This window comes from Bradyrhizobium sp. (assembly GCF_030693485.1).
GTDB lineage: Bacteria > Pseudomonadota > Alphaproteobacteria > Rhizobiales > Xanthobacteraceae > Bradyrhizobium.
In genome coordinates, this window is sequence record NZ_JAUYAN010000139.1 from 1 (window position 1) to 44,656 (window position 44,656).

Below are 44,656 nucleotides of genomic sequence, written 5' to 3' on the forward strand. Positions count from 1 at the left end.
CATCATCGCCTTCCTGATGCGCGACGTGTCGTTCGCCGCGCCGCTCTTTACGGTGCCGCTGCCCTCGGGCACCGGCTGGCCGGTGACGCTGACCGATGGCCTACTGACGCTCGGCATCCTGATGTTGCTGTGCGAGATCATCAAGGGCGCACGGCCCGGCGCGAAATACCTCACGGACCATCTGCTGTCGCTGCTGGTGTTTGGCGGCGCGGCCGCGGAATTCGTGCTGTTGCCGCAGTTCGGCACCTCGACCTTTTTCCTGCTGACGCTGCTGGCACTGGTGGATTTCCTGTCGGGCATTGCGCAGCGCCGGCGTCGCGGCGCGTCGGCGGCGGCGCCAGCCGTTTCGCGGCGCGAGGCGCGGAAAGCCGAGGCGGCTGTGCCCGAACCCGAATTCGAACCGGTGTCCACGCCGGCCGCTTCGGCGCCCGCAGCCGTGCCGCTGGATCGCGTAGAGCCCAGGATCGCCCATCCCGAGGTCACGCCGTCCGCGCCCTCGCCGGAGGTGCCGTCGCCTGGCTTGCAGCCCGGCGATGGTTCGCACCCGTCGCCGGACCGGCCACGCTAACTTTCAAGTCAGGTGATTCGTCAGATGATTTGCCGGGTCCGGATCCCGGCGGCGCGGGCCTGCTGCCGGCTGGCGCTGTAGGCAGTCTGCGCGTCGGCCGCCGTTCCCCGGCGCAGGCCGCGGGTTTGCGGGGCCTGCTCGGCGGTTGCGAGCAAGTGGGCGACAAAGGTCGAGGCCGGCCGCGAGGACGGCCGGTGGGCCTTCGCTGTCCATTCCGTCGGCTGCGCCACCGGCACCAGCGCGACGCAGGCAGGCCTGGCGTCGGAGGCGCCGCCATCGTCTATCGCGTGCTCTGGTCGAGCGTTGTCTGCCATGGCAAATCGAAATCCGGCTGAACTGTCACATTTTGGGACGTGACGCCCTCTTCCGAACTCTTCGTCGCAAGGCCCATGCCGGATCCCGCCTGTTTGTTCCCGGCCGCCGTGCAACGTGGTTTCGGCCGGGTTGCCGGAATCAGCACAATGCGATGTTTCGCCAACATGGATGCGGCCTGGCGCTGAAAAACACCTTGCTGGCTCTTCGTCGATGATTCCGGTCGACGCTCACTTTTGCGGAATACGCGCTGGTCGGGAGCAAAAGAGGCACTATCCTAGCGGGAGAGAATCACTCCTCCGTGTCCCGAAACGAGGCGATTGTGACATCCGCACTTCCGCAAGCTTCGACCATCCTCGCCTCGCTCGGCCAGGCCGCCTTTGTTTGGGATATCGCCACCGATGCGATGGTCTGGAGCGATCACCTGAGTGAGGTATTTCCCGACATTCCGGCGGAGGCGCTGGCCAGCGGCGCCGAATTCTCCAAACTGATCGAGCCGGCGCGCGGCGTCCGCTCCGATGCGCTCGGCCATTCCGCGCCGTCGCGCGGCGGCGACGGCGTGCCCTACCGGATCGAGTATGGCGTACGCACCTCGACCTCGGCGCCGGTGCTCTGGATCGAGGAGACCGGCTGCTGGTTCGCCGGCGCCGATGGCAGGCCGGCGCGCGCCCACGGCATCGTTCGGATCAACAACGAGGCCCACGCCCGCGACGAGCAGCTACTGAAGCTGTCGCGCAACGACCCCTTGACCGGCGAACTCAACCGCACCCATCTGGTGGCATCGCTGGCCGAGGCGATCGAGGAAGCCTCGCGCTTCCGCACCTCCTGCGCCTTCATGCTGATCAGCATCGATCATCTGGCGCGCATCAACGACGCCTTCGGCTTCGATGTCGCGGACGCAGTGATTTCGGAAGTGGCCAAACGGATTCGCGCGCGGTTGCGCGGCGGCGACGTGCTCGGCCGCTTCTCCGGCAACAAATTCGGATTGATCCTGAAGAACTGCACCGTCGACGACATGAATGTCGCCGCCGAACGCTTCCTGGCGGGTATTCGCGACGAGGTGGTGCCGACCAGGTCCGGACCGGTCTCGGTCACCGCCTCGATCGGCGCGGTCAGCGTGCCGCGCTATGCGCGCAGCGCCGACGAGGCGATCAACCGCGCCCATGAAACGCTCGATGGCGCCAAGCGCCGCCGCTCCGGGTCGTTTTCGGTGTGGCGCCCGAATGTCGAGCGCGACGCCCAGCGCCGCGTCAACATCCGCGTCACCGACGAGATCGTCACCGCGCTGAACGAGCGCCGCATCGTGATGGCGTTCGAGCCGGTGGTCGAGGCGCGCTCGCGCGATGCCGCGTTCTACGAGTGCCTGGTGCGCATGGAGCAGGACGACGGCCAGGTTCTGCTGGCGCCCGATATCGTCCCGGTCGCGGAAAAGCTCGGCCTGATCCGGCTGGTCGACCACCGCGTGCTGGAACTGGTGGTGGCCGAACTGGCGGAGCAGCCGGGCATCCGGCTCAGCCTCAACATCTCGCCGGACACCACGATGGACCCGGATTGGTGGGCCTCGATCGAATCGTTGATGCGCGCCCATCCCGGCGTCGCCGAGCGGCTGATCGTGGAAATCACCGAAACCGTCGCGATCCAGGATATCGACGACGTCCGCGGTTTCGTCACCCGGCTGAAGAATTACGGCAGCCAGATCGCGATCGACGATTTCGGCGCCGGCTACACCTCGTTCCGGAATTTGCGCAAGCTCGGCGTCGACATCGTGAAAATCGACGGTGCCTTCGTGCAGAACATCGCGCGTTCAGCGGATGATCGCGCCTTCGTGCAAACCCTGATCGACCTGGCGCGCCGGCTGCAAATCAAGACCGTCGCGGAATGGGTCCAGGACGAGGAATCCGCCGTGATGCTGCGCGAATGGGGCTGCGACTACATCCAGGGCCGGCTGATCGGACTGGCATCGTCGCAGCGGCCCTGGGCGGTACCGGCCGAGACGGTGTTGCCGGCGGCGAGTTAGCTCGTCGTCGCCTCGCTGAAATATCTCAGCGTCGCCCCGGCGAACGCCGGGGCCCATACCGCGTGATGTCGCGGTCCAAGTAAGCTTTTTTGACGACTTGTCGTAACCCCAAACGCTGGTGGCTATGGGGTCCCGGCTCGGAGGCCGGGACGACGCGATGAGAGATTGGCGTTTCGCTTTACGATAAGACGAGGAGGAGAAAACTACTCTTCCTTCTTCGGCTCTTTCGACATCCGTTCCAGCCGGTCCTGCATGTCCTTCATCTGGCGGCGCAGGTCGTCGATGTTGGCTTCTTCGGCGACCGGCTCCGGCGCCCGCTCGAGTTCGGCGGAAGGGGCGCTTCCCGCGCGCGGCGGCACGAACGGCTTGAACATCGAGAAAGTCTGCTGGAACATTTCCATGTTGCGGCGGACGTGTTCTTCCAGCGGCGCGAACGGCGTTCCCGAGAATGTGTTGGTCAGCTGCTTGCGGAATTTTTCCTGCTCGCGGGTCAGCGTGTCGATCGACTGTTCGAGATATTTCGGCACCACCATCTGCATGCTGTCGCCGTAGAAGCGGATCAGCTGGCGCAGGAAGGTGGTTGGCAGCAGGTTCTGGCCGGCCTTGTTCTCCTGTTCGAAAATGATCTGCGCCAATACCGAGCGGGTAATGTCGTCGCCGGTCTTGGCGTCGTAGACGAGGAAATCCTCGCCGTCCTTCACCATCGACGCGAGATCCTCGAGCGTCACATAGGTGCTGGTGCCGGTATTATAGAGCCGCCGGTTGGCGTATTTCTTGATCGTGGTAGGTTGGTCTGATTTCGCCATGGCTCACACAATGTACACCGAGGACAAGGGAACCCAACGGCGCGCCGAAGGGCAGACGAGCAACGCAACGCAGCAAAGTAAGCATTTTCAATTGGGTTCGGCTACCGTTTTGTGCGGCACGGTTAATCCCAAGGCACTGTAAAGGCATGGAGACTGCTCCGAAAACTGCCAAGGGCGTTATTTTGAGTGCGGCGCGGCGTGATTTTGCCCTGGGGACGATTGACATGCCTCAACTCCGTTAACAGGATGAGGCAGGAGACTGGCCTGCCATCCGGCGTCCGCCAACCAAGCGCCCCAAAGCCCCAAAAGCTCAACCTCAGGAGATGTCCATGTCAGACGATGTCGTCATCGTCAGCGCCGCCCGCACCCCGGTCGGAAGTTTCAACGGCGCCTTCGCCACCATGCCGGCCCACGATCTCGGCGCCATCGCCATCAAGGCCGCCCTTGAGCGCGCCGGCATCGAGCCCGGCCGGGTTTCCGAGGTCATCATGGGTCAGATCCTGACCGCGGCGCAGGGCCAGAACCCGGCCCGCCAGGCCTCGATCGCCGCCGGCATTCCGGTGGAAAGCCCGGCCTGGGGCGTCAACCAGCTGTGCGGCAGCGGCCTGCGCACCGTGGCGCTGGGATACCAGGCGCTGCTCAACGGCGATTCGGAAATCGTCGTCGCCGGCGGCCAGGAATCCATGAGCATGGCCCCCCACGCGCAATATCTGCGCGGCGGCACCAAGATGGGCTCGCTCGAGTTCGTCGACACCATGATCAAGGACGGCCTTTGGGATGCCTTCAACGGCTACCACATGGGCAACACCGCCGAGAACGTCGCCAGGCAGTACCAGATCACCCGTGTGCAGCAGGACGAATTCGCGGTGCATTCCCAGAACAAGGCCGAGGCCGCGCAGAAGGCCGGCAAGTTCAAGGACGAGATCACGCCGGTCACCATCAAGTCCCGCAAGGGCGACATCATCGTCGATACCGACGAATACCCGCGCCATGGCGCCACGCTCGATGCGATGGCCAAGCTGCGGCCGGCGGTTGAAAAGGACGGCACCGTCACCGCCGGCTCAGCATCCGGCATCAATGACGGCGCCGCCGCGGTGGTGCTGATGACGGCCAAGCAGGCCGCCAAGGAAGGCCGCACCGTACTCGGCCGCATCGTGTCGTGGGGCCAGGCCGGCGTCGATCCCAAGATCATGGGCACCGGGCCGATCCCGGCGTCGCGCGCCGCGCTGAAGAAGGCCGGCTGGAACATCGCCGACCTCGATCTGATCGAGGCCAACGAAGCCTTCGCGGCGCAGGCCTGCGCGGTCAACAAGGACCTCGGCTGGGATACGTCCAAGGTCAACGTCAATGGCGGCGCCATCGCGATCGGCCATCCGGTCGGCGCGTCCGGCGCGCGGGTGCTGGTGACGCTGCTGCACGAGATGGGCAAGCGCGACGCCAAGAAGGGCCTCGCCACGCTGTGCATCGGCGGCGGCATGGGCATCGCGATGTGCATTGCACGCGATTAAACGAACGGCAGCGGATGCGCTGAATGATGAAAAGATCATCTCGCAACTGCGCAGTGCAGAGTGAATAACAAACGCCCGGCCTCGTGCCGGGCGTTTTGTTCTTGATGTTCGCGCAACAGCCCGCTTAATTCGGCGTTACAAAAATAATCGTCAAAAGACACCAAGGGAAGGATTCGACAATGGCACGTGTTGCATTGGTGACGGGGGGAACAAGAGGTATCGGCGCTGCGATCAGCAAGGCGCTGAAGGCCGCCGGCTACAAGGTCGCCGCCAGTTACGCCGGTAACGATGCGGCCGCGGAAAAATTCAAGGCCGAGTCCGGCATTCCCGTCTACAAATGGGACGTCAGTTCGTTCGATGCCTGCGCCGCCGGCGTCAAGCAGGTCGAGGCCGATCTCGGCCCGGTCGACGTGCTGATCAACAATGCGGGGATCACCAAGGACGGCGCGTTCCACAAGATGACGCTGGACCAGTGGAATGCGGTCATCAACACCAATCTCGGCTCGCTGTTCAACATGACCCGGCAGGTGATCGAGGGCATGCGCGCGCGCAAATTCGGCCGCGTCATCAACATCTCCTCGATCAACGGCCAGAAGGGCCAGTTCGGCCAGGTCAATTATGCCGCCGCCAAGGCCGGCGACATCGGCTTCACCAAGGCGCTGGCGCTGGAAAACGCCAAGGGCGGCATCACCGTCAACGCGATCTGCCCGGGCTACATCAACACTGAAATGGTTCAGGCGGTGCCGAAGGACGTGCTGGAGAAGAACATCCTGCCGCTGATCCCGACCGGCCGCCTCGGCGAGCCCGAGGAAATCGCCCGCGCCGTCGTGTTCCTCGCCGCCGACGAAGCCGGCAGCATCACCGGCTCGACGATGTCGATCAACGGCGGGCAGTACATGGTGTGATGTGACGCTGTCATTCCGGGACACGCGTCTTCGCGTGAACCCGGAATCTCGAGATTCCGGGTTCGCTCGTTTCACTTGCGCTCCGGAATAGCGGCTCTCATCCATGACCTCCCGCACCGCCACCCTGATCGGACTGACCGCGATCCTGATGTGGTCGCTGCTGTCCGTGCTGACGGTAGCGACCGGAAAAATCCCGGCGTTTCAACTGGCGGCGATGACGTTCGCGATCGGGGCCGCGGTGGCGTTCGCCAGCTTCATCTTTCGCCCCGCGGCGTTCGGCGCGCTGAAGCAGCCATTGACGGCCTGGATCGTCGGGGTCGGCGGCCTGTTCGGTTATCACGCGCTGTATTTCCTGGCGCTGCGCTTCGCGCCGCCCGCCGAGGCGGGCCTGCTGAATTATCTCTGGCCGCTGCTGATCGTGCTGTTTTCGTCGCTGCTGCCCGGCGAACGATTGCTGTCGCACCACATCGTCGGCGCCTTGCTCGGATTGGCCGGCACGGTGCTGTTGTTCACCGGCAGCGGCGCCAGCTTTGAAATGGGCCAGTTGCCCGGCCTGCTCGCGGCGTTCGTGGCAGCCTTCGTGTGGGTGGCCTATTCGGTGATGTCGCGCAAGCTCAAGGGGGTGCCGACCGATGCGGTCGCGGGCTTCTGTCTGGCGACGGCGCTGCTTGCCGCGCTGGTGCACGGACTGGTCGAAACCACGCTGTGGCCCGACACGGCCGCGCAGTGGCTCGCGGTCGCAGCGCTCGGCGTCGGTCCGGTGGGCGCCGCCTTCTTTGCCTGGGACATCGGCATGAAGCGCGGCGACATTCGCGTGCTCGGTGCCGCGTCCTACGCGACGCCGCTGCTCTCGACTGCGTTCCTGATCCTGGCGGGGTTTGCCAGGCCGAGCGCGAACATCGCGATCGCGGCGGTGCTGATCGCGGGTGGCGGCCTGATCGCGGCGAGGGATATGTTTCGGAAGCGAAGCTAACTCGTTGGCTCCCAGCCCTTCGCGGCCAATTCAAACTTCGCAAACTCGAATCCCGGCGCGACGGTGCATCCGACCAGCGTCCAGTCGCCGCAACTTTCGGCGGCCTGCCACGCCTGCGGCGGCACGATCGCCTGCGGCACTTCGCCGGCGGCGAGATCCGGGCCGAGCCTGACGATGCGCTGACCGTCTTCATCGGCAATCCGCAGGCTCAGCGCGTCGCCGGCGTGATAATGCCACATCTCGACCGCATCGATCCGGTGCCAGTGCGAGCGTTCGCCGCGTGCCAGCAGGAAATAGATCGCCGTGGACAGGGCGCGCCCGCCGGCATCCGTGCGGGAATCGCGAAAGGTCTCGCGATAATGCCCGCCTTCCGGATGCGGCTTCAGGTCAAGCCGCGCGATGATCTCGGCGGCGGAAGGCGGCCCGGCCATCAGGACTTGTTCTTGCGCTCGCGCAACTCGCCGAACACGGCGGTCGCATCGGCGCCCTTCATCCGCAAGCTCGCCGCTACCGACGGCTCGTCGGCGCGCAGGAACACATTGGCCTTTTTCTCCTCGCCGAGCAGCGTCGGAAGCGTCGGCTTGTTCGCCGCACGCAGCCGCGTCACTTCCTCGGCGCGCGCTTTCAGCGCGGCGTTGTCGGGCTCGACCGTGAGCGCGAATTTGACGTTGGCGGCGGTGTATTCATGGCCGCAATAGAGTCTGAAATCGTCGGGCAGCGCGCGCAGCTTCAACAGCGAATCCCACATCATCGGGTAGTCGCCTTCGAATACCCGTCCGCAGCCGATCGAGAACAGCGTGTCGGCGGCGAACAGCGCCTTCTCGCTGTCGAACACATAGCTGATGTGGTCGAGCGTATGGCCCGGCGTTTCCAGCACCCGCGCCAGCAGGCCTCCCACCTTCACCACGTCGCCCTGGCCGGCGCGAAGATCGACATTGGCGATCCTGGCGGCCTTGTCGTGCGGCGCGACCACGCGGCAATTGTACTTCTGCTTCAGTTCGGCGACGCCGCCGACATGGTCGTGATGATGATGGGTGATCAGGATATCCGTCAGCGTCCAGCCCTCGCGCTCCAGCGCCTTGATGATGGGCGCAGCCTCCGGCGCGTCGATCGAGGCGGTGGCCTTGGTCGCGGGGTCGTGGATCAGATAGCCGAAATTATCGGTGAGGCAGGTGAACAGGCGAATTTCGGCGGCCATGATATCTCCGTGATCAAGTGAGGCGTGGTCCGGTGATATGAAGGCTCCGGCCCTGCCGCGGACAGGCATGAAATATGGCGTTAGGCCGCAACAGGCAATGGCCATATTGTGCGCGCCGCGCGCCCCGGCGCCGTGCTAGATTGGGGTCATGACCATCGACGTCATCGATCTCCGCAATTTCTATTCGCAGCGCCTCGGCATCGTGGCGCGGCGGCTGATCAATCGCGGCATTCAGGCCCGCTGGCCGGATGCGCAGGGCCAGCGCGTGCTCGGTCTCGGCTATCCCACGCCCTATCTCGGACTGTTCCGCGAGGACTCCGAGCGCTGCATCGCCTTCATGCCGGCGGCGCAGGGCGTGCTGAAATGGCCGACGGCGCGGCCGACGCTGGCCACCCTGGTCGATGAATTCTCGCTGCCGCTGCCGGACGCCGCGGTCGATCGCATCCTGCTGGTCCACGCGCTGGAAATGTCCGACGATCCCGCGGGGTTGTTGCGCGAGGTATGGCGGGTGCTGGCGCCCTCCGGCCGGCTGATGGCGGTGGTTCCGAACCGGCGCGGAGTGTGGACCCGCACCGACAACACGCCGTTCGGCCACGGCCGGCCCTATTCGCGCTCGCAGATCACGCAGTTGCTGCGGCAGACCTGGTTCACGCCGGCCTCCTGGGGCGAGGCGCTGTTCATGCCGCCAGTCGCCGGCGGCTGGTTCCTGCGCTCGGCGATGGCATGGGAACGCGTCGGCGCCGCGCTGTCGCTGCCGTTCGCCGGCGTGCATATCGTGGAAGCGACCAAGCAGGTCTATCGCGCGATCCCGGCCCACCGCGAACGCACGCGATTGATTCCGGCGCTGGAGCCGGTGCTGGTGCCGTCATCGTCCGTGCAAAGTATCTCGGCATGTCGTCCCGGCGTTTGCCGGGACGACATGTAGAGAAAGTGCCGTCTTACTCATTCCCCGGATTGAAATCTTCGCTGGGGGCGGCCGGTGCGGCGGCGCCTTCAGGGCGCGGGCCGTGGGGCCGGCGGCGGCGGCGCGGGAAGCGTTCGCCGCCTTCGAAGGCGGCCGGCGGGTTGCTGATCTGCGGCTGCGGCCCGGTGATGAACGACGGCAGGCGATCGACGCTGACGTCGGCGATGACCGGCTGCGGCTGCGGCGGCTGGAACTGCGGCTGCGGACGATGCTCGCGATGGGCATTGTGCTCACGCGGCTGGTGTTCGCGGGGCTGATGGTCGCGCTGCTCGCGCGGCTGGTAGGGCTGGCCCTCGCGCTGGTGCTCGCGCGGCGGCGGGTTATCGCGCGGCACGAAGGGCTGCGGCTGGGCCGGCACGAAGCCGGGCTCCTGGCCGAAATTCGAGAAGCTCTCGCTCTCGTCGTCGCTGTCCTCCGGCGCCATTTCGTTCTCGGTGCGCGGCTGCGGCTGGTTCTGCCGGAACTGCTCCTGGGCAGCGGCGATCAGGCGGAAATAATGCTCGGCATGCTGATAGTAATTCTCGGCGGCGACGGGATCGCCGGAAGAGCGCGCGTCGCGCGCCAGCTGCACGTATTTTTCGGCGACGTGGGATGCGGTGCCGCGGATCTTGATGTCCGGCCCGTTCGACTCGAACACCCGGGTCATCGGATTCTGACCGCGCCGGTTGCTGTCGTTGCGATTGCTATTGCTGCTGCTATTGTTCCGGTTGCGCATCCGCTTGTTGTTGTTCTGACCGTTTCTCATGTCTCGCCTTTATTCCAGCCCTGAAGTTACCAGCCTTGAATCACTTGTCTTGAATTGCTCGGCCTTGAATTGCCGATGTCATCGCAGCGCAGGTCCGGCCTGCGTCATGCGCACCGAATCGCCGTGTAATCGAGTCTCACGCAGATTTTGCCGTACGTCGCAGTCAACAAGGACGCGTTCCCCACCAGCCCAGCCTGCGTTGCCGGCTGCATCAAATCAGTCCGCCTGCCAGAACAAGCACAGGTTTATCGCGTGATTCTCTAGGCGCAATGATCAGGCTTTCGTTCGCTTTGCGGTCGGAAGCAGCGCAGCTCTTTCAGCCATCGCGCTCAATTGACCTGCGTTTTGGAACCTTTCACTCGGGGCGGGCTCTCGCTCTGAGAACTCTGGCATCCACCCGCGATATTCCCCTCGGGGCATCACGGGGCCAGCAACCCTGGACCGACGTTGTGGCCGGAACGTAGTCGCTAACGGGGAATAATCCAAGTGGTTTTTTTGCCCTGCAAGCAGGCTTTATGATGGCTTTTTGCGGCCGCCGACGGCCCGTCGGATGCCCGCCAGATCGGCCCGGGCGGGCCCCTCCGGCGCCAGCCCGGCCGCCATCATCAGCTCCCTGACATCGTCGTGCTGGCCCTGTCCGACTTCCACCACGAGTGCGCCTTGCGGCGCCAGCAGCCGCGCCGCCTGCGGAATCAGCGCGCGATAGGCGTCCAGTCCGTCGCGGCCGCCGTCGAGCGCGCCGGGCGGGTCGAAATCCCGGACCTCGACGGCGAGCCCGGCGATATCGGCCGAGCGGATGTAGGGCGGATTCGAGACCATGAGATCGAACGGGCCCGCCAGATCAGCCGCATAATCGCAGGCGATGAAGGTGGCGCGATCGGCCAGTCCGAGGTCGACCGCATTGCTGCGGGCTGTTTGCAACGCATCGCGGCTGATGTCGGTGCCGACCCCATGGGCGCGCGGCAATTCCGACAGCAGCGCCAGCAGAATGGCGCCCGAGCCGGTGCCGAGATCGGCGATGCGCAATTGCCGGTCAGGAGCAGGGCCGGCGCGCAGCATCTCCAGCGCCAGTTCGACCACGGTTTCGGTGTCGGGCCGCGGCACCAGGGTTGCGGCCGACACGGTCAGCCGCAGTCCCCAGAATTCCCTGGCTCCGAGAATCCGCGCGACCGGCTCGCCGCCGAGACGGCGGCGGGCGAAATCCTCCAGCCGAGTCGATTCGTCCGCGCTGAGCCGCCGGCCGGCCGCCGAGATCAGGCCGGTGAGGTCGAGCCCGAGCACGGCCCCGACCAGCGTTCGCGCATCGAGTTCGGCGGACTCGACCGAGCCGGACTTGAAGCGCGCGGTGAGCGCGCGCCGTGCGGCATCGACGGTTTGTCCGGTCATGCGTCGTCCCCGCACAAAACCATCCACCCGTCGTCCCTGCGAACGCAGGGACCCATACGCTGCGGCCTCGCGGTTCGGGTACTGAACGTCAACACCTTCCACACCCACAAGCCTCTGTGGTTATGGGTCCCTGCGTTCGCAGGGACGACTAGATAGAGAGCTTCGCTCACGCCGCCGCACCCTGGGCGGCGAGTTGGGCGGCCTGATGCTCCGTGGTCAGCGCGTCCACCAGTTCGCCGAGCGCTTCGCCCGCGATCACCTGCGGCAGTTTGTAGAGCGTCAGGTTGATGCGGTGGTCGGTAACGCGGCCCTGCGGGAAATTATAGGTGCGGATCCGCTCGGAGCGGTCGCCGGAGCCGACCTTCTCGCGGCGGTCCGCCGCACGGGTCGCGTTGATGCGCTGCTGCTCGGCGTCATAGATGCGCGAGCGCAGGATGTTCATCGCCGAGGCGCGATTCTTGTGCTGCGAGCGGCTGTCCTGCATCATCACGACGATGCCGGTCGGGATGTGGGTGATGCGGATCGCCGATTCGGTCTTGTTGACGTGCTGGCCGCCGGCGCCCTGCGCGCGCATGGTGTCGATCCGCAAATCGTCGTTCTTGATCTCGACGTCGACCTCCTCGACCTCCGGCAGCACCGCCACCGTCGCCGCCGAGGTGTGAATCCGCCCTTGCGTCTCGGTGTCGGGCACCCGCTGCACCCGGTGCACGCCGGATTCGAATTTCAGCTTGGCGAATGCGCCGCGGCCCTGCACCTCCGCGATGATTTCCTTGTAGCCGCCCATGGTGCCTTCGCTGGCGGAGATCGCCTCGACCTTCCAGCCCTGCAGGGCGGCAAACCGCTCATACATCCGGAACAGGTCGCCGGCGAACAACGCGGCCTCGTCGCCGCCGGTGCCGGCGCGGATTTCCAGCACGACGTTGCGCTCGTCCATGGCGTCCTTCGGCAACAGTGCGACGCGGATCTGCTGCGCCAGTGTGAGGCTGCGCGCGACCAGCGTTTCGCGCTCCGCCTCCGCCATGCCGCGCATCTCGGCGTCGGTGGCGGGGTCGGCGATCAGCGCATCGATGCCGGCCAGTTCGGCATTGGCGGCGCGGTAGGTCTTGACGGCGTCGATCAGCGGATTGAGTTCGGAAAGCTCGCGGGTGATCCTGACGTAATTCTCCGAGCTCATCTGGGCGAGCAGTTGCGCTTCCAGCGAGGCGTGGTGCGCCAGCAGGACATCGAGTTTGGCTTCAGGGAGTATCGACATGGTTTCGTCTCGAACTGCACCGCGCGCATTCAGAAAAAAGGGGATACCGGTTTTGCGGACAGAATGCGCGCCAATTATGGAATTGGGTTCGTCAAGCGGTGCGGAGCCTCGCTACAACGACAGCCCCTCGGCCTCGGCGAATGCCGTCAGTTTCTCGCGGAGCGACACGCTGCCCGCGGGCGCCTCGAGCAGCGGCAGCATCATGGCCTCGGCTTTCCTGGCGTCGAGGTCGAGAATCATCGCCTTGACCGGACCGTGGCCGGTGGCCGACAGCGACAGTGAGCGATAGCCCAGTGCGATCAGCGCCAGCGCGCCGAGCGGTTTGGAGGCCATCTCGCCGCACAGCGAAGCGGACTTCTTCGCCGCATTGGCCTTCACCACGATTTCGCGCAACGCCCGCATGATCGGCGCCGACATGGTGTCGAACCGTTCGGAGACCTTGGCATTGCCGCGATCGACCGCGTACAGGAACTGGAACAGATCGTTGGAGCCGACCGAGACGAAGTCGACCTTCTTCAGGAGTTCGTCGAGCTGATAGAGCAGCGCGGGCACTTCCACCATGGTGCCGACATCGATGCGTTCCGGCAGCGCATGGCCGTGCTGGCGCAGATAGGTCAGTTCGCGCTCGACGATGCCCTTGGCGAGGTCGAATTCGGCGACTTCGGAAATCATCGGAAACATGATGCGCAGCGCGCGGCCGCCGCCGGCGCGCAGCAGCGCGCGGATCTGGCCGCGCAATAACCCGGGACGGTCGAGCCCGAGCCGGATCGCGCGCCAGCCGAGCGCGGGGTTTTCCTCGACCACGGTCTCCATATAGGGCAGCGCCTTGTCGCCGCCGATGTCGAGGGTGCGGAACGTCACCGGCTTGGAGCCTGCGGCATCCAGCACCGCGCGATACAGCGCGAGCTGGTCGCTGGTCCGCGGCAGGCTCTGGCCGACCATGAATTGCAGCTCGGTGCGGAACAGTCCGATGCCGGCCGAGCCGGTGTCGTCGATATGCGGCAGGTCGATGATCAGGCCGGCATTGATCATCAGTTCGATCGGCTGGCCGTCTTTGGTGACGCAGGGCCGGTCGCGCAGCGCCAGATATTGCGCCTGCCGCCGGGCGCGAAACCGCACCCGCTCGGCATAGGCCGATTCGATTTCGGCCGAGGGCCGGATGTAGATCGAGCCGGAGGTGCCGTCGACGATGACGGCGTCGCCGGGGTCGGCAATGCCGGGCGCGTTCGGTATTTCGCCGACCGCGGGAATCCCCAGCGCCCGCGCCACGATCGAGACGTGTGAATTGGCGGTGCCTTCCTCCAGGATCAGCCCGCGCAGGCGGTTGCGATCGTAGTCGAGCAGGGCGGCGGGGCCCATCGCGCGCGCGATCAGGATGGCGTTGTCGGGCAATTGCTCCCGGGACGGCGCGTGATCGCGGCCCACCAGCTGCCGCATCAGGCGATGCCCGAGATCCTCGAGGTCATGCAGGCGGTCGCGCAAGTAGGGGTCGGTGGAGCGCAGCATCCGCGCGCGGGTGTCGGACTGTACGCGTTCGACCGCGGCCTCCGCGGTGAGGCCGGTGGCGACCGCTTCGTGCAGCTTGTGCGACCAGCCGTGATCGTTGGCGAACATGCGGTAGGCTTCCAGCACGTCGCGGTGTTCGCCGCCCTCGGCGACGTCGCCGCGCTCCAGCATGCGGTCGAGATCGGCACGCAGTTTCGCCAGCGCGGTGTCGAGCCGCTTGATTTCCTTCGGCAGGTCCTCGGCGATGTAATTGGTGATGACGACGCGCGGCTCGTGCAGCACGACATGGCCGAGCGCGATGCCGTCGGACAGGATCGCGCCGGTCTTGTGCAGCGAGTGCCGCGCCGCCGGCTCGGCGCCGGGCTGCGCCAGCGCCGACAATTCGCCCGAGGCGATCATCTCCGCCAGCACCATGGCGGTGGTCTGCAGCGCCTCGACCTCTTCCTCGACATAGGTGCGCTTGGCGCGGTTCTGCACCACCAGCACGCCGAGCGTGTTGCCGGCGCGCAGAATCGGCACGCCCAGGAACGAATGATAGATTTCCTCGCCGGTCTCCGGGCGGAACGAGAACGCCGGATGGGTTTGCGCGTCGCTCAGATTGAGCGGGTTCGCCTCGCTGGCGACGAGGCCGACCAGGCCTTCATGCGAGGAGAGCACGGTGCGGTGGACGGCGTCGCGGTTGAGGCCTTCGGTGGCGTAGAGTTCCAGCGTGTTGTCGACGCGCAGCACATAGGTCGAGCAGACCTCGGCCACCATGTTGGCCGCGATCAGCACCACGATCTTGTCCAGGCGCTCCTGGGCGGAGACCTGCTCCGCCATGGTTTCGCGGAGCCGTCTCAGCAAGACGCGGGGGCCTCCCGACGCGCTCCGCATATGCCGATACCTCCCCCTGCCAAGCCAGCAACCGGGGTGGCCGGGAGCTGGCGCTATAAACCAGTGAAAACAACAATTTCAATCAATCGGCGCCGCCACAAAGGTCGAAACCGGCCGAATCAGCATGGCCACAAAACTGTGGCACAGTTTGCGGCCCACCTATCCGGCCGTATAGCGAATCGAGGCTTGTTTTGCCAAGCAAAACGCCTGCCAGAGACGATAACGTCTCTGTCAGCCCATGGCGGCGCCCGCCAAGGGAAAATCATTCCAAATTGGATGATGCCGCGTGTGAATTCCGTGGTGCGACGAACGCCACTTAATCCCTCCCCACCGCTACGCGGGAGGAGGGAGCGCACCGGCGATGACGTTACATCGAGTTTCTAATCGGCTACGCCTGATCCAGCCCATACAGGGTATGCAGCGTGCGCACCGCGAGTTCGGTGTAGGCCGCGTCGATCAGCACCGAAAACTTGATCTCGGAGGTGGTGATGGCGCGGATGTTGATGTTGCGGGCGGCGAGGGCGGCGAACGCCTGCGCGGCGACGCCGGCATGGCTGCGCATGCCGCTGCCGATCACCGAGACCTTGGTGACGTCGGTGGCGCTGTCGAGCCGGGCATAGCCGATGGCGGATTTGGCCGCCGTGATGGTGTCGCGGGCGCGGGTATAATCCGAGGCGGGCACCGTGAAGGTGAGGTCGGTGGTCTTGCCGTCTTCCGAGACGTTCTGCACGATCATGTCGACGTTGATATTGGCTTCCGCCAGCGGGCCGAAGATCGCCGCGGCGATGCCGGGCTTGTCCTCGATCTGGCGGACGGAAATCTGGGCTTCGTCCTTGGAAAAGGCGATGCCGGTGACGACGTGGCTTTCCATGATTTCCTCCTCGCCGCAGATCAGCGTGCCCGGTGGGGCGCCATGCGGGTCGATATCTTCGGGCTTGTCGAAACTGGAGCGGACGAAAATCGGCATGTTGTGCACCATGCCGAGTTCCACCGAGCGGACCTGCAGCACCTTGGCGCCCTGCGACGCCAGTTCCAGCATGTCCTCGAACGCGATCCGGTCGAGCCGGCGGGCCTTCGGTACCACGCGCGGGTCGGTGGTGTAGACGCCGTCGACGTCGGTGTAGATGTCGCAGCGGTCGGCATGGATCGCGGCCGCGATCGCCACCGCCGAAGTGTCGGAACCGCCGCGTCCGAGCGTGGTGATTCGCTGCGTGGCGGGATTGATGCCCTGAAATCCCGCGATCACGGCGACTTCCTTGCGCTCCCCAAAACGGCTGATCAGCTCGGCGCCGTCGATTTCGAGAATCCGGGCCGAGGCATGTGCGTCGCTGGTCTTGATCGGGATCTGCCAGCCCTGCCAGGAGCGTGCCTGGATGCCGAGCGCCTGCAGTGCGATCGCCAGCAGGCCGGCGGTGACCTGTTCGCCGGAGGCCACCACGGCGTCATATTCGCGCGCGTCATGCATCGGCGACGCCTCGCGGCACCATGCCACCAGCTCGTTGGTCTTGCCGGACATCGCGGAAACCACCACGGCGACGTCATGGCCGGCGTCGACCTCGCGCTTCACATGGCGCGCGACGTTGCGGATACGTTCGATATTGGCGACCGATGTGCCGCCGAATTTCATCACGAGGCGGCCCATGACGACTGGTGCATTCCCTGAGGGGTTGAGTATGGTGGCCGGCGCGCAAAACCAGAGCGCGCCGCCCGAAAGGCGCGTATACATAACGGCGCGGTTGCGGGCAAGCAACCGGGTTCCTGTCATCGCAAAGGGGTTGGCAGGGATGCAGCGGTTCAAAGGGTAATTGAGGCCAGCGTATGGGGCGTTATATCGACGATATCCTGCAGCCCGGCGAGAAGGTGCTGTATTCGACCAACACGCACTGGATCTTCTTCCTGCCGGCGATCGCGGGCTGGATCGTGGCCGCGGCGTTCTTTGTCGTGTCGGGAATGGTGCCGGCCGGCACCCCGATGCTGCTGTGCCTGTCGATGTCGGCGATCTCTGCGGTCTTCGCGCTGTACAAGACCGCGACGGCCTGGTTCCACCGCTGGACCACCGAGACCGACGTGACCAATCTGCGTGTCGTCCACAAGACCGGGTTCATCCAGCGGCAGACGTTCGAAATGAGCCTCGACAAGGTCGAGAGCGTCGACGTCAACCAGAGCATTCTCGGCCGTATCCTCAACTACGGCAACGTGTCGATCTTCGGCGTCGGCGAGGGCAACAAGACCATCGACACCATTGCTTCGCCGCTTGAATTCCGCAACCACATCACCGCGCGATAGGAGCGGCGCTCAATCCATGGCCACGCAACAAAATCCTGCCGATTTTTCCGCAGCGCCGGCGGCGGGCGCGGCTGCGTCCACCGTCGACCCCGCCGAGATCGCGAAGTTTTCAAGACTGTCGGACGAGTGGTGGGATCCCAACGGCAAGATGGCGCCGTTGCACAAGATCAATCCGCTGCGGCTGACCTATATCCGCGACGCCGCCTGCCGCAAGTTCGAGCGCAACATCAAGAGCCTCAATTGCCTGTCCGGCCTGCGCATCCTCGATATCGGCTGCGGCGCCGGCCTGCTGTGCGAGCCGTTCACCCGGCTCGGCGCCCAGGTGATCGGCGTCGATCCCTCCGCCACCAATATCGCGGCGGCGAAACTGCACGCCGACAAGGCGCATCTGTCGATCGACTATCGTTGCACCACCGTCGAGGAGATGGATTTGCGCGAACGCTTCGACATCGTGCTGGCGATGGAAGTGATCGAGCATGTCAGCGACGTCGGCATGTTCCTCAACCGCTGCGCGGCGATGCTGAAGCCCGGCGGCATGATGGTGGTCTCGACCCTGAACCGCAACTGGAAGAGCTTTGCCCTCGCCATCGTCGGCGCCGAATATGTGCTGCGCTGGCTGCCGCGCGGCACCCATCAATGGGACAAGTTCGTCACCCCCGACGAACTCGCGCACCATCTGCACAACAACAAGCTCGGGATCACCGAGCAGGCCGGCGTGGTCTACTCGCCCTTCGCCGACAAATGGAGCCTCTCGTCGGACATGGACGTGAACTACATGGTGGTGGCGGAGGGGGTTTAGTCGTCGTCCCCGCGAACGCATCCCTGCTCCCTCATGGTGAGGAGCGCATCGCCAGCGCTCCTGCGCTGTCGATGTGCGTCTCGAACCATCTTGCAGACCTTTTAGCACCTTCCTTGGCGGCTTCGCAGCGTGCCAGATGGTTCGAGACGCGCACCGGACCGCGCTGGCGCGCCGCCCGGATGCGCTCCTCACCATGAGGGAGCGGCGAGTTCGCAGGGACGACGATGGGGTCGTATGCAATAACTCCCGTTGACCGCATATCTCGCGCCCGGCACGGTGGCCGCATTTCCTGCCGGTAATTATCCCCCATGTTCACGCTCGCTTCGCTCTGGATTCCCTTCACCATCATTGCCGCGCTGGGACAGGTGGCGCGCAATGCGATGCAGCGGCAGTTGACCGGGCCGCTCGGCACCTGGGGCGCCACCAATATCCGCTTCCTGTTCGGCTTTCCGTTCTCGATCCTGTTCTTCATCGTCGTGATCTTCGCGACCGGCGATGCCGTGCCGTGGCCGCCGGCGGGGTTCTGGCCGTGGCTGTTGCTCGGCGCGCTGAGCCAGATCGCCGCCACCGCCCTGATGCTGCTGGCGATGAACGACCGTTCCTTCGTGGTGACGACGGCGTACATCAAGACCGAGGCGATCCAGACCGCGATCTTCGGCTTCGTCTTTCTCGGCGATCATCTGACCGTGCTGAAGGTGATCGCGATCGTGATCGCCACCGTCGGCGTGGTCATCACCGCGCTGCGGCCGGGCGGCGAAAAGGGTTTTGCCGAACTGAAGCCGACCATCATCGGGCTGGTCGCGGCGGCCTTCTTCGCGCTGTCGGCGATCGGCTTTCGCGGCGCCATCATCGCGGTGCCCGGCGTATCGTTCGTGACGGCGGCGACCTTCACGCTGGTCTGTGGGCTGTTCGTGCAGACCCTGGTGCTGACGATATATCTGCTGGCGCGGGCGCCCGACGTTCTGCGAAAGATATTCGGCCTCTGGAAGCCCTCGATGCTGGCGGGCTTCATGGGCGCGTTCGCCTCGCAATTCTGGTTCCTGGCCTTCGCTCTGACCGCCGCCGCCAACGTCCGCACGCTGGCACTGGTCGAGGTGCTGTTCGCGCAGGCGGTGTCGTATTATTCGTTCAAGCAGGCGCTCTCGGCGCGCGAACTCTCCGGCATCGTGCTGATCGTGATCGGGGTGGCGATGTTGATCGCGGTGTGACGGTCTTCACCCTCCCCCTCCAGGGGAGGGTAAGAAGCGAAGCCTCGTGCATTCGCGAAAAGCTCAGTTCCGGTCGTCCGGCAGCACCGGCAGGGCCGACACCTCGACGCCTTCGTCGATCAGCGAGCGGGCTTCCTCCGGCGAGGCTTCGCCGTAGATCGGGCGGTGCTCGATATCGCCATAATGCATCTTCCGCGCTTCGTTGGGGAAGCGCTCGCCGACATTGTCGGCGTTCCTGACGATATGGTCGCGCAATTCCTTCAGCTTGGCACGCAGCTCGCGCTCCTGCGCCATCAGCAGCGGAGTCGATCCCGGCGTGGTGACCTCGGCGGGCTGCGCCGGCACGGCAACATCGTTGCCATGGCTATCGCTGCGTTGGCTGTCGCGGCCCTTCTTGCCGACGATCCGCGGCGCCATGATCGCGCGCTCGACCTTGGCCGAACCGCATAGCGGGCAGTTCACCAGCTTGCGCTTTTCCTGGCTCTCATAGGCCGACGAACTCTGGAACCAGCTTTCGAAAGTATGGCCGCGGTCGCAATGCAGGCTGTAGCGGATCATGACGATCCCCGCACCAGATGCAGATGCTCGGGACCGGCCTTGGCGTCGGCGACGCTGAAGCGCCGCCCATGCTGCAGCGACGGCACGGTTTTGCGCGCGGTCTCGACCAGGCCGGGATCGATCTTCGCCATGACAATGCCGGTCTCGCTGCCCGAGCCCTCGGCGAGGATCTCGCCCCAGGGGGCGATGATCAGCGAATGGCCATAGCTCTGGCGCTTGCTCTCATGGGTGCCGGCCTGCGCCGCGGCAAAGACGAAGCAGCCGTTCTCGATGGCGCGGGCGCGCAGCAGCGTATGCCAGTGCGCCTCGCCGGTCCGCACCGTGAAGGCGGACGGCGCGGTCAGGAACGATGCGCCGCTTTCGGCCAGCGCCCGGTACAGCGCCGGAAAGCGCATGTCGTAGCAGATGGTGAGACCGATGCGGCCCCATGGCAGGTCGGAGATCACGGCCGTCTCGCCCGGCTGGTAATTGGCGGATTCGCGATAGCTTTCGCCGCCGGGCAGGTCGATGTCGAACATGTGGATCTTGTCGTAGCTCGCCAGCACCATGCCGTCCGGCCCGATCAGGAACGAGCGGTTGACGGCCTTCTCGGGCGAGAAGCGCAGCGCCAGCGAACCGATATGGAGATAAATCTTGAGCTCTTGCGCGAGCGCGCGATAAGCCTTGAGCGAAAGGTCGTCTTCTTCCGTGGCGAGATGTTCGAACAGCGCCTTGCGGTTGGACTGGATCATGTTGCTGACCTCGGGGGTCTGCACATATTCAGCGCCTTCAGCGGCCGCCTGCCGGATCAGTTTGCTGCCCTGCTCGAGATTCGGCTCGGGCAACAGCCCGCTGCACATCTGCACCATTGCAGCGGTGAAGGTTGGCTCGGTGCTCATCAACTGGCCTTCTCGCCCGCGAGCAGGGAATCGAGCTTGCCCGCGCGGTCGAGGGCGTAAAGCTCGTCGCAACCACCGACATGACTATCGCCGATCCAGATCTGCGGAAACGTCGCGCCCATGCCGGCGCGATCCCACATCTGCTGGCGAAGCGTCGGATCGGTGGCGACATCGTGTTCCGTGAACGCGGCTTTTTTGCGCGTCAGCAGCGATTTGGCGGCGGTGCAATAGCCGCAGCCCGGACGGGTATAGATTTCAATGGCAGCGGTCATGTCGCGCGCGCTCTGTTGTTGGAAGTATCTGATTATATGGGAGCTTTGAAGCTGTCCACAACCCGGGCGAACACCAGCACGTCGACTGACGCAGCTTTGGCGCGCAATAGCGCGCGCGCGCAGGCATCCGTGGTGGCCCCCGACGTCAGGACGTCGTCGATCAGCACCACGCGGCGGCCCTGGATATCGGCGGCGCGGTCACGCGCGACCTTGAAGGCGCCCTGCACGTTGCTGGCGCGCTGCGGCCGCGACAGCCCGATCTGCTGCTGGGTCGGCCGCACCCGCCGCAGCGCCTCGGAAGCCAGTTTGACGCCGGTCTGCCGTTCGATCACCCGCGCCAGCGCACCGGACTGGTTGTAGCGGCGGCTCCAGCCGCGCCGCCAGTGCAGCGGCACCGGAACCAGCAAATCGGCGTCGGCGAGCAACTCGCGTCCGGCCCGCGCCATCCAGCGGCCCATGGCGGGGGCCAGGTCGGTGCGGTCCTGGTATTTCAGCGCGTGCACCAGCGTGCGCGCGACATCGTCATAACGCACCGCGGCGCGGGCCCGCGCATAGGCCGGCGGATTGGCGATCGCCTCCATCGACAACAGGTCCGGGCCGGGATCGTAGACGAAGGGAATGCCGAGCCGCGGGCAATAAGGCGGCGCGATGAACGACAATTTGGCCCAGCATTGCGCGCAGACCCCTTCGCCGTCGACCGGCTCGCGGCAGGCCACGCACAGCGTCGGCAGCGCGATGTCGAGCGCAAGCTTCGATGCTTGCGCCCATGCGCCATGCGCGCGCCGGAAGGCGCCGCGCAGATGGCCGACGATGGAACGGGACGGTGATGCCTGGGCGTCCATGGATCAAGGCTAACGTTGGCGCTATCGACTCTCAAGTTACAATGTCGGCAGCGTGCCCCGGATGCAGCGCAGCGCACCGGACGATGCTTCGCATTGCCGGGAGAGCGCTGCAGCGCGTCCGGGACACGAGATTGCCATTGACCCGCCGACCGTCGTACCACCCCGCTATGACCTCGAGCCCGACCGCAGCCCCCCTCCTGTTCGACCGCGCCTTGCTGCGGGCGCGGCAGTCGCGCGCGGCTGAATTGGGCGCAGCGACATTCCTGCTCGATCGCGTTGCCGACGACATGGCGGAGCGGCTGCATGCGGTGCTGCGGGAGTTCAGGACGGCGGCCGATATCGGCACCGCGGGCGAGCAGGTCCGCAAGCTCCTGGCCGCTCGCGTCGGTTCGCTCGCATCGATCGCAATACCTGATGCCGAAAGCAGCGGACTCGGACTGGCGCCTGACACCCTCGACCTCGCGGTGTCCGCTTTGGCGCTGCAATTCGTCAACGATCTGCCGGGCGTGCTGGCGCAGATCCGCCGCGCGCTGAAGCCGGACGGGCTGCTGCTGGCAGCGATGATCGGCGGCGACACGCTGACCGAGCTGCGGCAATGTTTTGCGTCAGCGGAAGCCGAATGCGAAGGCGGCGTGTCGCCACGGGTGGCGCCATCCGCCGACCTGCGCGAGATCGGCGCGCTGCTGCAGCGGGTGGGTTTTGCCTTGCCGGTCACCGACGTCGACCGTGTCGTGGTGCGCTACGACAGCGCGTTCGCGTTGATGGCCGATTTGAGACGGATGGGCGCCACCAATGTCCTGGTCGAGCGGCGCCGCACGCCGACCCGCCGCGCCACGCTGCTGCGGATGGCACAGCTCTATAGCGAACGCTTCGCCGATCCCGATGGTCGCATCCGCGCCACCTTCGACATCATCTGGCTGTCCGGCTGGGCCCCGCATGCGAGCCAGCAGCAGCCGCTGAAGCCGGGTTCGGCGAAAGCCAGCCTGGCGGAGGCGGTGAAGCGGCTTGCGCCCGAATGATCCGCCGCGGCGCGGAATGAGGTATCAAAATACCTTCAATCCTACTGTACATGGGGTTGTTTTCGAGATTTTTGTCCAGCCCCGCCGGAGAGACGCTTTGCCGGGTCACATCAGCAGGTCGATCAGATGCGGGATCAGCGGAATGTCCGCCGGCGGCATCTTGTAGTCGCGCAGTCTGTTGGCGCGGACCCAGGCCAGTTGCTGGCCCTCGCGCGCGATCACCTCGCCGTCCCAGCGCCGGCAGATGTAGAGCGGCATCAGGAGATGAAAATCATCATAGGCGTGGCTGGCGAAGGTCAGCGGCGCGAGGCAGTCCGCCTTCACGGTGATGCCGATCTCCTCATGCAGTTCCCGGATCAGCGTCTGTTCCGGCCGCTCGCCGCGCTCGAGCTTGCCGCCGGGAAACTCCCACAGGCCCGCCAGCGCCTTGCCTGGCGGACGCTGGGCGATCAGCACGCGCTTGTCGGCATCGACCAGCGCGCAGGCGACCACGAGGGTGAGCTTGATGTCGGTCATGCGCGGCGAATGCTTCCCGAAAGCCGGTTGCGGCGATTTGCCGAACGTTCCGGAGGGCTTCATTAACCAGCAATGTGCTTACCGCCAACCTGTTTGTTTGCCTCGCTTTTGCGCGATCGGGATAAGCCGACCTTAATGCGCCGCCGCTAGCTTCCGCGGGAATTTCAACCGGTCAGGCATCGCTCATGCGCAAGCTCCCTGGTGCAATCGCCCGCTTTCGCGGCGACAGGTCCGGCAATATCGCGGTGATCTTTGCGCTGGCGCTGGTGCCGGTGCTGTCGGCGCTCGGCTGCGCGATCGACTACAGCCGGGCCACCAAGGTCAAAAGCAAACTGCAGGCGGCGATCGATGCCGCCAGCGTCGGATCGGTCGCCCGCAAATCGCCGGGCTTCCTAGCCGCGGGTGCGATGACCACCGACGGCCCGATACCGGTCGGCGTGACCGACGCGAAGTCCATCTTCGACGGCAACATGTCGGGGGTGGCCGGCTATACGCTCAACTCCGTGACGCCCACCGTGTCCAAGACCGGCATGGTCATCACCTCGAACGTGACATTCTCGGCCGAGGTCGACACGATGTTTCTCGGCGTCATGAACAAGAGCAAGATGACGGTCACCGGCAGTTCGACTTCCGTCTCCAAGATGCCGCAATACATCGATTTCTATCTGTTGCTCGACAATTCGCCCTCGATGGGAGTGGGCGCGACCCCTACCGATGTGGCAACGATGGTCGCTAATACCTCGGACAAGTGCGCTTTCGCCTGTCACGACGTCGCCAACTCCAACAACTACTACAACCTCGCCAAGACCCTCGGCGTAAAGATGCGGGTCGATGTGCTGCGCACGGCGACCCAGCAATTGATGGACACCGCGGCGGCCACGCAGACCTATACGAGCCAGTTCCGGATGGCGATCTACGATTTCGGCGCGTCGGTAAGCACGGCCGGATTGCGGAGTTTGTTTGCGCTGTCGTCGTCACTGAGCAGCGCGAAGACCGCCGCCGGCAACATCGACCTGATGACCGCCAATGGTCACGGCGAATATCAGGGCACCCGATACACCACATTATTTCCCGCGATCAACAGCGTGATCAGCAGCCCGGGAACCGGCACCTCCTCAGCGCCGCTGAAATACCTGTTCTTCGTTTCGGACGGCGTTGCCGACGAAAACAACAGCGCCTGCCTCAAACCAAAGACGGGTTCGCGATGCCAGTCGCCGATCAATCCGGCACTCTGCACGGTGCTGAAGGATCGCGGCATCAAGATCGCGGTACTGTACACCACCTATCTCGATCTGCCGACCAACTCCTGGTACAATAGCTGGATCAAGCCGTTCAATACCGGGCCGTACAACCCCGCCTCGGTGAACAGCGAGATCGCGAAGAAGATGGAGGCGTGCGCGTCACCGGGCTTCTACTTCGAGGTCAACCCGACCCAGGGCATTTCGGAGGCGATGAACGCACTGTTCCAGAAAGCCGTCTCCGACGCCCGCATCGCGAGCTAGCGCAGGCGAGCCGCGCCTTACGACCGGTAGTCGCCGTTGATCGCGACATATTCCTTGGTGAGATCGCAGGTCAGCACGCGGTCGCGGCCCTTGCCGAGGCCGAGTGCTATCCTGATCTGGATCTTCGGATTCTTCATCGCCGCGGACACTTCCGCCTCGTCATAGGACGGGTCGCGCGCGCCGCTTTTGGCGACTCGGATGCCGTTGAACGAGATCGACAGCCTGTCGCGGTTGGCGGGTTCGCCGGCCTTGCCGACCGCCATCACCACGCGGCCCCAATTGGCGTCCTCGCCGGCGATCGCGGTTTTCACCAGCGGCGAATTCGCCACCGACATCGCGATTTTTCGCGCGGATTTCTTCGTCGTCGCGCCATCGACGATGATCTCGACCAGCTTGCGCGCGCCTTCGCCGTCGCGGGCGACCTGTTCGGCGAGATCGGCCAGCACCGCGCGAAAAGCCTTGGCAAACGCCTTCAGGCGCGGGTCGCTGGCCCGGCTGATCCTCGGCGCGCCATCAGCCGCGGCCGCGCCGGTGGCGAAGGCCAGCAAGGTATCGGACGTCGAGGTGTCGCCGTCGATGGTGACGGCGTTGAAGGTGTCCTCGACACCGCTCTTGAGCAGCGCCTGCAGCGCCCCGGCGCTGAGCGGCGCGTCGGTGAACACGAAGGCCAGCATGGTTGCCATGTCGGGCGCGATCATGCCGGCGCCCTTGGCCATACCGTTGATGGTCACCTTCGCCTTGCCGAGCTTTACCGTGGCGGTGGCGACCTTCGGAAAGGTGTCGGTCGTCATGATGGCTTTGGCCGCGTTCATCCAGTCGTCCGGCACGGCGGCCTGCGCCAGCGTGCCGAGCACGCCGTCGAATTTGCGGGCGTCGAGCGGTTCGCCGATCACGCCGGTCGAGGCGAGAAATATTTCGTTTGAACTGCATCCAACGGCCTTGGCGGCGATCGAAGCGGTCAGCGTGGTGGCCTGCCGCCCGGTCTTGCCGGTGAAGGCGTTGGCGTTGCCGGAGTTCACCACCAGCGCGCGGGCAACCCCGCGGCCGAGCCTGGCCCGGCACCATTCCACCGGCGCCGACGGGCACTTCGATCGGGTGAAGACGCCGGCAACTGACGTGCCCTTGTCCATCACCGCCAGCAGCACGTCGGTGCGGCCCTTGTAGCGGATCCCCGCGGCAGCGGTCGCAAGCCTGACGCCCGCGATCGCGGGCATCTCGGGGACATCGGTCGGGGCGAGGGGGGAGACGGCGGTGGACATGAGGGCTTCCGGCTATGAGGCGATGCTCTGCATCACCGACATCGTTGCGGCGGGAGAGGCGCTTACCCTCCCCTGGGAGGGGGAGGGTCGGCTCACATGGAGCGTAGCGAAATGTGAGACGGGGTGGGGTGATGTCTCAACCGGGGCACCGCCGGAAACGATAGACCGTCACCCCACCCCGACCGCTACGCGGTCGACCCTCCCCCTCCAGGGGAGGGTGAAGGGCTTACTTCTTCGCCGGGGGCGCCATCTTGGAGTCCGCGGGCTTGGCCGTATCCGGCTTGGCTTCGGTCTTGGCGGCCTCTTCGGGCTTGTCGAGGCGTTCGACCTTGGCGGCTTCGCGCAGCTTTGCGACGTAATCGGCCTGCGCCTTGCGGGTCACATAGGTCTCGATCTGGGCCTTGACCTGTTCAAACGCCGGGGCCTGCCGGTTTCGCTTTTCCTCGACCTTGATGATGTGCCAGCCGAACTGCGACTTGACGGGATCGGATATCTTGCCGGGTTCCAGCGTGAAGGCGACGGCGGAGAATTCCGGCACCATCTGGTCCTTGGTGAAGAAACCGAGATCGCCGCCGTCGGAGGCGCCGGGATCCTTGGATTTCTTCTTGGCGAGGTCGGCAAAGTCGGTGCCCTTCTTCAGCTCGGCGGCGATCGCCTTGGCGTCGTCCTCGGACTCCACCAGGATATGGCGGGCGTGAACTTCCGCCTCGCCGGTGATCTGCTTGGAGGCGTCCTCATAGACCTTCTTCATGGCCTCGTCGGTGGTCGCGGACTTGCCCTCGGTCGCCAGCAGGCTGTCCATCAAGAGCCGGTTGCGGGTAAACGCCAGCCGCTTCTTGAAATCCTCGTTGTTTTCGACCTTCTTGTCCTCGGCGGCCTTGGCGACGATCTTCATGTCGATCAGGAACGCCAGCACGTTCTCCCGCTTGGTCGATGGGTCCATCTGCGCGAGACTCGGTCCGAGTTCCTCCTCGGCCAGCGTGAGGTCGCTCTGGCGGATCTCTGCGCCGTTGACCTTGGCGAGCACCGGGTTGGCGTCCTGCGCCCGTACCGGCAGGGCGGCCAGCAGCACCATGGCGAGCGCGCCGGTCACGGCGGCGGAGGCGACGCTGAGACGCAGGCCGGGTTTCGTTTCCGGGAACGGAGCGGTCATGGAAAATCCTTATCTTGAAAGCTGGGGGCTGTTCGGGGCCGCGGGACACTCGCCCAATCGGCCACCCTTGGCAACGCGAAAAGGGTGTCAGAATGATGAAATCCTTGAGAGTTAGCGCCGTTGACAAGGCTCTAGCACAGCCATATCTCTGCAAAACCGGGTCAATGGCAAAAGCGCGTATTTGGCTGCGTTTTCGGCCATTGAACCTTGGATAGCTGAATTCCCACTCATTGGGCGGATGCTCCCCGGATTGGCGTCCGCGCCGCGATGCGTCACGATGAGTTGATAGGCACCCCCGGTGGACCATTTCACGGCGGCAACGCCGAACGATACAGACAGGAATTTGGCATGATCGGCGCGCTCGCCCGCAAGTTTTTCGGCTCTCCCAACGATCGCCGGGTCAAGGGATATCAGGCCCGCGTCAATGCCATCAACGCGCTGGAGCCCGAGGTCGCAGCCCTCTCCGACGAGGCGCTGAAAGCCCGAACCCCCGAGTTCCGCGCCCAGCTCGCCGCCGGCAAGACCCTTGACGACATCCTGGTTCCCGCCTTTGCCACCGTGCGCGAGGCGGCCAAGCGCACGCTCGGCCAGCGCCATTTCGACGTGCAGCTGATCGGCGGCATGGTGCTGCACGAGGGCGACATCGCCGAGATGAAGACCGGCGAAGGCAAGACCCTGGTCGCGACGCTCGCGGTCTACCTCAACGCACTGGCCGGCAACGGCGTCCATGTCGTCACCGTCAACGACTACCTCGCCAAGCGCGACTCCGAATGGATGGGGCAGGTCTACGGCTTCCTCGGCCTCACCGTCGGCGTGATCGTGCATGGCCTCGATGACGGCGACCGCAAGAATTCCTACGCCTGCGACATCACCTACGGGACCAACAACGAGTACGGCTTCGACTATCTGCGCGACAACATGAAGTACCGGCTCGAGGACATGGTCCAGCGCGGCCACACCTACGCCATCGTCGACGAAGTCGACTCCATCCTGATCGACGAGGCGCGCACGCCGCTGATCATTTCCGGCCCGCTCGACGACCGTTCGGAATTCTACAACACCATCGACACCTTCCTGCCGAAGCTCGACAAGGCCACCGACTTCGAGGTCGACGAGAAGCAGCGCACGGTGACGCTGACCGAAGCCGGCATGGAAAAGATCGAGACCCTGCTGCGCGAGGCCGGTCAGCTCAAGGGCGAGTCGCTCTACGACGTCGAGAACGTCTCGGTGGTGCACCACATCAACCAGGCGCTGCGCGCGCATTCGCTGTTCCAGCGCGACAAGGATTACATCGTCCGCGACGATGAGGTCATCATCATCGACGAGTTCACCGGGCGCATGATGCAGGGCCGCCGCTATTCCGAAGGTCTGCACCAGGCGCTGGAAGCCAAGGAGCACGTCCAGGTCCAGCCGGAAAACCAGACGCTGGCCTCGATCACGTTCCAGAATTACTTCCGGATGTACGCCAAGCTCGCCGGCATGACCGGTACGGCGCTGACCGAAGCCGACGAACTGTTCGACATCTACAAGCTCGAGGTCGTGGAAATCCCGACCAACGTGCAGGTGGCCCGCCTCGACGAGGACGACGAGGTCTACCGCACCCAGAACGAGAAATACGCCGCGATCCTGGCCGAGGTGGAGCGCGCCAATTCGCGGCTGCAGCCGGTGCTGGTCGGCACCGCCTCGATCGAGAAGTCCGAAGTGCTGGCCGACTACCTGAAAAGCCACGGCTACAAGCAGCTCGACTTCGAAAGCCCGAAGTCGATGCAGAAACTGTACGACGCCGCCCGCGCCGGAAAACCGGCAAAACTGTTCGCGGTGCTGAACGCGCGCTTCCACGAGCAGGAAGCCTATATCGTCGCCGAGGCCGGCGTGCCCGGCGCGATCACGATCGCGACCAACATGGCCGGCCGCGGCACCGACATCAAGCTCGGCGGTTCGCTGGAAATGCGGATCCTGCAAGAGACCGCCGATATTGCCGATGAGGCCGAGAAGGCCAGGAAGATCGAGCAGATCAAGGCCGACGTCGAGCGTTTCCGCGAGATCGTGCTGAAGGCCGAGGACGTCGTCGAGATCGAGCCCGCCAAGGGCTCGAAGCCGGCCAAGACCGTGACAAAACCCGGCGGGCTCTACATCATCGGCTCCGAGCGCCATGAATCGCGGCGCATCGACAACCAGCTGCGCGGCCGCTCCGGACGTCAGGGCGATCCCGGACGCTCGAAGTTCTTCCTGTCGCTGGAAGACGACCTGATGCGGATCTTCGGTTCCGACCGGCTCGACAGCATGCTGACGCGGCTCGGCCTGAAAGAGGGCGAGGCCATCATCCATCCCTGGATCAACAAGGCGCTGGAGAAGGCGCAGCAGAAGGTCGAAGCCCGCAACTTCGACATCCGCAAGAACCTGCTGAAGTTCGACAACGTCCAGAACGACCAGCGCAAGGTGATCTTCGAGCAGCGCGTCGAGCTGATGAAGAGCGAGAGCGTGGCCGATATGGTCGCGGACATGCGCCGCGATTTCGTCGACGACGTCGTCGCCAAGCACGTGCCCGAGCACGCCTATGCCGAGCAGTGGGATGTCGTTGGCCTCAAGGAAGAACTGAAGCGGGTGCTCGACATCGACCTGCCGGTCGACGAATGGGCCAAGGAAGAGGGCATCGCCGACGAGGAATTGCTGACCCGCATCGAGCAGCGCGTCGACGAGCACATGGCCGCGAAAGTGGGGCAATGGGGCCCCGACGTGATGCGTTACGTCGAGAAGACCATCCTGCTGCAGACGCTGGATCATCTGTGGCGCGAGCATCTGGTGATGCTCGATCACCTGCGTCAGGTGATCGGCCTGCGCGGCTACGGCCAGCGCGATCCGCTGCAGGAATACAAGTCGGAAGCCTTCGCCCTGTATGAGGCGATGACCGCGCATCTGCGCGAAGCGGTGACGGCGCAGCTGATGCGCGTCGAGATCGTGCCGCCGGACGAGCAGCCGCCGCTGCCGGTGATGGAAGCGCACAAGATCGATCCCACTACCGGTGAGGATGAAATGGCGTTCGCCAGCGCCTCGCTGGTGCCGGCCGCCGCCGCCGACCGCGACCCGAACAACCCCGCGACCTGGGGCAAGATCGGCCGCAACGAGGATTGCCCCTGCGGAAGCGGCAAGAAGTACAAGCACTGCCATGGCAAGTATGGCTGAGGCGGACGCTTCGTAGTTCGTAATTCGCAGGGTGGGCAAAGGCGCGCTTTTGCGCCGTGCCCACCATCCTGCGACGATGTGCAGGCATGACAATGGTGGGCACGGCGCGAGAGCGCCTTTGTCCACCCTGCGGCTCTATGCGTGATTGCCTACTTCGCCGCCGAGAAGCGGCTCTCGAATGAGTTCGCCGGCACGATCGGCTGCGAACCGGCGACCATGGGGGCGGGCGCCGGTGTATCCGACAGCGACGGCTTCAGTGCCGGCCTGGTGTCGACCGGCTTCGGCGCGGCGGCGACCTTCGGCACCGATGCTTCCGGGCGCGGCGGCTCGGTGCGTTTGGTCTCGATCACTTTCGGCTTCACGGGTGCCGCGGCCGGAGCGGACGCCGGCTTGGTGGTCGCGGTGGTTTCCGCGCCGCCGATGCCGACCTTGCGGGCCAGGTTGGAGAAGAACCCGTCGGATTTTTCCGGCGGCGCCGCGGACGCTACGCGGGTTGCGGGGGCCGGCGCGGGGGCGGCCTGAGCCGCCATGGAGGCGGCCAGCGGCTCATCGGGCGATGACACGGATCCGCGCGGCGGGATGACGTGGGCCGGAATGGTGCCGGGCGCGCGGGAAATGGCTGCCAGCGACAGGCCCTGGCCGGTGCCGCCCTCGGACAGGCCGGTCGAGGCCTCGGGCAGCTTGGCGGCAAACACCCGGTGCATGCCGCCGTCGATGCCGGTATTCATCCGCGCGACCGGTGTTCCCTTCGAAATCAGCCTGGCGGTCTCGATCTGATCCTGCCGCTGCTTTTCCTGCACGGCGTCGGCGATGTCTTCCGGGATCGCGTAGACAGGACATTTGGCCGACGCATCGAACACCGGATCGCGCTTGGCATCCGGCGCCTTGATGGCGTCGAATACGTATTTCTTCTCGCAGAAATCGACCTTCGGCTCCTGCCGCGTCACCTCGAAATGATCCCAGCCCTGCTTGATCATTTTCCAGAACGGCATGTTCGGGTTGTTGCGATGTTTCGCCATGTTGACCGGCGTCATCTTGAACGGATAGGCCTGCAGCTGGAACGCGCGCTGGCCGCCGAAGAAGGACTCCCGCCCCAGCGAATAGATTTCCGCGATCTGTTCGTCGGTCATGGCGTAGCAGCCGCGCGACGAGCAGTCGCCATGCACCATCAGTTGCGAGCCGGTGCGACCGAGCGCCTTGTCGAAGGCGTTGGGGTAACCGGTGTTGAACGACAGGTAGAACGACGATTGCGGGTTCATCTGCGCCGGGCTGATCGAATAGAAGCCTTCCGGGGCCTGGCGGTCGCCTTCCTTGACCTTGGGTCCGAGGTCTCCCGACCAGCGGCAGATCGGATAGGTCTTCAGCAGCGCAAAGCGGCCGGTGCGGTCCTGCTTCCAGATTTCGAGTTCGGCTTCCTGCTTGAAGATCCGGACCAGCATCGGCGATTGCAGGTCCATGTCCTTCGCCGTCATGTCGGCGATCAGCTTGGGCGGGACCGGCTGGTTGGCCTTGGCGTTATTCGCCAGCGAGATCTGGTCGCTGTTGCAGCCGGCCAGCACCGCACCGGCCGCGAGCGCGGCCGAGGTGATGAGCGCGCGAACCAGCGGGCGATAAATCAATGCAGAACTCCACACCCCAAGGACAATCTTGAGCGCGACCCAATCGCAAAAACGGGCGATTTCAATCGCAACTTTCGCACCCCAAACATGGCGTCCACGCCCTGAAGCCATTGACTAAAATACTACCCTTTGGGCCACTTGGTCGCAAGCCAATGGCGGCCTCGCGACGGGCACCCCGTCAGGCATGGTCAACAGAGGTTAAATATCGGTGTCCGGGCCTAATTGGGGCGAAAATGGCCGATTCTCAAAAAAAGCCTCGCTTTAACGATTGGACCCAGCCTTCTTACCCTCCCTGGGGGAGGGTAAATCAGGCCAGCTTGCGGCCGATATCGAGGAACTTCTGCCGGCGCTGCTTGCGAATCATGTCGGGGTCGAGATTGCGCAGATCGTTGAGGGCCTGCTCGATGGCGTCGCCGGTGGTCGCGATCATGGCGGAGGGATCGCGATGGGCGCCGCCGGCGGGTTCCTTCAGGATCGAGTCGATCACCCCGAAGCGCAGCATGTCCTGCGCCGTGATCTTCATGCTGGTGGCGGCTTCCTGCGCCTTGGTGCCGTCGCGCCACAGGATCGAGGACGCCGCCTCCGGCGAGATCACGCTGTAGATGGCGTGTTCGAACATCAGCACGCGGTTGGCCGTCGTGATCGCGATGGCGCCGCCCGACATGCCCTCGCCGGTGATGATCGCGACATTGGGGACGCCCAGCGACAGGCAGGCGTCCGTGGAGCGCGCGATCGCCTCGGCCTGACCGCGCTCCTCGGCGCCGATGCCGGGATAGGCGCCGGCGGAATCGACCAGCGTCAGTACGGGAATGCCGAACCGGTCGGCCATCTCCATCAGCCGGACCGCCTTGCGGTAGCCCTCCGGGCGCGCCATGCCGAAATTATGCTTGATGCGGGATTCGGTGGTGGCGCCCTTTTCCTGGCCGATCACGCAGATGCTTTCGCCGCGGAAGCGGCCGAACCCGCCCACCAGCGCTTCGTCCTCGCCGAACTTGCGGTCGCCCGCGAGCGGGGTGAATTCGGAAATCAGCGCGTTGATGAAATCGGTCAGATGCGGGCGCTGATGGTGACGCGCCACCAGCGTCTTCTGCCACGGCGTCAGGTTGGCATAGAGTTCAGCCAGGGCCTGCGCGGCCTTCTCCTCGATCCGCGAAATTTCTTCGCCGATGTCGCTGCCGGTGGCGGCCAGCGCGCGCAGTTCATCGACCTTGGAGTCGAGTTCGGCGACGGGCTTTTCAAAATCGAGATAGGTGCTGCGCATGTGATCCGGCATCTGGACAATATAGGGACGAAGCGGCGTGGACGCGAAGCGGTTTCCGGGTTGCGTGGAGAAGGCACGCAGTTTCAATCATTTAGCGTGCGGTTCGGGCAAATCGGGGTCCCGTTTCGGGCGCGAGGGGTCGCGGGCGGGAGGGCTGTTTCGGGGGAGAAGGCGCCGAAGTCAAGGCGGCAAAGTAAACCGCTACTTCTCCGCCAGCGGATGCAGGTCGCGGACCAGGCTCTTCAACCGCTCCTCCACCACATGGGTGTAGATCTGGGTGGTCGAGATGTCGGTGTGGCCGAGCAGCGTCTGCACGATGCGCAGGTCGGCGCCGTTGTGCAGCAGATGGCTCGCAAACGCATGACGCAGCACATGCGGAGAGACCAGCCGCGGCGCCAGCCCGGCCGCCGCCGCGAGATCTTTCAGGTCGCGGGCAAAATGCTGCCGCGTCAGATGCCCGCTCTCGCCGAATGAGGGGAACAGCCATTTCGAGTTGGCGGCGTTTTTCTTCTTCTCGGTTTTCAGCGCATCCGTGGCGGCGAGATAGTCCGCCATCGCTTGCCGCGACGCCTCGTTCAGCGGCACCAGCCGCTCCTTGTCGCCCTTGCCGCGCACCACGATCATTCTGATATCGCGCTGCGCCGCCGAGCGCGGCAGCGCCACCAGTTCCGATACCCGCAGGCCGGTGGCGTACAGCACCTCCAGCAGGCAATGCAGCCGCAGCGCGCGAAGCCGCTGCAGCGCAGAGGCTTCCGGCGCTTGCGTGAGTTCCCTGGCGCGCGTCAGCATCCGGTCCACGTCGGATATCGACAGCACCTTGGGCAGGCCGCGGCCGCGCTTCGGGCCGGACAGGATGGCGGCAGGATCGTCGCTGCGGATCCGCTCGTTGAGCAGGAATCGAAACAGATGCCGCAGCGCCGACAGCCGGCGCGCCACGGTGGTGGACTTGAAGCCGCGCGAATCGAGGTCGGCGAGATAGTCGCGCAGCGCCTCGGTTTCGACGTCGGCAAAGCCCTTGTCGCTGCCGGCCAGGAACCCCTGGAAATCCGTGAGATCGCCGCGGTAGGCGTCGAGCGTATTGTCGCCGGCGCCCTGTTCGGCGGCGAGCATGTCGAGGAACAGGTTGATCAGCCTGGCATCTGAGGTTTTGGAGCGCATCCGCCCACCCTAGCGCCTATTTCTTGAGGAACCTGTCCTGGGGAATGGTGACGGTCATTTCCCGCGGCTTCGGATTGACGAAATTTGCCAGCGAGAAAACCACGCCATAGACGATTCCGCCGAGCACAGCGACGACCGTCAGAAAGCGGAACAGGCTGGGCATCAGGGAGCCTCAGGCGGCGAATTAACCATTGAAATCATCGGGGGCCTGACTACCAACATGTTCGCCCCTCCGTTGCAAGAGTCTCTGGCAACGGGATCGGCGGGGGTAGTATAGGTGGCGCGGAACCCCGCGATCCGCGGCGAAATGAGCAATTCGATGCCCGATACAGCCACACCGGCCGGCGCCGGCGCATCCCAGGAGGCCGAAATCATTTCGGCGCTGGGAATGCGCTCCGTCGTGCTGGTCGGCATGATGGGGGCCGGCAAGTCCACCATCGGACGGCGGCTGTCGGCGCGGCTGCATCTGCCGTTCCTCGACGCCGATACCGAAATCGAGGCGGCCGCCGGGATGTCGATCCCCGATATCTTCGAAACCCATGGCGAACCGCATTTCCGCGATGGCGAGGCGAGGGTGATCGCGCGGCTGCTCGACGGCGGTCCCGCCGTGATCGCCACCGGCGGCGGCGCCTTCATGCGCGAGGAAACCCGCAACCGCATCCGCGACAAGGCCGTCTCGCTCTGGCTCAAGGCCGATGCCGAGATCATCATGAAGCGCGTCAAGCGCCGCGCCGATCGCCCGCTGCTGCAGACCGCCGATCCGGCTGCGACCGTCGGGCGGCTGATCGAGGAGCGCGAGCCGGTGTATCAGCGCGCCGATCTGACGATCTGGTCGCGCGACGTGCCGCACGAACGAATCGTCGACGAGTGTCTCGATGCCCTGCATGCCTGGTTGTGCGGCGACGGGTCCAGGCAGACCCCCAACGCATTGAGTGCCACACCATGACCGCGCCGCTGAAGCATTCCGATTCCGTCATCGTCGACGTCGCGCTCGGCGACCGCACCTATGACATCGTCATCGGCCGCGATGTGCTGCAATCCCTCGGAAAGCGCGTTGCGGCGTTGCGGCCCGGCGCGCGCACCGCGATCGTGACGGATCGCACGGTCGCACAACACTGGCTCGGGCAAACCGAGGCCTCGCTGTCGGATGCCGGCATCGCCTCGTCGCGGATCGTGGTTGACGAGGGCGAGGGTTCGAAAACCTATGCCGGCCTCGCCCAGGTCTCGGAGGCGCTGATCGCGGCGAAGATCGAGCGCAGCGATCTGGTGATCGCGCTGGGTGGCGGCGTGGTCGGCGACCTCGCCGGCTTCGCGGCGGCGATCCTGCGCCGCGGCGTGGATTTCGTGCAGGTGCCGACCTCGCTGCTGGCGCAGGTCGATTCCTCCGTCGGCGGCAAGACCGGGATCAATTCGCCGCAGGGCAAGAATCTGCTCGGCGCGTTTCACCAGCCGGTGCTGGTGGTCGCCGACACCGCGGTGCTCGACACGCTGTCGCCGCGCCAGTTCCGCTCCGGCTATGCCGAGGTCGCCAAATACGGCGTGCTCGGCGACGAAGCCTTCTTCGCCTGGCTGGAGGCCAATCACACCGATATTTTCAGGGGCGGCGCGGCGCGCGAACATGCCATCGCCACGTCATGCCGCGCCAAGGCCGCGATCGTGGCGCGCGACGAACGCGAGAACGGCGAACGCGCGCTGCTCAATCTCGGCCATACGTTCGGGCATGCGCTGGAGGCCGCGACCGGTTTCTCCGACCGGCTGTTCCACGGCGAGGGCGTTGCCGTCGGCATGGTGCTGGCGGCGGAGTTTTCCGCCCGGCTCGGCATGATTCCGGAATCGGCGGCGGCGCGCGTCGAACATCACCTTGCCCAAGTGGGCCTGCCGACCCGTTTGCAGGACATCGCGGGATTCGCCCAGGAGGGCCTTGCCGATGCCGACGCGCTGATGACGCTGATGGCGCAGGACAAGAAGATCAAGCGCGGACGCCTCACTTTCATCCTGCTGGAGGCGGTCGGTCGCGCCGTGATTGCCAACGACGTCGAGCCTGCGCGGGTTCGCGAATTTCTGGCCGAAAGACTCGCGCACAAATCGTGATACCAGCCGACCGTATCGAAGCTGACACCGGCCTCACAGGACCGCAATGACCGAGTCGATCTTCAATCTGCTGATCGCCATCTTCCTGCTCGCAGCCAACGCATTCTATGTGGCGGCGGAGTTCGCGCTGGTGAAGAGCCGGGGCTTTCGCATCAACGCGATGGTGGAGCAGAATCGCTTTGGCGCGCGCCTGCTGCAGCAAATGATGGCGAATATCGAGGCCTACCTCGCCTGTTGCCAGCTCGGCATCACGATGGCCTCGCTCGGCCTCGGCTGGGTGGGCGAACCGACGGTGGCGACATTGCTGGAGCCGGTGCTGCTTCCGTTCGGGATGTCCGATTCGGCGCGCCATTTTACATCCTTCATGGTCGGTTTCCTGGTGTTCTCCTCGCTGCATATCGTGATCGGGGAACAGGTGCCGAAGACCCTGGCCATTCGCGAACCGGTGCCGGTCTCGCAATGGATCGCCTATCCGCTCTATGTCTCGTTCCTCGTGTTCTACCCCCTGAACTGGCTGCTCAATGCGGCGTCCCGCGGGATCCTGCGGATGCTGGGCGTCAAGGAGAGTTCGCAGCATGAGATCCTCACCGACGTCGAGATCAGGGGACTGGTGGAGATGTCGGCCGAACATGGCGAGATGGAGCAGGGCGAGGCGGAATACATCCAGAACGTTTTCCGCTTTGGCGAGCTGCAGGTGTCCGACGTGATGGTTCATCGCACCGAAATGGTGATGCTCAACGCCGACCTTCCGCCCGAGGAACTGGTGCGCGACGTGCTGGCCACCGAATACACGCGAATTCCGCTGTGGCGCGACAAGCCGGAGAATATCATCGGCGTGCTGCACGCCAAGGATCTGCTGCGCGCGATTCGTGCCGCCGACGGCGATACCACGAGGATCGATGTCGCGGCCATCGCGCTGCCGCCATGGTTCGTGCCGGAGATGCGCCCGGTCGCCGATCAGCTGAAAGCCTTCCGCCGCCGCAAGACCCACTTCGCGCTGGTGGTCGACGAATACGGCGAAGTCGAAGGCATGGTGACGCTGGAGGACATTCTGGAGGAAATCGTCGGCGACATTTCCGACGAGCACGATGTCGTGGTGGCCGGGGTCCGCGCCCAGCCCGACGGCTCGGTGGTGGTCGACGGCTCGGTGCCGATCCGCGATCTCAACCGCGCGATGAACTGGCACCTGCCCGATGAAGAAGCGACCACCGTCGCCGGCCTCGTGATTCACGAGGCGCGTTCGATCCCGGAGCGCGGCCAGAGTTTTACCTTCCACGGTTTCCGCTTCCGCGTGCTGCGCCGGGAGCGCAACCGGATCACGGCGCTGCGCATCGTCCCGGTGCCGCGCGAAGCCGAGCTCGAGGAGAGGAAGCCGAAGCGGGCAGGCACCTCGTTCTAGTTTTCTCGCCCTCCGGGGAGGGTGTGAAATTTCAGCGCACGTATCGGAGCGCCGCGGCGAGTAGTCCTTCGGGCGCATCGGCTGATGTATCAAGAATCAGCCGCGCGTCGGCCCAGTCTTCGTATTCGGCCCGTCGTTCCAGCACCCGGGCCCATGTCACCTCGCGCATGCCGGTGATATTGCGAATCCGCGCCTCGATCCGCTGACGGTGGACTGCTTCATCCATACAGACGCATTCGATGATCTTCAGATCGGCGCGGTATTTCCCGGCAAGATGTCGCCAAGCCGCGCGTGGCGCCTCGACCGCGTTGACGGCGTCGGCAATGACGGAATGTCCAAGTCGCAGGTGTTCGTCCGCCAGCGCGACCGCGACGTCATAGGCGGCGATGCCGGTCGATTGCTCGGCAAATCCGCTTCGCCACATCGCGGCCTCGATCGGATCGACCGAAAAGACAGGAATCGACAGGGTGCGGGAGAGGCCCCCCGCCAGCGTGCTCTTTCCGGAACCGGGTAGGCCGGACAAGACGATGAGCTGCATGGTCGTTGGCCCCATCGAATCCCGCGAAGCGGATCTAGGCGCTCCCGGCTTCTCCCGGAGCCTGCGCCTTGATCGCCAGCGCATGCACCGTATCGGCGAGTTCCGCTGCCAGAACCGTATTAATCATGCGGTGGCGCTCGATCCGGCTCTTCCCTTCGAACGCTGGCGACACGATATAGACCCTGAAATGCGTCTCGCCGCCCGGTCTGTGGCCGGCGTGGCCCTCATGCAGATGTGATTCGTCCGTGACGTCGAGGCTTTCCGGCGCGAAAGCTTCGCGCAACTTGTTCGTGATATGGTCCTTGGTCTTCATGGCCGGGCAATACGTCCGTAGCCGCGTTTCGTCAATGGCGCGTCAAGAGAGCGAGGTATTCGCAATGTCAAGACTTGAAGCTTTTCGCATTGCGTTGTCATAGTCAGCCATGCCGATTGATTCATCCAAATTCTTCGACAGCATTCGCATCAAGCCCAACAAGCTGAGCGCGAAACAGCAGGCGGCCGCGCGCGAAGAATCCGCCATGTGCGAATGGCCGGAGTGCAAGCACAAGGGCCCGCACCGCGCCCCCAAGGGCCGCGAGAACTCGAAAGAGTACTGGCACTTCTGTCTCAACCACGTCCGCGAATACAACCAGGGCTACAACTTCTTCCAGGGCATGAACGCCGATGCCGTCGCGCGCTATCAGAAGGATGCGCTGACCGGCCACCGTCCGACCTGGAAGATGGGCGCCAATGGCGGCAAGAAGGGCAAGGCCGGCGCCGAGGCCGATATCGACGCCGCCTCCGACCCGTTCAGCATGTTCTCGGAACTCAACGGCCGTGGTCGCTGGCGGCCGGGTCCCGGCGGCGCCGCCGGCGAGACCAAGGTCGAGACAAGGAAGATCTTCAACGCCGAGCGCAAGGCGCTGCAGGTGATGGGGCTCGGCTCCGAAGCGACGCTGGAAACCGTCAAGGCGAAATACAAGGCGCTGGTCAAGCAGCACCATCCCGACGCCAATGGCGGCGACCGCTCCACAGAGGATCGCCTGATCGAAATCATCAAGGCATATAATTATCTCAAGACGGTGGTGCGCGGCGTTTAAGCTTCCGGATGATCCAGGCGGCCACTGAGGCGACCAGCGCGCCGCCGATCACCGTCACGATCCAGTAATGCTTGCCGATCCCGCTGTGATGCGGAATGCCGGTGTATTCATGCAGCGCGGATACCGCCAGCACCCCCGGCAGTACATGGACGGCCGCCCACAGCAGGATCGCCGGGATGTTGATGGCGTAAAAGCGCGGCGGCGGCATGCCGAGCGCGCCCGCCGTGACCGGCACGAAGGCGCGGATCGGCGGCACGAAGCGCGCGAACAGCACCGCCAGCGTGCCCCAGCGATGAAAGAACGCCTCGCTCCGGGCGATCAGGCGCGGGTAACTCGACAGCGGCCAGGCGCTCAGGATTTTGCGCTGGGCGCGATGGCCGATCCAGAACGCCATTCCATCGCCCAGCATCGCGCCTGATATCGCGGCCGCCAGCACCGGCCCGAGCCCCAGTTCACCCCCGGGCACCAGCGCGCTCAGCGCCAGGATGATGGTGGAGCCCGGAATCACGGCGCCCAGGACGGGAATGGCCTCCAGCAAAGCGGCGAGGAACAGCGCGAGATAGGCAAGCCAGGGATGCGCCGAGATCAACACAATCCATGGATCGAGGAAGGAGGCCACGAAATACCTGCAAATACCCGCGCGATTGTGGGCCGGCCTGGGGTGCGGGCCCAGTATAACGGATGGCAAGGCGGCAAAAGCCGCCGTTTCCGGCCCGCGCCCACATTCGCGGATGAAAGTACGGCGTGATTCGCAGGGCAGCCTTCCAAAAACCGAGGTCAACGCCTATCTTGATGATAACGCAGCGGAACTTTGATTGAGTGGCGGGCTTCTGCCGGCCGTTGCTCTCTGATAGGTTCCTTCAAGCACCCATCCGCAGCCATTCAACAAATCTGGTTTCGGGAGCGTCCGAGACCTCGGAGGATTGATGACGACCGCCGCCATGACCAAAGTGCAAGCGCCCGCAGGTATGCCCGACATGAAGGTGTCGGTTCGTCAGGTATTCGGGATCGACAGTGACCTCGAGGTTCCCGCCTATTCCGAAGTCGACCCGCATGTGCCCGATGTCGATTCGGATTACCGCTTCGACCGCGCCACTACGCTCGCCATTCTCGCCGGCTTCGCCAAGAACCGCCGCGTCATGGTCACCGGCTATCACGGCACCGGCAAGTCGACTCATATCGAGCAGGTCGCGGCCCGGCTGAACTGGCCGTGTGTGCGCGTCAATCTCGACAGCCACATCAGCCGTATCGATCTGGTCGGCAAGGATTCGATCGTGGTGCGTGACGGAAAGCAGGTCACCGAATTCCGCGACGGCATTCTGCCCTGGGCGCTGCAGCACAATATCGCGCTGGTGTTCGACGAATACGACGCCGGCCGTCCCGACGTGATGTTCGTGATCCAGCGTGTGCTGGAAGTCTCCGGCCGCCTGACGCTGCTCGACCAGAACAAGGTGATCAAGCCGCACCCGGCGTTCCGGCTGTTCTCGACCGCCAACACGGTCGGCCTCGGCGATACCTCGGGCCTCTATCACGGCACCCAGCAGATCAACCAGGGCCAGATGGACCGCTGGTCGATCGTCACCTCGCTGAACTATCTGGCGCATGACGAGGAAGTCGAGATCGTGCTGGCCAAGGCGCATCACTACCGCAACCCGGAAGGCCGCGACATCGTCAACAAGATGGTGCGGCTGGCCGACCTCACCCGAAACGCGTTCGCCAATGGCGACCTGTCGACGGTGATGAGCCCGCGCACGGTGATCACCTGGGCGGAAAATGCCGAGATTTTCGGTGACATCGGCTTTTCGTTCCGTGTCACCTTCCTCAACAAGTGCGACGAACTGGAGCGGCCGCTGGTCGCCGAATTCTATCAGCGCTGCTTCAATGCGGAACTGGCGGAATCCGCGGTGAATGTCGCGCTTTCATAGTCGTCTGCTCGCTGTCGTCCCCGCGAAAGCGGGGACCCATATGCCGCGGCGGTTCAATAGAATGTTGGTGCTCGGTAACGCGAAATAACAGCCGCCGGTGGTTATGGGTCCCTGCTTTCGCAGGGACGGCGGGCGGTGAAGGTGGCAATGACGACGTCGAACTCAAAGTTCCGAACCGGATCGAAGGAAGCGCCGACCGAGCCGTTCAAGCGCGCGGTGACGTCGTGTTTGCGCGCGATTGCGAAAGCACCGGAACTGGAAGTGACGTTCGCCGCCGAACGCCCGGGCCTTGCGCCCGGCAAGGCGCGGCTGCCCGAGCCGGCGCGTAAAATGACGAAACGCGATGCCGCGATCGTGCGCGGCCATGCCGATTCGATCGCGCTGAAGCTTGCCTGCCACGATCCGAAAGTGCACCGCAAGCTGATGCCGGGCAATCCGCAGGCGCGCGGCGTGTTCGAGGCGGTCGAGCAGGCGCGGGTCGAGGCGATCGGCGCGCGGCGGATGGCCGGCGTCGCCAAAAATCTCTCCGCAATGCTCGACGATCATTTCCACCGCGGCAAGTTCGACGAAATCACCGACCGCGCCGATGCGCCGCTGTCGGATGCGCTGGCGATGCTGGTGCGCGAACGGCTGACCGGCCTGGCGCCGCCCGCCGCCGCCCGCAAGATGGTCGACCTCTGGCGTCCGGTGCTGGAAGACAAGATCGGCGCGCGGCTTGACCAGCTCAGCCGCGTCACCGAGGACCAGGCCAAGTTCGGCGACGTGGTGCATGATCTGTTGTCGGCGCTCGAACTCGGCGACGACCGCAACGCCGATTCCGACGACGACGAAAACCAGGACGAAAACCGCGACGGCGAGAACGACCAGTCCGGCGCCGAGGGCTCGCCCGATAGCGATGCGGCGCAGGAAATGAGCGCCGACCAGGCCCAGGCCTCCACCGACGAGATGTCGGAGAGCGCGATGGAAAGCGCGCAGGCCTCCACGTCTGATACGTTCGACGACGGCGAACTCGGCGACGACGAGACGCCGGGCGAGGCGACGCGGCCGAATTCGAAGAGCGGCAACGAGCCCCGCGGTCCGGAATATCACGCCTTCGCGCCGAAATTCGACGAGGTGATCGCGGCCGAGGATCTCTGCGACCATGACGAGCTGGAGCGCCTGCGCAGCTATCTCGACAAGCAGCTCGCGCATCTGCAGGGCATCGTGGCGCGGTTGGCCAACCGGCTGCAGCGCCGCCTGATGGCGCAGCAGAACCGCGCCTGGGACTTCGACCTCGAGGAGGGCGTGCTCGATCCGGCGCGGCTGTCGCGCGTGGTGACCGATCCCTATCATCCGCTGTCGTTCATGAGCGAGAAGGAAGCGACCTTCCGCGATACCGTGGTGACGCTGCTCTTGGACAATTCCGGCTCGATGCGCGGCCGTCCCATCACGGTGGCGGCGACCTGCGCCGATATTCTGGCGCGCACGCTGGAACGCTGCGGCGTCAAGGTGGAAATTCTCGGCTTTACCACGCGAGCGTGGAAGGGCGGGCAGTCGCGCGAGGCGTGGCTGGCGGCCGGCAAGCCGGCCAATCCCGGCCGCCTCAACGATCTCAGGCACATCATCTACAAATCCGCCGATGCGCCGTGGCGGCGCGCGCGCAAGAATTTGGGCCTGATGATGCGCGAGGGACTGCTGAAGGAAAACATCGACGGCGAGGCGCTGGACTGGGCGCACAAGCGGCTGCTCGGCCGCTCCGAGCAGCGCAAGATCCTGATGATGATTTCCGACGGCGCGCCGGTCGACGATTCCACGCTGTCGGTCAATCCCGGCAACTACCTGGAGCGCCATCTGCGCCACATCATCGAGGAAATCGAGACCCGCTCCCCGGTGGAACTGATCGCGATCGGCATTGGCCATGACGTCACGCGCTATTATCGCCGCGCCGTCACCATCGTCGATGCCGAGGAACTCGGCGGCGCCATCACCGAGAAGCTCGCCGAACTGTTCAGCGAGACCAACGGGGCGGCGCCCAAGTCCGGCCGCCGGCGCCGACTGCATTCGTAACCACATGCCCACACATCTCAGCCGCCGCCGCTTTCTGAAGTTGACGGCGGCGGGGATTTCGGGCGCGGCGATCCCCGGCGCCGCCCAGGCGCAGAAGCCGGCCGTGCCGGACGAATTCACCGTCGCGGCCCCCGTTACGATCGAGGTCAACGCCCGGCCGATTCCTTCGTTCGATACCAGCGACCGCTCGCGCGTCCGCTTCGGCGCGCTGGAGTATCGCAGCGGGCTGATCCTGACCTCTCGGTTTCGCGGTTTCGGCGGGCTGTCGGGATTTCGGCTCGATCCGAAGGGCGAACGCTTCATCGCCGTCAGCGACCGCGGCAGCTGGTTCACCGGCCGCATCGTCTATCGGGCTCGCGAGATGACCGGGCTCGATGAGGTCGAGGCCGCGCCCCTGCTCGGGCCCGACGGCCGGCCGATCACCGCGCGCGGCTGGTACGATTCCGAATCGCTCGCGCTCGATGGCACGCTGGTTTATGTCGGCATCGAACGGGTGCACCGGATCCTGCGCTATGATTTTTCCAGGGGATTTACCCGGGCGCGCGGTGAGGAAGTTCCGCTGCCGCCGGCGGCGCGCAAATTGCCCGGCAACAAGGGGCTGGAAGCGCTGATGGTGGTGCCGAAGGGCTTTGCGCTGGCGGGCACGCTGATCGCGCTCTCCGAACGCGGGCTCGATGCCGACGGCAACATCGTCGCGTTCCTGATCGGCGGCAAGACGCCGGGCCAGTTCAGCCTGCGCCGCACCGACAAATACGAGGTCAGCGACGGAGTGCTGCTGCCTTCCGGCGACCTGCTGGTGCTGGAGCGCAAATTCTCCTGGCTCTCCGGCATCGGCATCCGGATCCGTCGCCTGCAGCTCAAATCGCTGGCGCCGGGCGCCCTGGTCGACGGCCCCGCGGTCTTCGAGGCGGATCTCGGCCACGAGGTCGACAACATGGAAGCGATCGACGCCCACGTCACGCCGGAGGGCGACACCGTGCTGACGCTGGTCTCCGACGACAATTTCTCGATGGTCCAGCGCAATCTGATCCTGCAGTTCACGCTGATGGAGT

At 65.0% G+C, this 44,656-nt stretch carries 42 protein-coding genes; 19 read left to right on the top strand and 23 right to left on the bottom strand.

Annotated features, from left to right (window positions below):
• The first annotated feature begins 1 nt into the window (after position 1).
• Entirely contained in the window at positions 2-568 is a 567-nt protein-coding gene (locus tag Q8N40_RS10180) for a hypothetical protein (RefSeq protein WP_305711729.1), read from the top strand.
• A 20-nt stretch (positions 569-588) separates the two neighbouring features.
• Here the strand turns inward: Q8N40_RS10180 and Q8N40_RS10185 are convergent, their stop codons facing one another.
• Complete coding sequence (locus Q8N40_RS10185; protein WP_305317922.1) at positions 589-882, bottom strand: hypothetical protein; 294 nt, start codon at positions 880-882, stop codon at positions 589-591.
• Between the two features lie 320 nt (positions 883-1,202).
• On the opposite strand from Q8N40_RS10185, the gene Q8N40_RS10190 reads away from it, so the two are divergent.
• Entirely contained in the window at positions 1,203-2,897 is a 1,695-nt protein-coding gene (locus Q8N40_RS10190) for a bifunctional diguanylate cyclase/phosphodiesterase (protein ID WP_305317921.1), read from the top strand.
• A 203-nt stretch (positions 2,898-3,100) separates the two neighbouring features.
• On the opposite strand, the gene phaR is transcribed toward Q8N40_RS10190, so the two are convergent.
• Entirely contained in the window at positions 3,101-3,703 is a 603-nt protein-coding gene (gene phaR / locus Q8N40_RS10195) for a polyhydroxyalkanoate synthesis repressor PhaR (protein ID WP_305711730.1), read from the bottom strand.
• A 329-nt stretch (positions 3,704-4,032) separates the two neighbouring features.
• Between phaR and Q8N40_RS10200 the strand changes: the two genes are divergently transcribed.
• The 3 genes from Q8N40_RS10200 to Q8N40_RS10210 all read left to right on the top strand — a co-directional run bounded on the left by Q8N40_RS10200 (position 4,033) and on the right by Q8N40_RS10210 (position 7,089).
• Positions 4,033-5,211 (top strand): acetyl-CoA C-acetyltransferase, encoded by a 1,179-nt coding sequence (locus tag Q8N40_RS10200; protein WP_305711731.1) that lies wholly within the window; start codon positions 4,033-4,035, stop codon positions 5,209-5,211.
• A 179-nt stretch (positions 5,212-5,390) separates the two neighbouring features.
• Positions 5,391-6,116 carry an acetoacetyl-CoA reductase gene (gene phbB / locus Q8N40_RS10205; protein WP_305317918.1) on the top strand — a complete coding sequence of 242 codons (726 nt, stop codon included), beginning with the start codon at positions 5,391-5,393 and terminating at the stop codon, positions 6,114-6,116.
• Positions 6,117-6,219: 103 nt separating this feature from the next.
• Positions 6,220-7,089, top strand: coding sequence for a DMT family transporter (locus Q8N40_RS10210; protein WP_305317917.1), 870 nt, complete (start codon positions 6,220-6,222; stop codon positions 7,087-7,089).
• On the opposite strand, the gene Q8N40_RS10215 is transcribed toward Q8N40_RS10210, so the two are convergent.
• Together Q8N40_RS10215 and gloB are read right to left on the bottom strand one after the other, a co-directional pair.
• Positions 7,086-7,520 (bottom strand): cupin domain-containing protein, encoded by a 435-nt coding sequence (locus Q8N40_RS10215; RefSeq protein WP_305317916.1) that lies wholly within the window; start codon positions 7,518-7,520, stop codon positions 7,086-7,088. The two genes, Q8N40_RS10210 and Q8N40_RS10215, sit on opposite strands and share 4 nt — an antisense overlap.
• Positions 7,520-8,287 (bottom strand): hydroxyacylglutathione hydrolase, encoded by a 768-nt coding sequence (gloB, locus tag Q8N40_RS10220; RefSeq protein WP_305711732.1) that lies wholly within the window; start codon positions 8,285-8,287, stop codon positions 7,520-7,522. Before gloB ends, Q8N40_RS10215 begins: the two co-directional genes overlap by 1 nt.
• A gap of 154 nt (positions 8,288-8,441) precedes the next feature.
• Here gloB and Q8N40_RS10225 point away from each other — a divergent pair, with 154 nt between their 5' ends.
• Positions 8,442-9,212 carry a class I SAM-dependent methyltransferase gene (locus tag Q8N40_RS10225; protein WP_305711754.1) on the top strand — a complete coding sequence of 257 codons (771 nt, stop codon included), beginning with the start codon at positions 8,442-8,444 and terminating at the stop codon, positions 9,210-9,212.
• Positions 9,213-9,225: 13 nt separating this feature from the next.
• Here Q8N40_RS10225 and Q8N40_RS10230 read toward each other — a convergent pair whose 3' ends face one another.
• From Q8N40_RS10230 to Q8N40_RS10250, 5 genes are all read right to left on the bottom strand, one after another.
• The gene (locus tag Q8N40_RS10230; RefSeq protein WP_305711733.1) at positions 9,226-9,996 is read right to left on the bottom strand and encodes a DUF4167 domain-containing protein; all 771 of its coding nucleotides are present in this window, start codon (positions 9,994-9,996) and stop codon (positions 9,226-9,228) included.
• A 513-nt stretch (positions 9,997-10,509) separates the two neighbouring features.
• Entirely contained in the window at positions 10,510-11,382 is an 873-nt protein-coding gene (gene prmC, locus Q8N40_RS10235; protein WP_305711734.1) for a peptide chain release factor N(5)-glutamine methyltransferase, read from the bottom strand.
• 166 nt (positions 11,383-11,548) lie between these two features.
• Positions 11,549-12,634, bottom strand: a complete 1,086-nt coding sequence (gene prfA, locus Q8N40_RS10240) for a peptide chain release factor 1 (RefSeq protein ID WP_305711735.1) — start codon at positions 12,632-12,634, stop codon at positions 11,549-11,551.
• A 111-nt stretch (positions 12,635-12,745) separates the two neighbouring features.
• The gene (gene ptsP / locus Q8N40_RS10245; protein WP_305711736.1) at positions 12,746-15,013 is read right to left on the bottom strand and encodes a phosphoenolpyruvate--protein phosphotransferase; all 2,268 of its coding nucleotides are present in this window, start codon (positions 15,011-15,013) and stop codon (positions 12,746-12,748) included.
• Between the two features lie 388 nt (positions 15,014-15,401).
• The gene (locus Q8N40_RS10250) at positions 15,402-16,655 is read right to left on the bottom strand and encodes an aspartate kinase (protein ID WP_305711737.1); all 1,254 of its coding nucleotides are present in this window, start codon (positions 16,653-16,655) and stop codon (positions 15,402-15,404) included.
• Positions 16,656-16,831: 176 nt separating this feature from the next.
• Here Q8N40_RS10250 and Q8N40_RS10255 point away from each other — a divergent pair, with 176 nt between their 5' ends.
• From Q8N40_RS10255 to Q8N40_RS10265, 3 genes are all read left to right on the top strand, one after another.
• Complete coding sequence (locus tag Q8N40_RS10255; protein WP_305321948.1) at positions 16,832-17,299, top strand: PH domain-containing protein; 468 nt, start codon at positions 16,832-16,834, stop codon at positions 17,297-17,299.
• A 16-nt stretch (positions 17,300-17,315) separates the two neighbouring features.
• Positions 17,316-18,098: a bifunctional 2-polyprenyl-6-hydroxyphenol methylase/3-demethylubiquinol 3-O-methyltransferase UbiG gene (ubiG, locus tag Q8N40_RS10260; protein ID WP_305711738.1), complete on the top strand. Its 783-nt coding sequence runs from the start codon at positions 17,316-17,318 to the stop codon at positions 18,096-18,098.
• Between the two features lie 308 nt (positions 18,099-18,406).
• Complete coding sequence (locus tag Q8N40_RS10265) at positions 18,407-19,306, top strand: DMT family transporter (protein ID WP_305711739.1); 900 nt, start codon at positions 18,407-18,409, stop codon at positions 19,304-19,306.
• Between the two features lie 63 nt (positions 19,307-19,369).
• Here Q8N40_RS10265 and Q8N40_RS10270 read toward each other — a convergent pair whose 3' ends face one another.
• The 4 genes from Q8N40_RS10270 to Q8N40_RS10285 are packed head-to-tail and all read right to left on the bottom strand — an operon-like array spanning position 19,370 to position 21,856.
• Positions 19,370-19,864: a DUF1178 family protein gene (locus Q8N40_RS10270; protein WP_305711740.1), complete on the bottom strand. Its 495-nt coding sequence runs from the start codon at positions 19,862-19,864 to the stop codon at positions 19,370-19,372.
• Complete coding sequence (locus Q8N40_RS10275; RefSeq protein WP_305318089.1) at positions 19,861-20,742, bottom strand: carbon-nitrogen hydrolase family protein; 882 nt, start codon at positions 20,740-20,742, stop codon at positions 19,861-19,863. Before Q8N40_RS10275 ends, Q8N40_RS10270 begins: the two co-directional genes overlap by 4 nt.
• Positions 20,742-21,014, bottom strand: coding sequence for a glutaredoxin 3 (grxC, locus tag Q8N40_RS10280; RefSeq protein WP_305318090.1), 273 nt, complete (start codon positions 21,012-21,014; stop codon positions 20,742-20,744). Before grxC ends, Q8N40_RS10275 begins: the two co-directional genes overlap by 1 nt.
• 32 nt (positions 21,015-21,046) lie before the next feature.
• Positions 21,047-21,856, bottom strand: a complete 810-nt coding sequence (locus Q8N40_RS10285) for a ComF family protein (RefSeq protein WP_305711741.1) — start codon at positions 21,854-21,856, stop codon at positions 21,047-21,049.
• Positions 21,857-22,023: 167 nt separating this feature from the next.
• Here Q8N40_RS10285 and Q8N40_RS10290 point away from each other — a divergent pair, with 167 nt between their 5' ends.
• A complete protein-coding gene (locus tag Q8N40_RS10290) occupies positions 22,024-22,875 on the top strand; it encodes a methyltransferase domain-containing protein (protein WP_305711742.1) in 852 nt (283 codons plus the stop codon).
• Between the two features lie 105 nt (positions 22,876-22,980).
• On the opposite strand, the gene mutT is transcribed toward Q8N40_RS10290, so the two are convergent.
• Positions 22,981-23,391, bottom strand: a complete 411-nt coding sequence (mutT, locus tag Q8N40_RS10295; RefSeq protein ID WP_305319512.1) for an 8-oxo-dGTP diphosphatase MutT — start codon at positions 23,389-23,391, stop codon at positions 22,981-22,983.
• Between the two features lie 185 nt (positions 23,392-23,576).
• Here mutT and Q8N40_RS10300 point away from each other — a divergent pair, with 185 nt between their 5' ends.
• Positions 23,577-24,893 carry a TadE/TadG family type IV pilus assembly protein gene (locus Q8N40_RS10300; protein WP_305711743.1) on the top strand — a complete coding sequence of 439 codons (1,317 nt, stop codon included), beginning with the start codon at positions 23,577-23,579 and terminating at the stop codon, positions 24,891-24,893.
• A gap of 17 nt (positions 24,894-24,910) precedes the next feature.
• Here Q8N40_RS10300 and argJ read toward each other — a convergent pair whose 3' ends face one another.
• A complete protein-coding gene (gene argJ, locus Q8N40_RS10305) occupies positions 24,911-26,152 on the bottom strand; it encodes a bifunctional glutamate N-acetyltransferase/amino-acid acetyltransferase ArgJ (protein WP_305319511.1) in 1,242 nt (413 codons plus the stop codon).
• A gap of 226 nt (positions 26,153-26,378) precedes the next feature.
• Entirely contained in the window at positions 26,379-27,305 is a 927-nt protein-coding gene (locus tag Q8N40_RS10310; protein WP_305711744.1) for a peptidylprolyl isomerase, read from the bottom strand.
• Positions 27,306-27,653: 348 nt separating this feature from the next.
• Between Q8N40_RS10310 and secA the strand changes: the two genes are divergently transcribed.
• Positions 27,654-30,488 (top strand): preprotein translocase subunit SecA, encoded by a 2,835-nt coding sequence (secA, locus tag Q8N40_RS10315; protein ID WP_305711745.1) that lies wholly within the window; start codon positions 27,654-27,656, stop codon positions 30,486-30,488.
• 149 nt (positions 30,489-30,637) lie between these two features.
• On the opposite strand, the gene Q8N40_RS10320 is transcribed toward secA, so the two are convergent.
• The 4 genes from Q8N40_RS10320 to Q8N40_RS10335 form a co-directional block, all read right to left on the bottom strand.
• Positions 30,638-32,107, bottom strand: coding sequence for a L,D-transpeptidase family protein (locus Q8N40_RS10320; protein WP_305711746.1), 1,470 nt, complete (start codon positions 32,105-32,107; stop codon positions 30,638-30,640).
• A gap of 307 nt (positions 32,108-32,414) precedes the next feature.
• Positions 32,415-33,380: an acetyl-CoA carboxylase carboxyltransferase subunit alpha gene (locus tag Q8N40_RS10325; RefSeq protein ID WP_305711747.1), complete on the bottom strand. Its 966-nt coding sequence runs from the start codon at positions 33,378-33,380 to the stop codon at positions 32,415-32,417.
• Between the two features lie 189 nt (positions 33,381-33,569).
• Complete coding sequence (gene xerD, locus Q8N40_RS10330) at positions 33,570-34,526, bottom strand: site-specific tyrosine recombinase XerD (RefSeq protein ID WP_305321111.1); 957 nt, start codon at positions 34,524-34,526, stop codon at positions 33,570-33,572.
• Between the two features lie 16 nt (positions 34,527-34,542).
• Positions 34,543-34,689 (bottom strand): histidine kinase, encoded by a 147-nt coding sequence (locus Q8N40_RS10335; RefSeq protein ID WP_305321110.1) that lies wholly within the window; start codon positions 34,687-34,689, stop codon positions 34,543-34,545.
• Positions 34,690-34,845: 156 nt separating this feature from the next.
• Between Q8N40_RS10335 and Q8N40_RS10340 the strand changes: the two genes are divergently transcribed.
• Genes Q8N40_RS10340 through Q8N40_RS10350 form a run of 3 tightly spaced genes read left to right on the top strand, consistent with a single transcriptional unit; the run spans position 34,846 to position 38,016 of the window.
• Complete coding sequence (locus tag Q8N40_RS10340) at positions 34,846-35,472, top strand: shikimate kinase (protein WP_305321109.1); 627 nt, start codon at positions 34,846-34,848, stop codon at positions 35,470-35,472.
• Entirely contained in the window at positions 35,469-36,617 is a 1,149-nt protein-coding gene (aroB, locus tag Q8N40_RS10345; RefSeq protein WP_305711748.1) for a 3-dehydroquinate synthase, read from the top strand. Before Q8N40_RS10340 ends, aroB begins: the two co-directional genes overlap by 4 nt.
• 46 nt (positions 36,618-36,663) lie before the next feature.
• Entirely contained in the window at positions 36,664-38,016 is a 1,353-nt protein-coding gene (locus tag Q8N40_RS10350; RefSeq protein WP_305317962.1) for a hemolysin family protein, read from the top strand.
• A 31-nt stretch (positions 38,017-38,047) separates the two neighbouring features.
• Here the strand turns inward: Q8N40_RS10350 and Q8N40_RS10355 are convergent, their stop codons facing one another.
• Positions 38,048-38,554, bottom strand: a complete 507-nt coding sequence (locus Q8N40_RS10355; protein ID WP_305711749.1) for an AAA family ATPase — start codon at positions 38,552-38,554, stop codon at positions 38,048-38,050.
• Positions 38,555-38,588: 34 nt separating this feature from the next.
• A complete protein-coding gene (locus Q8N40_RS10360; protein ID WP_305711750.1) occupies positions 38,589-38,867 on the bottom strand; it encodes a BolA family transcriptional regulator in 279 nt (92 codons plus the stop codon).
• A 109-nt stretch (positions 38,868-38,976) separates the two neighbouring features.
• Between Q8N40_RS10360 and Q8N40_RS10365 the strand changes: the two genes are divergently transcribed.
• Positions 38,977-39,633 (top strand): J domain-containing protein, encoded by a 657-nt coding sequence (locus Q8N40_RS10365; protein WP_305317964.1) that lies wholly within the window; start codon positions 38,977-38,979, stop codon positions 39,631-39,633.
• Here Q8N40_RS10365 and Q8N40_RS10370 read toward each other — a convergent pair.
• Positions 39,608-40,252, bottom strand: a complete 645-nt coding sequence (locus Q8N40_RS10370; RefSeq protein WP_305711751.1) for a DedA family protein — start codon at positions 40,250-40,252, stop codon at positions 39,608-39,610. The genes Q8N40_RS10365 and Q8N40_RS10370 overlap by 26 nt on opposite strands.
• Positions 40,253-40,559: 307 nt before the next feature.
• Here Q8N40_RS10370 and cobS point away from each other — a divergent pair, with 307 nt between their 5' ends.
• The 3 genes from cobS to Q8N40_RS10385 all read left to right on the top strand — a co-directional run.
• Positions 40,560-41,558, top strand: coding sequence for a cobaltochelatase subunit CobS (gene cobS / locus Q8N40_RS10375; RefSeq protein WP_371135662.1), 999 nt, complete (start codon positions 40,560-40,562; stop codon positions 41,556-41,558).
• 147 nt (positions 41,559-41,705) lie between these two features.
• Entirely contained in the window at positions 41,706-43,604 is a 1,899-nt protein-coding gene (cobT, locus tag Q8N40_RS10380) for a cobaltochelatase subunit CobT (protein ID WP_305711752.1), read from the top strand.
• A gap of 4 nt (positions 43,605-43,608) precedes the next feature.
• Positions 43,609-44,656 (top strand): esterase-like activity of phytase family protein (locus Q8N40_RS10385; protein WP_305711753.1); only part of this gene is annotated, 1,048 nt, incomplete at its 3' end.

Excerpts from the sequence above, each read along its gene's own strand:
- cobS (WP_371135662.1), top strand. The coding sequence starts at position 40,560 with ATGACGACCGCCGCCATGACCAAAGTGCAAGCGCCCGCAGGTATGCCC.
- Q8N40_RS10300 (WP_305711743.1), top strand. The coding sequence starts at position 23,577 with ATGCGCAAGCTCCCTGGTGCAATCGCCCGCTTTCGCGGCGACAGGTCC.
- gloB (WP_305711732.1), bottom strand. The coding sequence starts at position 8,287 with ATGGCCGCCGAAATTCGCCTGTTCACCTGCCTCACCGATAATTTCGGC.
- Q8N40_RS10275 (WP_305318089.1), bottom strand. The coding sequence starts at position 20,742 with ATGAGCACCGAGCCAACCTTCACCGCTGCAATGGTGCAGATGTGCAGC.
- Q8N40_RS10290 (WP_305711742.1), top strand. The coding sequence starts at position 22,024 with ATGACCTCGAGCCCGACCGCAGCCCCCCTCCTGTTCGACCGCGCCTTG.
- Q8N40_RS10250 (WP_305711737.1), bottom strand. The coding sequence starts at position 16,655 with ATGGGCCGCCTCGTGATGAAATTCGGCGGCACATCGGTCGCCAATATC.
- Q8N40_RS10255 (WP_305321948.1), top strand. The coding sequence starts at position 16,832 with ATGGGGCGTTATATCGACGATATCCTGCAGCCCGGCGAGAAGGTGCTG.
- mutT (WP_305319512.1), bottom strand. The coding sequence starts at position 23,391 with ATGACCGACATCAAGCTCACCCTCGTGGTCGCCTGCGCGCTGGTCGAT.
- xerD (WP_305321111.1), bottom strand. The coding sequence starts at position 34,526 with ATGCGCTCCAAAACCTCAGATGCCAGGCTGATCAACCTGTTCCTCGAC.
- grxC (WP_305318090.1), bottom strand. The coding sequence starts at position 21,014 with ATGACCGCTGCCATTGAAATCTATACCCGTCCGGGCTGCGGCTATTGC.
- Q8N40_RS10335 (WP_305321110.1), bottom strand. The coding sequence starts at position 34,689 with ATGCCCAGCCTGTTCCGCTTTCTGACGGTCGTCGCTGTGCTCGGCGGA.
- Q8N40_RS10355 (WP_305711749.1), bottom strand. The coding sequence starts at position 38,554 with ATGCAGCTCATCGTCTTGTCCGGCCTACCCGGTTCCGGAAAGAGCACG.
- cobT (WP_305711752.1), top strand. The coding sequence starts at position 41,706 with ATGACGACGTCGAACTCAAAGTTCCGAACCGGATCGAAGGAAGCGCCG.
- ptsP (WP_305711736.1), bottom strand. The coding sequence starts at position 15,013 with ATGCGGAGCGCGTCGGGAGGCCCCCGCGTCTTGCTGAGACGGCTCCGC.
- prmC (WP_305711734.1), bottom strand. The coding sequence starts at position 11,382 with ATGACCGGACAAACCGTCGATGCCGCACGGCGCGCGCTCACCGCGCGC.
- aroB (WP_305711748.1), top strand. The coding sequence starts at position 35,469 with ATGACCGCGCCGCTGAAGCATTCCGATTCCGTCATCGTCGACGTCGCG.
- Q8N40_RS10285 (WP_305711741.1), bottom strand. The coding sequence starts at position 21,856 with ATGGACGCCCAGGCATCACCGTCCCGTTCCATCGTCGGCCATCTGCGC.
- Q8N40_RS10340 (WP_305321109.1), top strand. The coding sequence starts at position 34,846 with ATGCCCGATACAGCCACACCGGCCGGCGCCGGCGCATCCCAGGAGGCC.
- Q8N40_RS10310 (WP_305711744.1), bottom strand. The coding sequence starts at position 27,305 with ATGACCGCTCCGTTCCCGGAAACGAAACCCGGCCTGCGTCTCAGCGTC.
- Q8N40_RS10185 (WP_305317922.1), bottom strand. The coding sequence starts at position 882 with ATGGCAGACAACGCTCGACCAGAGCACGCGATAGACGATGGCGGCGCC.
- Q8N40_RS10200 (WP_305711731.1), top strand. The coding sequence starts at position 4,033 with ATGTCAGACGATGTCGTCATCGTCAGCGCCGCCCGCACCCCGGTCGGA.
- Q8N40_RS10360 (WP_305711750.1), bottom strand. The coding sequence starts at position 38,867 with ATGAAGACCAAGGACCATATCACGAACAAGTTGCGCGAAGCTTTCGCG.
- Q8N40_RS10270 (WP_305711740.1), bottom strand. The coding sequence starts at position 19,864 with ATGATCCGCTACAGCCTGCATTGCGACCGCGGCCATACTTTCGAAAGC.
- Q8N40_RS10265 (WP_305711739.1), top strand. The coding sequence starts at position 18,407 with ATGTTCACGCTCGCTTCGCTCTGGATTCCCTTCACCATCATTGCCGCG.
- secA (WP_305711745.1), top strand. The coding sequence starts at position 27,654 with ATGATCGGCGCGCTCGCCCGCAAGTTTTTCGGCTCTCCCAACGATCGC.
- phaR (WP_305711730.1), bottom strand. The coding sequence starts at position 3,703 with ATGGCGAAATCAGACCAACCTACCACGATCAAGAAATACGCCAACCGG.
- Q8N40_RS10215 (WP_305317916.1), bottom strand. The coding sequence starts at position 7,520 with ATGGCCGGGCCGCCTTCCGCCGCCGAGATCATCGCGCGGCTTGACCTG.
- Q8N40_RS10325 (WP_305711747.1), bottom strand. The coding sequence starts at position 33,380 with ATGCCGGATCACATGCGCAGCACCTATCTCGATTTTGAAAAGCCCGTC.
- Q8N40_RS10230 (WP_305711733.1), bottom strand. The coding sequence starts at position 9,996 with ATGAGAAACGGTCAGAACAACAACAAGCGGATGCGCAACCGGAACAAT.
- phbB (WP_305317918.1), top strand. The coding sequence starts at position 5,391 with ATGGCACGTGTTGCATTGGTGACGGGGGGAACAAGAGGTATCGGCGCT.
- Q8N40_RS10365 (WP_305317964.1), top strand. The coding sequence starts at position 38,977 with ATGCCGATTGATTCATCCAAATTCTTCGACAGCATTCGCATCAAGCCC.
- argJ (WP_305319511.1), bottom strand. The coding sequence starts at position 26,152 with ATGTCCACCGCCGTCTCCCCCCTCGCCCCGACCGATGTCCCCGAGATG.
- Q8N40_RS10350 (WP_305317962.1), top strand. The coding sequence starts at position 36,664 with ATGACCGAGTCGATCTTCAATCTGCTGATCGCCATCTTCCTGCTCGCA.
- prfA (WP_305711735.1), bottom strand. The coding sequence starts at position 12,634 with ATGTCGATACTCCCTGAAGCCAAACTCGATGTCCTGCTGGCGCACCAC.
- Q8N40_RS10210 (WP_305317917.1), top strand. The coding sequence starts at position 6,220 with ATGACCTCCCGCACCGCCACCCTGATCGGACTGACCGCGATCCTGATG.
- ubiG (WP_305711738.1), top strand. The coding sequence starts at position 17,316 with ATGGCCACGCAACAAAATCCTGCCGATTTTTCCGCAGCGCCGGCGGCG.